53 protein-coding genes and 1 other annotated feature (1 of these 54 running past the window's edge) are annotated in these 57,029 nt (G+C 59.9%); of the genes, 29 read left to right on the forward strand and 24 right to left on the reverse strand.

From position 1 onward, the window contains the following. Positions 1-607, reverse strand: a 607-nt coding sequence (locus ACT67G_RS04250; RefSeq protein ID WP_443663111.1) for a sulfide/dihydroorotate dehydrogenase-like FAD/NAD-binding protein, incomplete at its 3' end; no start/stop codon positions are given. 175 nt (positions 608-782) lie between these two features. Further along, on the reverse strand, positions 783-1,445 hold the full coding sequence (locus tag ACT67G_RS04255; RefSeq protein ID WP_325247432.1) for a Crp/Fnr family transcriptional regulator: 663 nt from the start codon (positions 1,443-1,445) through the stop codon (positions 783-785). Positions 1,446-1,631: 186 nt separating this feature from the next. Here ACT67G_RS04255 and ACT67G_RS04260 point away from each other — a divergent pair, with 186 nt between their 5' ends. Continuing rightward, complete coding sequence (locus ACT67G_RS04260; protein ID WP_325247431.1) at positions 1,632-2,081, forward strand: CBS domain-containing protein; 450 nt, start codon at positions 1,632-1,634, stop codon at positions 2,079-2,081. Between the two features lie 68 nt (positions 2,082-2,149). Here ACT67G_RS04260 and ACT67G_RS04265 read toward each other — a convergent pair whose 3' ends face one another. Continuing rightward, positions 2,150-2,743 carry a 4'-phosphopantetheinyl transferase family protein gene (locus tag ACT67G_RS04265; RefSeq protein WP_443663165.1) on the reverse strand — a complete coding sequence of 198 codons (594 nt, stop codon included), beginning with the start codon at positions 2,741-2,743 and terminating at the stop codon, positions 2,150-2,152. Between the two features lie 226 nt (positions 2,744-2,969). Here ACT67G_RS04265 and dnaG point away from each other — a divergent pair, with 226 nt between their 5' ends. After that, positions 2,970-4,763 carry a DNA primase gene (dnaG, locus tag ACT67G_RS04270; RefSeq protein ID WP_325247430.1) on the forward strand — a complete coding sequence of 598 codons (1,794 nt, stop codon included), beginning with the start codon at positions 2,970-2,972 and terminating at the stop codon, positions 4,761-4,763. Positions 4,764-4,995: 232 nt separating this feature from the next. Next, positions 4,996-6,222, forward strand: a complete 1,227-nt coding sequence (gene rpoD / locus ACT67G_RS04275; protein ID WP_443663167.1) for an RNA polymerase sigma factor RpoD — start codon at positions 4,996-4,998, stop codon at positions 6,220-6,222. A 74-nt stretch (positions 6,223-6,296) separates the two neighbouring features. On the opposite strand, the gene ACT67G_RS04280 is transcribed toward rpoD, so the two are convergent. Next, the gene (locus ACT67G_RS04280; RefSeq protein ID WP_443663114.1) at positions 6,297-7,142 is read right to left on the reverse strand and encodes a DUF368 domain-containing protein; all 846 of its coding nucleotides are present in this window, start codon (positions 7,140-7,142) and stop codon (positions 6,297-6,299) included. Positions 7,143-7,419: 277 nt separating this feature from the next. Continuing rightward, positions 7,420-7,668: a binding site (T-box leader), on the forward strand. A 56-nt stretch (positions 7,669-7,724) separates the two neighbouring features. Between ACT67G_RS04280 and ACT67G_RS04285 the strand changes: the two genes are divergently transcribed. The 4 genes from ACT67G_RS04285 to ACT67G_RS04300 all read left to right on the forward strand — a co-directional run bounded on the left by ACT67G_RS04285 (position 7,725) and on the right by ACT67G_RS04300 (position 11,918). After that, entirely contained in the window at positions 7,725-8,744 is a 1,020-nt protein-coding gene (locus tag ACT67G_RS04285) for a methionine ABC transporter ATP-binding protein (RefSeq protein ID WP_443663115.1), read from the forward strand. Then, on the forward strand, positions 8,731-9,393 hold the full coding sequence (locus ACT67G_RS04290) for a methionine ABC transporter permease (RefSeq protein ID WP_325245185.1): 663 nt from the start codon (positions 8,731-8,733) through the stop codon (positions 9,391-9,393). Before ACT67G_RS04285 ends, ACT67G_RS04290 begins: the two co-directional genes overlap by 14 nt. A 59-nt stretch (positions 9,394-9,452) precedes the next feature. Beyond that, positions 9,453-10,319 (forward strand): MetQ/NlpA family ABC transporter substrate-binding protein, encoded by an 867-nt coding sequence (locus ACT67G_RS04295; RefSeq protein WP_443663117.1) that lies wholly within the window; start codon positions 9,453-9,455, stop codon positions 10,317-10,319. 195 nt (positions 10,320-10,514) lie between these two features. Next, complete coding sequence (locus ACT67G_RS04300) at positions 10,515-11,918, forward strand: MATE family efflux transporter (protein ID WP_326215609.1); 1,404 nt, start codon at positions 10,515-10,517, stop codon at positions 11,916-11,918. Between the two features lie 91 nt (positions 11,919-12,009). Here ACT67G_RS04300 and ACT67G_RS04305 read toward each other — a convergent pair whose 3' ends face one another. Further along, positions 12,010-13,785: an ABC-F family ATP-binding cassette domain-containing protein gene (locus tag ACT67G_RS04305; RefSeq protein WP_443663119.1), complete on the reverse strand. Its 1,776-nt coding sequence runs from the start codon at positions 13,783-13,785 to the stop codon at positions 12,010-12,012. Positions 13,786-13,911: 126 nt separating this feature from the next. Between ACT67G_RS04305 and ACT67G_RS04310 the strand changes: the two genes are divergently transcribed. Then, positions 13,912-15,111 carry an RluA family pseudouridine synthase gene (locus tag ACT67G_RS04310; protein ID WP_443663121.1) on the forward strand — a complete coding sequence of 400 codons (1,200 nt, stop codon included), beginning with the start codon at positions 13,912-13,914 and terminating at the stop codon, positions 15,109-15,111. Positions 15,112-15,178: 67 nt separating this feature from the next. On the opposite strand, the gene ACT67G_RS04315 is transcribed toward ACT67G_RS04310, so the two are convergent. The 5 genes from ACT67G_RS04315 to ACT67G_RS04335 form a co-directional block, all read right to left on the reverse strand. Further along, positions 15,179-16,126: a DNA/RNA non-specific endonuclease gene (locus tag ACT67G_RS04315; protein WP_443663123.1), complete on the reverse strand. Its 948-nt coding sequence runs from the start codon at positions 16,124-16,126 to the stop codon at positions 15,179-15,181. A gap of 22 nt (positions 16,127-16,148) precedes the next feature. Then, positions 16,149-16,421, reverse strand: coding sequence for a DUF6092 family protein (locus tag ACT67G_RS04320; RefSeq protein WP_325245380.1), 273 nt, complete (start codon positions 16,419-16,421; stop codon positions 16,149-16,151). Next, entirely contained in the window at positions 16,418-16,948 is a 531-nt protein-coding gene (locus tag ACT67G_RS04325) for a nitroreductase family protein (RefSeq protein ID WP_443663125.1), read from the reverse strand. The genes ACT67G_RS04320 and ACT67G_RS04325 overlap by 4 nt, the downstream gene beginning before the upstream one ends. 34 nt (positions 16,949-16,982) lie before the next feature. Further along, a complete protein-coding gene (locus ACT67G_RS04330; RefSeq protein WP_443663127.1) occupies positions 16,983-17,927 on the reverse strand; it encodes an AEC family transporter in 945 nt (314 codons plus the stop codon). Positions 17,928-18,000: 73 nt separating this feature from the next. Continuing rightward, positions 18,001-19,671 (reverse strand): OPT/YSL family transporter, encoded by a 1,671-nt coding sequence (locus tag ACT67G_RS04335; protein ID WP_443663128.1) that lies wholly within the window; start codon positions 19,669-19,671, stop codon positions 18,001-18,003. 347 nt (positions 19,672-20,018) lie between these two features. On the opposite strand from ACT67G_RS04335, the gene ACT67G_RS04340 reads away from it, so the two are divergent. Continuing rightward, positions 20,019-21,098 (forward strand): S-methyl thiohydantoin desulfurase domain-containing protein, encoded by a 1,080-nt coding sequence (locus ACT67G_RS04340; protein ID WP_325245386.1) that lies wholly within the window; start codon positions 20,019-20,021, stop codon positions 21,096-21,098. Between the two features lie 53 nt (positions 21,099-21,151). On the opposite strand, the gene ACT67G_RS04345 is transcribed toward ACT67G_RS04340, so the two are convergent. Next, complete coding sequence (locus ACT67G_RS04345) at positions 21,152-21,970, reverse strand: IclR family transcriptional regulator (RefSeq protein ID WP_326215600.1); 819 nt, start codon at positions 21,968-21,970, stop codon at positions 21,152-21,154. Positions 21,971-22,284: 314 nt separating this feature from the next. Between ACT67G_RS04345 and ACT67G_RS04350 the strand changes: the two genes are divergently transcribed. The 6 genes from ACT67G_RS04350 (at position 22,285) to ACT67G_RS04375 (ending at position 27,237) form a co-directional block, all read left to right on the forward strand. After that, the gene (locus tag ACT67G_RS04350) at positions 22,285-23,373 is read left to right on the forward strand and encodes a DUF917 domain-containing protein (RefSeq protein WP_443663129.1); all 1,089 of its coding nucleotides are present in this window, start codon (positions 22,285-22,287) and stop codon (positions 23,371-23,373) included. Between the two features lie 20 nt (positions 23,374-23,393). Next, the gene (locus ACT67G_RS04355) at positions 23,394-24,335 is read left to right on the forward strand and encodes an aminopeptidase (RefSeq protein ID WP_443663131.1); all 942 of its coding nucleotides are present in this window, start codon (positions 23,394-23,396) and stop codon (positions 24,333-24,335) included. A 22-nt stretch (positions 24,336-24,357) separates the two neighbouring features. Further along, the gene (locus ACT67G_RS04360) at positions 24,358-25,053 is read left to right on the forward strand and encodes an aspartate/glutamate racemase family protein (protein ID WP_325247061.1); all 696 of its coding nucleotides are present in this window, start codon (positions 24,358-24,360) and stop codon (positions 25,051-25,053) included. Between the two features lie 12 nt (positions 25,054-25,065). Then, positions 25,066-26,004 (forward strand): DUF1177 domain-containing protein, encoded by a 939-nt coding sequence (locus ACT67G_RS04365; protein WP_325247062.1) that lies wholly within the window; start codon positions 25,066-25,068, stop codon positions 26,002-26,004. A 66-nt stretch (positions 26,005-26,070) separates the two neighbouring features. Then, entirely contained in the window at positions 26,071-26,748 is a 678-nt protein-coding gene (locus tag ACT67G_RS04370; RefSeq protein WP_326215596.1) for an AroM family protein, read from the forward strand. Between the two features lie 171 nt (positions 26,749-26,919). Continuing rightward, positions 26,920-27,237, forward strand: coding sequence for a hypothetical protein (locus ACT67G_RS04375; RefSeq protein WP_443663133.1), 318 nt, complete (start codon positions 26,920-26,922; stop codon positions 27,235-27,237). 64 nt (positions 27,238-27,301) lie between these two features. On the opposite strand, the gene ACT67G_RS04380 is transcribed toward ACT67G_RS04375, so the two are convergent. After that, entirely contained in the window at positions 27,302-28,873 is a 1,572-nt protein-coding gene (locus ACT67G_RS04380; protein WP_443663135.1) for an S-layer homology domain-containing protein, read from the reverse strand. 223 nt (positions 28,874-29,096) lie between these two features. Between ACT67G_RS04380 and ACT67G_RS04385 the strand changes: the two genes are divergently transcribed. The 5 genes from ACT67G_RS04385 (at position 29,097) to ACT67G_RS04405 (ending at position 33,572) form a co-directional block, all read left to right on the forward strand. Continuing rightward, on the forward strand, positions 29,097-29,303 hold the full coding sequence (locus ACT67G_RS04385; RefSeq protein ID WP_443663136.1) for a helix-turn-helix domain-containing protein: 207 nt from the start codon (positions 29,097-29,099) through the stop codon (positions 29,301-29,303). Further along, a complete protein-coding gene (locus ACT67G_RS04390) occupies positions 29,300-31,543 on the forward strand; it encodes a DNA internalization-related competence protein ComEC/Rec2 (protein ID WP_443663138.1) in 2,244 nt (747 codons plus the stop codon). Before ACT67G_RS04385 ends, ACT67G_RS04390 begins: the two co-directional genes overlap by 4 nt. 13 nt (positions 31,544-31,556) lie before the next feature. Continuing rightward, positions 31,557-32,618 (forward strand): DNA polymerase III subunit delta, encoded by a 1,062-nt coding sequence (holA, locus tag ACT67G_RS04395; RefSeq protein ID WP_326215592.1) that lies wholly within the window; start codon positions 31,557-31,559, stop codon positions 32,616-32,618. Next, positions 32,615-33,205, forward strand: a complete 591-nt coding sequence (locus ACT67G_RS04400; protein WP_325247500.1) for a toprim domain-containing protein — start codon at positions 32,615-32,617, stop codon at positions 33,203-33,205. Before holA ends, ACT67G_RS04400 begins: the two co-directional genes overlap by 4 nt. Before the next feature lie 118 nt (positions 33,206-33,323). Continuing rightward, a complete protein-coding gene (locus tag ACT67G_RS04405; RefSeq protein ID WP_325247501.1) occupies positions 33,324-33,572 on the forward strand; it encodes a DUF6514 family protein in 249 nt (82 codons plus the stop codon). Positions 33,573-33,794: 222 nt separating this feature from the next. Here ACT67G_RS04405 and ACT67G_RS04410 read toward each other — a convergent pair whose 3' ends face one another. Next, positions 33,795-33,944 (reverse strand): hypothetical protein, encoded by a 150-nt coding sequence (locus tag ACT67G_RS04410; RefSeq protein ID WP_443663141.1) that lies wholly within the window; start codon positions 33,942-33,944, stop codon positions 33,795-33,797. A 136-nt stretch (positions 33,945-34,080) separates the two neighbouring features. Between ACT67G_RS04410 and ACT67G_RS04415 the strand changes: the two genes are divergently transcribed. Further along, entirely contained in the window at positions 34,081-34,623 is a 543-nt protein-coding gene (locus ACT67G_RS04415) for a putative immunity protein (protein WP_443663142.1), read from the forward strand. Positions 34,624-34,756: 133 nt separating this feature from the next. Here ACT67G_RS04415 and ACT67G_RS04420 read toward each other — a convergent pair whose 3' ends face one another. From ACT67G_RS04420 to ACT67G_RS04440, 5 genes are all read right to left on the reverse strand, one after another. Further along, the gene (locus ACT67G_RS04420) at positions 34,757-36,358 is read right to left on the reverse strand and encodes a CTP synthase (protein ID WP_443663144.1); all 1,602 of its coding nucleotides are present in this window, start codon (positions 36,356-36,358) and stop codon (positions 34,757-34,759) included. Beyond that, on the reverse strand, positions 36,355-37,749 hold the full coding sequence (purF, locus tag ACT67G_RS04425) for an amidophosphoribosyltransferase (RefSeq protein ID WP_325247507.1): 1,395 nt from the start codon (positions 37,747-37,749) through the stop codon (positions 36,355-36,357). Before purF ends, ACT67G_RS04420 begins: the two co-directional genes overlap by 4 nt. 175 nt (positions 37,750-37,924) lie before the next feature. Continuing rightward, positions 37,925-39,502 carry an asparagine synthase B gene (gene asnB, locus ACT67G_RS04430; RefSeq protein WP_443663145.1) on the reverse strand — a complete coding sequence of 526 codons (1,578 nt, stop codon included), beginning with the start codon at positions 39,500-39,502 and terminating at the stop codon, positions 37,925-37,927. Positions 39,503-39,589: 87 nt separating this feature from the next. Beyond that, positions 39,590-41,311 (reverse strand): ammonium transporter, encoded by a 1,722-nt coding sequence (locus tag ACT67G_RS04435; RefSeq protein WP_325247506.1) that lies wholly within the window; start codon positions 41,309-41,311, stop codon positions 39,590-39,592. Positions 41,312-41,387: 76 nt separating this feature from the next. After that, the gene (locus ACT67G_RS04440; RefSeq protein WP_443663147.1) at positions 41,388-43,478 is read right to left on the reverse strand and encodes a glutamine synthetase III family protein; all 2,091 of its coding nucleotides are present in this window, start codon (positions 43,476-43,478) and stop codon (positions 41,388-41,390) included. A gap of 297 nt (positions 43,479-43,775) precedes the next feature. Between ACT67G_RS04440 and ACT67G_RS04445 the strand changes: the two genes are divergently transcribed. The 5 genes from ACT67G_RS04445 to ACT67G_RS04465 are packed head-to-tail and all read left to right on the forward strand — an operon-like array spanning position 43,776 to position 49,014. After that, a complete protein-coding gene (locus tag ACT67G_RS04445) occupies positions 43,776-44,870 on the forward strand; it encodes a class II glutamine amidotransferase (RefSeq protein ID WP_325247737.1) in 1,095 nt (364 codons plus the stop codon). Further along, complete coding sequence (locus tag ACT67G_RS04450; protein ID WP_325247738.1) at positions 44,870-46,375, forward strand: glutamate synthase-related protein; 1,506 nt, start codon at positions 44,870-44,872, stop codon at positions 46,373-46,375. The genes ACT67G_RS04445 and ACT67G_RS04450 overlap by 1 nt, the downstream gene beginning before the upstream one ends. A gap of 48 nt (positions 46,376-46,423) precedes the next feature. Continuing rightward, a complete protein-coding gene (locus ACT67G_RS04455; RefSeq protein ID WP_325247739.1) occupies positions 46,424-47,143 on the forward strand; it encodes a glutamate synthase in 720 nt (239 codons plus the stop codon). A 22-nt stretch (positions 47,144-47,165) separates the two neighbouring features. Continuing rightward, positions 47,166-48,377: a glutamine synthetase family protein gene (locus tag ACT67G_RS04460; RefSeq protein WP_443663150.1), complete on the forward strand. Its 1,212-nt coding sequence runs from the start codon at positions 47,166-47,168 to the stop codon at positions 48,375-48,377. Positions 48,378-48,414: 37 nt separating this feature from the next. Continuing rightward, a complete protein-coding gene (locus ACT67G_RS04465; protein WP_325247741.1) occupies positions 48,415-49,014 on the forward strand; it encodes an ANTAR domain-containing response regulator in 600 nt (199 codons plus the stop codon). A 398-nt stretch (positions 49,015-49,412) separates the two neighbouring features. Here the strand turns inward: ACT67G_RS04465 and ACT67G_RS04470 are convergent, their stop codons facing one another. Genes ACT67G_RS04470 through mltG form a run of 3 tightly spaced genes read right to left on the reverse strand, consistent with a single transcriptional unit; the run spans position 49,413 to position 53,196 of the window. Next, positions 49,413-50,810 (reverse strand): NAD(P)/FAD-dependent oxidoreductase, encoded by a 1,398-nt coding sequence (locus ACT67G_RS04470; RefSeq protein ID WP_325247374.1) that lies wholly within the window; start codon positions 50,808-50,810, stop codon positions 49,413-49,415. Positions 50,811-50,834: 24 nt separating this feature from the next. Then, on the reverse strand, positions 50,835-52,064 hold the full coding sequence (locus ACT67G_RS04475; protein ID WP_443663153.1) for a peptidase U32 family protein: 1,230 nt from the start codon (positions 52,062-52,064) through the stop codon (positions 50,835-50,837). Next, positions 52,054-53,196, reverse strand: a complete 1,143-nt coding sequence (gene mltG / locus ACT67G_RS04480; RefSeq protein ID WP_325247376.1) for an endolytic transglycosylase MltG — start codon at positions 53,194-53,196, stop codon at positions 52,054-52,056. Before mltG ends, ACT67G_RS04475 begins: the two co-directional genes overlap by 11 nt. A 156-nt stretch (positions 53,197-53,352) precedes the next feature. Between mltG and ACT67G_RS04485 the strand changes: the two genes are divergently transcribed. Beyond that, positions 53,353-53,520, forward strand: a complete 168-nt coding sequence (locus ACT67G_RS04485; RefSeq protein WP_443663155.1) for a hypothetical protein — start codon at positions 53,353-53,355, stop codon at positions 53,518-53,520. 57 nt (positions 53,521-53,577) lie between these two features. Here ACT67G_RS04485 and ACT67G_RS04490 read toward each other — a convergent pair whose 3' ends face one another. The 3 genes from ACT67G_RS04490 to ACT67G_RS04500 form a co-directional block, all read right to left on the reverse strand. Beyond that, positions 53,578-54,243 carry a dTMP kinase gene (locus tag ACT67G_RS04490; RefSeq protein WP_443663157.1) on the reverse strand — a complete coding sequence of 222 codons (666 nt, stop codon included), beginning with the start codon at positions 54,241-54,243 and terminating at the stop codon, positions 53,578-53,580. Then, the gene (locus ACT67G_RS04495) at positions 54,240-54,959 is read right to left on the reverse strand and encodes a WecB/TagA/CpsF family glycosyltransferase (RefSeq protein WP_443663158.1); all 720 of its coding nucleotides are present in this window, start codon (positions 54,957-54,959) and stop codon (positions 54,240-54,242) included. The genes ACT67G_RS04490 and ACT67G_RS04495 overlap by 4 nt, the downstream gene beginning before the upstream one ends. A gap of 100 nt (positions 54,960-55,059) precedes the next feature. Continuing rightward, positions 55,060-55,971, reverse strand: coding sequence for a DMT family transporter (locus tag ACT67G_RS04500; RefSeq protein WP_325247380.1), 912 nt, complete (start codon positions 55,969-55,971; stop codon positions 55,060-55,062). A 112-nt stretch (positions 55,972-56,083) separates the two neighbouring features. Here ACT67G_RS04500 and ACT67G_RS04505 point away from each other — a divergent pair, with 112 nt between their 5' ends. Both ACT67G_RS04505 and ACT67G_RS04510 read left to right on the forward strand, forming a co-directional pair. After that, complete coding sequence (locus tag ACT67G_RS04505) at positions 56,084-56,707, forward strand: DNA-3-methyladenine glycosylase (RefSeq protein ID WP_326215577.1); 624 nt, start codon at positions 56,084-56,086, stop codon at positions 56,705-56,707. 3 nt (positions 56,708-56,710) lie between these two features. Then, positions 56,711-57,029 carry the beginning of an HAD family hydrolase gene (locus tag ACT67G_RS04510; protein ID WP_443663160.1) on the forward strand. Its footprint extends 335 nt past the window's final position, so only the first 319 of its 654 coding nucleotides appear in the window; the start codon lies at positions 56,711-56,713; its stop codon lies off the right edge, out of view.

Genomic DNA, 57,029 nt, shown 5'->3' on the forward strand with positions numbered 1-57,029 from the left:
AAGGCTCCGTGGTCTTGGAGACGAACTTCATCATCACCATGGGGCCGATGGCGAAGACCTCGTCATACTGATTGCCGGCCTCGATGAGTTCCTTCAGAGCGTCGGTAACCAGGCCCTTCTGGCCGTAGGAACCGTCGTCGGTGCAGATCTTCAGGACGTCGCTGGACTTGCGGAACTCGTCCTCCAGGATCACAAGATCCTTGTTCTTGAAGCCGATGACCGCATGGACTTCGGCACCGCAGTCATGGAACTTCTTCAAAACAGGGTATGCAATGGCACAGCCGACGCCGCCGCCTACCACGCAGACCTTCTTCTTGCCCTCGGTCTCGGTGGCCTTGCCAAGGGGGCCCACGAAGTCCTGCAGGCAGTCGCCTTCCTTAAGATGGCTGAGCTTTTCCGTAGTTGCGCCGACAGTCTGGACGATAATGGTCACAGTTCCCTTTTCCGGATCATAGTTATTGATGGTAATGGGGATCCGCTCACCGTTCTCATCCACACGCAGGATGATGAACTGACCGGGCTGGGCCTTCTTGGCCACCAGGGGAGCCTCGATCTCGTACAGAGTCACTGTGGGACGGAGCGCCTCTTTTCTCACGATACGATACATACTGTTCCTTCTTTCCCGAATGTTCGGATTTTTGATTGGCGAACAACGGCTCATCTATACAGACGCGCACATTGTCTATATTTTAACAGATTGTGTTTGGCCCGTCAATTCCTTTGCGCCGTCATTCCGCCAAAAATCCGCCCTGACTTTTGACGGTTTCGCCGGAAAGCGACGTTCATTGACTCAGGGTAAACCTGCGGCCGTCGGACTGGAGCAGTCCCTCCTCCCGCATCCGCTTGAGTTCCCGCATCATGGCGCTGCGGTCTGTGGCGATATAATCCGCCAGGGTGCTCAGGGAAAACGGGAGGGTAAAACTCAGGCTGCCCGCCTTGTCTGAGAGCTGATGGAAATAGCACAGGAGCTTTTCCCGAATGGATCGCCGGGAGAGTACATCCACCCGCTCACTGAGGCCCTGGGCTTTTCCCGCCATGAGCCGCAGCATATTCTGTACCAGGAGGCTGTGGTGGGTGCAGGCCCGCTCGCAGCGCTTGAGGATATGGGGATAGTCGATAAAAAGCACATCGCAGGGCGTCCGGCAGACCACCTGGAGACTGTCCGCACTGGATCCGGCAAAGGCCAGGGTCTTCCCGAACACACCGCCGGCTCCCAGCTCCTCCATCACCGTGGATACGCCCTCCTCATCAATGCGGATCAGCAGAGCTTCTCCCCGCTCAATGATCCCCACCGCATTCCCCCCGTTGGAGGAGAAATCATAGATGAGCTCATCCGGACGAAACGTCTTTTGCACCGCCTGAAAACAATCCAACATACGCAGATAATCCTCGTAGGAAATGTCCGCAAACAGCGGACTTTTCTCCAATTCCTGCCGTGTCAGCATGGCGCCGCCTCCTTGTTGCATATATCACAAATCATCATAGCAGGGATGGCGTAAAATGTAAAGAGGTTTCCCGGGCACATTTCATAGATTATTCACCACTTTACCAGGATGTTCTTCTATAATAGAATCAGAAACCCGGAGCAACCACCCGGGCGCTTGCCGCCCCCTGAGAAATGAGGCAAAATCGTGAACATTGCTTATTTTCTGATCCCCAAGCGCAGCGTTGCCTATCTCTACGACGACTGTACCTTCCGTCAAGGCCTGGAAAAAATGCACCATCACAGCTACACTGCCATCCCTGTCATCGCCCGGGACGGGCGGTACATTGGGACTGTCAGTGAAGGTGACTTCCTCTGGCGTCTTCTGGATGAAGGCGCGGAATCGCAGACGCTCTGCTCCATGAAAGCACTGGAACAGTTGGAGATCCGGGACATTCTGCGGGGAAACAACTATCCCCCTGTCCGCATCACCGTCACCATGGAAGAACTGCTCAACAGTGCCATGAACCAGAACTTCATTCCAGTGGTGGATGATTCCGACAGCTTTATCGGCATCGTGACCCGCAAGGACATCATCCGGTATTTTTCCAATCAGCGCACCTCCATGGAACCGGCGCTGCTGCGCAAAATCGTATGATCCCCTCTTCTTTTTATCAGAAAGGGAACCGGAAACGGACTCACCGTCCGTTTCCGGTTCCCATTTTTTCAAAGGAGCTCCGTAAGGTGGTGCCGATGGATCTCCAGCGTCTCCGCCCCGGCGCCGACACAGATCCCGGCGGCATACCCTGCGAACGTCTCCAGCGGGAAAAACCGGCAATCCGGCGGGCACACCGTCTCCTGCCCATGGGGCCGTACTCCGGCGCCCATCCACTTACCCACGGCCTCCCGGCGAACCCAGTCTGCGAAGAACGCCTCCTGTGAGATTCCTTCCGCCAGACGCCGCCTGGCCAGCGGGGAGAGCGGGCGGATCCGCTCAATGTCCACACCCACCGGGCGGTCTGAAAGGGCAGCCAGCACGGCCCCTGCGGTATGGCTGAGATTAAACTGTACCTGGGGTGCATCCGGGAAAAAGGGCTTTCCGCCGTCTTCACAGGCAATGGGAGGAATTTCCTGCCACCGGTACTGTTCCCGCAGGGCCCGCCGTAAAATCAAATAGGCGCAAAGAACCTCCTGCCGCTTTTCCGGCAGACGCATCCTATGAAGACGCTCCCTGCGCTCCGGCGGAAGCAGCGCCGTCAGCTCCGCCGCCTCCTGGGCAGACAACGGCCGATCCAGCAAAAGAGCCCAAACGCCGGTCATCAAACGGCTCCCCCCTATAAAAGCAAATACAAATTTATTCTATCCAACTGTGTGTTTTCCTGTAAAGAGACTGTTCCTACAAAATTTTTTCAAAAAATTTGTGAAAAAAAAGAGGAAATTCGCCAGCGGCGGGGTATAACTTTATGAGTTAAATTTCCCGCACCGCTCAGCACCGCGCATGATAAACGGGAATTTTGGCAAAACTGACCGAAAGGAGGAGCCCACAGTGGCATTTCCCCAGAGCTTTCTGGACGAGCTCATCGCCCGCAGTGATATTGTGGACGTGGTAAGCAGCTATGTCCAGCTGACCCGGAAGGGCTCCAACTTGTTTGGCCTTTGTCCCTTCCACAGCGAAAAAACCGGTTCCTTCTCCGTCTCCCCGGATAAGCAGATCTACTATTGTTTCGGCTGCAAGCGCGGCGGCGGCGTCATCAATTTCATCATGGAGGAGGAGAACCTTCCCTTTCCCGATGCGGTACGTTTTCTTGCCAAGCGCGCAGGACTGGAAGTCCCGGAGGAGGAAGGGGACCGGGAATCCGGACGGCGGCGGCAGCGACTTCTGGATCTCAACCGGGATGCCGCCCGTTTTTACTACCAAACCCTCCATCAGCCGGAGGGCCGGGCGGTGCAGGAATACTTGAACCGCCGCAAGATCTCCCGAACCACCGCGGTAAATTTCGGCCTGGGCGCCTCCCCGGATGCCTGGGACGCCCTGCTGACGGCCATGACCAAGAAGGGCTACACCAAATCTGAGCTGCTGGAAGCCGGACTGGTGGTACAAAACCGCAACGGGGGGCTCTACGACAAATTCCGCAACCGCCTGATGTTCCCGGTGATCGATGTCCGGGGGGACGTGGTGGCCTTCGGCGGACGGGTGTTGGACAAGTCGGAGCCCAAATATATGAACACCCAAGAGACTCCCGTATACAGCAAACGGCGTGTCCTCTACGGGCTGAATTTGGCCAAGAAAACCAAACGCCCCAACATCATCCTCTGCGAGGGCAACATCGACGTGGTGACCCTCCACCAGGCCGGGTTTGATAACGCGGTGGCCTCCATGGGGACGGCGCTGACCGTGGAACAGACCCGCCTTCTCTCCCGCTTTACCAAGGAGCTGGTTCTCTGCTACGATAACGACAGCGCAGGCAAGATCGCCACGGATCGTGCTTTGCAGATCCTCAACAATTCGGAGTTCACCGTCCGGGTGCTGCAGCTCCCCCGCCGCCGGACAGAAGACGGCGAGCTGGTGAAGCAGGACGCCGACGATTTCATCAAATTTCAGGGAGCTCCCGCTTTTGAGGCGCTGCTCTCGGGCAGTGAAAACGGCGTGGAGTTCCGCATGGCCCAGATCGCCGGAAAATATGACCTCTCAGACGATCAGTCCCGCATCGCCTACTGTGACGAGGTAAGCCGCCTGCTGGCCACCCTGGCCAATCCCGTGGAGCGGGAGGTCTACACCACCCGGGCGGCGGAAACGGCCAAGATCACACCGGAGGCCATGAAGCTGGAAGTCCAGCGGGCTTATCGCCAGAACCTCTCCCGGGAACGCAAGGCGGAGCTGCGGCGGGACCTGAACCCGGCGGCACAGCTCCAGCCCAAGGAACGGAGCCTGCGATACGAAAATGTTCGCTCCGCCCGGGCGGAGGAAGGTGTTTTAAGGCTGCTGGTACTGGACCCGGATCTTTTTTCCAAAGCTCCCCCGCTGCGGGAGGAACAGTTCTCCTCACCGCTGCTGGGCCGGGTCTTTTCGCTGCTGTGGCAAACCCGCCAGGCAGGCCACAGCGTATCCCTGGCACCTCTGGCAGGCGAACTTTCCCCGGAGGAGATGAACCACATCACCGCCATCTGCCAGCAGCCGGAATCCCCTGCCAACCGGCACCAGGCGCTGGCTGATTACATACGCATCATACAAACAGAGTTCCAAAAACGCGCCCAGGGCGGATCTGTAGACCCTCTTCTGGCAGCGACAGAAAAAATCAAAGACAAAAAGGGTACTGGAGGAAAGCAGCATGGCAACTAAATTAGAGGATATGACCCCCGCAGAGCTGAAAGCGCAGGCGGACGCTCTTTTGGCGGCTGCCGATCAGCGGGAAGCAGAGCAGGAGGCCCAGGAGCCGGCTGTCAAATCCGCTAAAAAGAGCACCAGAAAAAAGAAAACGGAAGATGCAGAGGCTGAAACTCCCCGTCTGCTGACGGATGAGGAGGCAAAAAAAGCCGGCATCCTGCGTCTGGACGACAAACAGGTAGCCGCTCTGCCCGCTGCCAGCTGGCTCATCAACAACGAAAAGCTCCGGGAGCTGCTGGCCAAGGGCAAGAAAAAGGGCAAGCTGGACTCCTCCGAGCTGATGGACGCCGTGGACGATCTGAACCTGGAAGGGGATCAGATGGATCAGCTCTACGACTCTCTGGAAGCGCTGAACATCGATATCAGCGCGGATGAGAGCCTGCTGGCGGACCTTCCGGATGACGAGCCTGCCGCCGAGGAGATCGCCGATGTAGAGGAAGAGGAGCTGGTAGACCCCAACACGCTGGTCAACAACTTCTCCATCGACGACCCCGTTCGCATGTATCTCAAGGAAATTGGCAAGGTCCCCCTGCTCTCTCCCGATGAGGAAGTGGCTTTGGCTCAGGCCATGGCCGATGGGGCTGAAGCCTCCCGCAGACTGGAGGAGATCCACCAGGCCCAGCAGGACGGACAGGATCCCGGCGTCAGTCCGGAGGAGCTGGCACAGATCAACGCCAACTATAAAAAAGGCGAACAGGCCAAGCAGAAGCTGGCGGAGGCCAACCTCCGGCTGGTGGTCTCCATCGCCAAGCGGTACGTGGGCCGGGGCATGCTGTTCCTGGATCTGATCCAGGAGGGCAATCTGGGCCTCATCAAAGCCGTGGAGAAGTTTGACTATACCAAGGGCTACAAGTTCTCCACCTATGCCACCTGGTGGATCCGGCAGGCCATCACCCGGGCCATCGCCGACCAGGCCCGCACCATCCGGATCCCCGTCCACATGGTGGAGACCATCAACAAGGTCATCCGGGTGAGCCGTCAGCTGCTCCAGGAGCTGGGTCATGATCCCTCCCCTGCGGAGATCTCCGCGGAGATGGGCATGCCTGTGGAAAAAGTCCGGGAAATCCTGAAAATCGCCCAGGAGCCCGTCTCCCTGGAGACCCCCATCGGCGAGGAGGAAGACTCCCATCTGGGTGACTTTATCCCCGACGAGGGTGCCAGCGAACCCAGCGAGGCTGCCTCCTTCACCCTGCTCAAGGAGCAGCTGATGGATGTGCTGTCCACCCTGACTCCCCGGGAGGAAAAAGTCCTCAAGCTGCGCTTCGGCATCGAGGACGGCCGCACCCGCACGTTGGAGGAAGTGGGCAAGGAATTCAATGTCACCCGGGAGCGCATCCGGCAGATCGAGGCCAAGGCCCTGCGCAAGCTGCGCCATCCCAGCCGCAGCAAAAAGCTCAAGGACTTTCTGAACTGATGCGATAAAAAGAGCACGGGCTCGCAGCCGCGATCCCGTGCTCTTTCTTTTTTGACGGCCAATCCAATGCCGTTTTACGTGTCCTCCTGGATCCTCTGGTCAAGCTTTGCCAGGAAATACGCCAGCACAAACCCGCCGGCACAGCAGAGGATCGACCAGAACACCTGCCAGGGATCGGTATACTCCGTAGGGATGATCACCAGTGTGGAAGCCGCTACAATCCCCAGAATCCCGTGAAAGGCCACGGCGTAATGCCGCCGGAAAAACCAAGTCACCAGCCTTGCCAGCAGCAACACCGACAGCACCAGCCCCGGCAGGCTGGCGGAGAGTACCACAACATCCAGCCGCGCCAGCCCCTGGAGCATGGGATGGTAGAGTCCCAGCGCCATCATCACCGAGGAGGACGTCATGCCCGGGATCACGATGCCCATGCCCCACAGCACGCCGCAGAAGTTATACCACCAGAAGTTGGGCTCCACAGATATCTCTGCCACACGGCTGATGTAAAAGAGGCTTCCGAACATGGCCCCCGCACAGACCACAAAGCTGATCCAGCCTGAAACAGAGCGGCCCTCCTTCCCCGCCTCCCGGAATAAGGACGGCAGCGTTCCCACAATCAAGCCCACAAAGAGCCAGGTGGTCACTGTCATGGACTGCTCCATGGCCACGGCAATCCCCTTGGCAAACCCCAAAAAGCCCACCGCCCAGCCAATGGCCAGCGGCGGGAACCATTTCCAATATTTTGGAATGGCGGTGCGGGGCTGGGTCAAAACCTCCATAAAGGGACGGTAGATATCAAATACCACTGCCAAAACACCGCCGGAGACCCCCGGTAAAATGGCGCCCGCCCCGATCAGGGCACCGCACAGCAAATCCCGCAGCCAACGGATCAGCTTATGGTTTTCTCCCAGTTTCCGCAAAGGTCTCGTCCTCCCGTTCCACGGTGATTTCCGTCCCCGCACACCTGTGTTTTTTCTGTATGCCGTCCGGTTTTCCTTATGATAGCAGTTTTGCCCTTTGACTGCAATCCGATACCGACAAGGATCATGAAAAAACTCCAGGATTCGGCAGTTTTCCGGTCTCCATTGTGCAATACATCTATATTTTTCAACAGTGTTTATAGGTCTTATAGTCAAAATATCCGTTGACAGATCTTCCCGCAGCAGATAAACTGTTTACCATACAAAACTGAATCAAGCAAAGACGATGAAGAGAAGAGTAAGCGAAAGGATACGCCACAGAGAGCCTCGGTTGGTGGGAAGAGGCGCGGAAGGGTTCGCTGAACATGGTCTTGGAGTTGCGCGGCCGACCGTCCAAAGGGCATAGGTTGCGACGTGATGCGCACGTCACAGCGCAGGAGTGTGATGGCACTCTCAAAGGCCGCTTTCGTGAGGAAGCGTGCGAACCAAGGTGGTACCGCGGCGTTATGATACGTTCGTCCTTGATGCATGGCATCAGGGGCGTTTTTTTGTTCCAAAAATTCGAAAAGGAGCATCAGCTGCATGAGTGAACCCATCATTCAAATTCAACATCTGACCAAAACCTTCGGCAGCGGCGAAGGCGCTGTCACCGCACTGGAGGACATCAACCTGGACATCCAATCCGGCGAGATCTTCGGCATCATCGGCCTCTCCGGTGCCGGAAAGAGCACCCTGGTACGGTGCATCAACCTGCTGGAGCGGCCCACCAGCGGCTCCGTGGTAGTAAACGGCAAGGAGATGACCTCCCTGACGGAACGGGAACTCCGTCAGGCCCGCCGCTCCGTCACCATGATCTTCCAGGGCTTCAATCTTTTGATGCAGCGGACAGTTCTGCAGAATGTCTGCTTCCCCATGGAGATCAGCGGCGTATCCAAGCAGCGGCAAAAGGAGCGGGCCTTGGAGCTTTTGGAACTGGTGGGGCTCCAGGACAAGGCCGGTGCCTATCCTGCCCAGCTCTCCGGCGGGCAGAAGCAGCGGGTAGCCATTGCCCGGGCTCTGGCCACAGATCCCAAAGTCCTGTTGTGCGACGAGGCCACCTCCGCCCTGGATCCCACCACCACCGCCTCCATCCTGGAGCTTTTGAAAGACCTCAACGAAAAGCTGGGGGTCACGGTGGTGGTCATCACCCACCAGATGAGCGTCATCGAGGAGATCTGCTCCCGGGTAGCCATCATCGCCGACAGCCACATTGTGGAAAGCGGCGCCGTCAGTGAGGTGTTCCGCCATCCCAAGACCTCCGCCGCCCGGCAGCTTATTATTCCCGGCAGTGAAGCCGCCAGGAAATTCACCGGCCAGGGGAAGGTGTACCGCATCACCTTTGACGGCACCACCTCCGATCAGCCGGTGGTGGCCGGTATGGTGCTGGCCTGCGGGGAACCGGTGAACATCTGGTTTGCCGACACCCGGGACATCGACGGCAAGGCCTACGGCCATATGCTGGTGCAGCTGCCGGAAAATGAAGTCACCGCCGGCCGGATGCTCTCGTATCTGGACGAGGTGGGTGTTACCTATAAGGAGGAATCGCAAGATGCTTACTGCTGAGTTCTGGCTCATGTTCGCCCAGGGCCTGTGGGAAACCCTGTATGTCATGGTGATCTCCACCGTGATCGCCTATATCATCGGCCTGCCGTTGGGTTTGATCCTGTCCGTGACAGATGCCGACGGCCTGCATCCCAGCGCCGGCATCAACAAGGTGCTGGGCACCATTGTGAACCTGCTGCGCTCCGTCCCATTCCTCATCATGGTATTCCTGCTGACCGCCTTCACCCGCCTCATCGTAGGTACCTCTGTGGGAAGCCCCGCCATGATCCCTCCCCTGGTGATTGCCGCTTTCCCCTTTGTGGCCCGGCTGGTGGAGGCCTCTGTCCGGGAAGTGGACCTGGGGGTCATTGAGGCGGCCCAGTCTATGGGCGCCTCCACCCTTCAGATCGTCACCCGGGTGATTTTGCCGGAGGCCACCCCCTCCCTGATCGCCGGTGCCACTACTGCTACCGTCACTATCCTGGGCTATTCCGCCATGGCTGGCATCGTAGGCGGCGGGGGCCTTGGCGCCATTGCCATCAACTACGGCTATTACCGCAAAGAGAGCGCCATCATGTGGGTGGCCGTCGTCCTCATTGTAATCCTGGTGCAAATCCTCCAGGGGGCTGGAAACCGCATTGCGATCCGGTCCGACAAACGCATTCGATAAACCGCTTTTCGCGGTTCATCATAGAAACAACAACCAAGAGATGAAAAGGAGAACCAACCATGAAAAAGCTTTTGACTGTAACCCTCAGCGCCCTGCTGGCGCTGTCCCTGCTGAGCGGCTGCGGCTCTTCCAATACCGAGAGCACTTCCGACACCGGCTCTGAGACCTCCTCCGAAACCAGCGGTGAGACCACCACGTTGAAGGTGGGAGCCAGCATCACACCCCACGCCGAGATCCTGGAGCAGTGCAAGCCCATCCTGAAAGAGCAGGGCATTGAGCTGGAGATCGTGGAGTACACCGACTATGTCCAGCCCAACACCGCCGTGGAGGAGGGCGACCTGGACGCCAACTACTTCCAGCACGTCAACTACCTCAACTGGTTCAATGAGGACTACGGCACCCATCTGGTGAGCGCCTGCACCGTCCACTATGAGCCCTTCGGCATCTACGGCGGCAAGATCTCCTCTCTGGATGAGCTCAAGGACGGCGACGAGATCATCGTCCCCAACGACGGCTCCAACGAGACCCGCGCGCTGCTGCTGCTCCAGCAGGAAGGCATCATCACCCTGAAGGACGGCATCACCGCCGCCTCCAACGCCACGGTTCAGGACATCGACTCCTACAACGTGGATGTCACCATCCGGGAGATGGAGGCTGCTCAGCTGACCCTCTCCCTGCAGGACGTGGCCCTGGCCGTCATCAACGGCAACTATGCCCTCCAGGGCGGTCTCAACGCCGCCACCGACGCCCTGGCCATCGAAGACGCTGAGGGCGACGCCGCCCAGGAGTACGCCAACGTGCTGGCCGTCAAGGAGGGCAACGAGGATGACCCCGCCATTCAGGCTCTGGTGGAAGCCCTCCACTCCGACACCGTCCGGGACTACATCAACAACACCTACAGCGGCGCTGTGGTGCCCCTGTTCTAAGCAATCTTCCATAAAAACCAGAGAGGTCTCAGGACCTCTCTGGTTTTTTGTACGATTTTTACGTCGTTTTCGTTAAGAACTTGTAAAATCTTTTCCTGAAAAAGTCTGGTATTTCCTGAACAGCCATGCTACAATGTGTCTGCTGTCCGGAGATACTTCGGGCAAAAATTGTGTTTGAGGGAGCGGATTTCGGTCATGGCCAACCGGCAAGGGAAACAGTACGAGATCGACATGTGCAACGGCCCCATTCTCTCCAGAATGCTGCGCTTCTCCATCCCGCTGATGTGTTCCAGTGTGCTGCAGCTTCTTTTCAACGCGGCGGATATTGTGGTGGTGGGACGCTGGGCGGGGGACAATTCCCTGGCTGCAGTGGGCTCCAACACCGCGCTCATCGGTCTTCTGACCAACCTGTTTGTAGGTCTGGCAGTAGGTGCCAATACGCTGGCCGCCAAGTACTACGGAGCCCACGACCAGGAGGAGCTCCGCAAGACAGTTCATACCTCCATGCTGCTGAGCCTCATCAGCGGTCTGATCTTGACGGTAGTGGGTGTGGTGGGAGCCAGAACCATTCTCATCTGGATGCAGACTCCCGCCAATGTGCTGGATCTGGCCACACTGTATCTGCGCATCTATTTCCTGGGCATGACCGCCACCATGGTCTATAACTTCGGCAGCGCCCTGCTGCGGGCGGAGGGGGACACCCAGCGCCCGCTGTACTTTCTGTCCCTGGCCGGTGTGGTCAACATCATCCTGAATCTGTTCTTCGTCATCGTCATGAAGCTGGATGTGGCGGGTGTGGCCATCGCCACGGTGATCTCCCAGTGCATTTCCGCCTCCCTGGTGGTGCGCTGCATGGTAAAGGATCTGGGCCCGCTGCATCTGGATCTGCGGCAGCTGCGCCTTCACAAAAAGACGCTGGGGCGGATCCTGCGCATCGGCCTCCCCGCCGGGTTCCAGGGAATCTTGTTCTCCCTCTCCAACGTGGTGATCCAGTCCTCTGTCAACTCCTTCGGGGAAATCATTATGGCAGGCAACTCCGCCGCCGCCAACATCGAGCAGTTTGTCTACGTCTCCATGAACGCTCTGTATCAGGCAACCATCTCCTTCACCAGCCAGAACCTGGGTGCGGGAAACTACCACCGCATCCGCAAAATCATGATCCGGGCCCAGCTTTGTGTCCTGGCGGTGGGGATCCTGCTGGGCAACGCCGCCACCCTCTGCGGCCACACCCTTTTGAGCATCTACTCCCGCAGTCCGGAGGTCATTGAGGCGGGATTGGTCCGTCTTGGCATCGTCTCCCGAACCTACGCTCTGTGCGGTATGATGGACGTCATGGTAGGCGGACTGCGGGGCATCGGCTACTCCGTAACGCCCATGTTGGTTTCCCTCATCGGCGCCTGCGGCCTGCGGCTTTTGATGATCGCCACCATCTTCCAGATGCCGGCGTTCCACTCTATCCAGATGCTCTACTGGTCCTATCCCATCACCTGGATCCTGACATTCTCCGCCCACCTGGTCTGCTATCTGTGGGCCATGAAAAAGCTGCGCCGCCACTTGCTGAACGATGAGATCCCTGCGGCACAGGAAGTCTCCGCATAACATAGATCAAAACCCGCCCTCCGGCACAGTGTCTGTGTGCCGGAGGGCGGGTTTTTGTTTGATAACCTGGGTGTGTATACCGACGGCGTCTTCAGTTCTGGGCGTCGATTTTTTCCTTGAGCTCGTTCAGATACACCCAGCGCTCTGTCTTCTCCTCCAGCCGGGCCTCCAGTTCCGCCTGCTGTGCCTGGAGTTCCTGGAGCTTCACATAGTCGCTGCCGCAGGCCTCCTGGGCTGCCGTACACGCCGCCAGCTGCGCTTCCAGCTCCGCCAGCGTGTCGTCGATGGTCTCAAACTCCAGCTGCTCCTTATAGGAGAATTTCAGCTTCCGCTCCCGGGGGCGTTCCGCCGTGCTTTTGGGACGCTCTGCCCGCTCCGGTACGGCCTCCTCCCGGCGCTTGGCCGCCCAGTCCGACCAGTTGCCGGTATAGCGGCGGATCTCTCCATCCCCCCGGGCCTCAAAGATGGACTCCGCCATCCGGTCCAGGAAGAAGCGGTCATGGGACACCGTGAGAATGGGGCCCGGGAAGCTCTGGAGATAATCCTCCAGAATGGAGAGTGTCGTGATATCCAGATCGTTGGTGGGCTCGTCCAACAGCAGCACGTTGGGCGCCTCCATCAAAACGGAGAGCAGATACAGCCGCCGCCGCTCTCCGCCGGAGAGCCGTCCGATGGGCACCGACTGCAGATCTCCAGGGAATAAAAACCGCTCCATCATCTGGTTGGCGGTAAAGGTTCCGGCGTCCGTGCGGACCTCATCGGCAATGTCGTGGATAAAGTCATAGACCCGCTGAGAAAGATCCAGCTCCCGGCCCTCCTGGGAGAAGTGGCCGATCTTGACGGTAGCACCGATCTCCACAGTACCGCTGTCCGGAGCCAGCTCCCCGGCAATGAGCCGCAGCAGGGTGGACTTGCCCGCCCCGTTGTGTCCCACGATGCCGATGCGGTCGTTCCGCAGGAGGGTGTAAGAAAAATCCTGAACGATGGTCTTCTCGCCGTAGCGCTTGCAGACATGATCCAGGGAAATGGTCTTCTTCCCCAGGCGGCTGGAGGCCGCCGCCAGCTGCACGGACTCGTCCGTCTGAGGAGCCTCCCTGCCCAAAAGTTCCTCGTAGCGCTGGATGCGCTCTTTGGACTTGGTGGTGCGGGCTTTGCAGCCCCGCATGATCCACTCCCGCTCCACCCGCAGGATGGACTGGCGCTTGCGCTCGCTGGCCTCCGCCATCTCCGCCCGCTGCTCCTTGAGCTCCAGGTATTTGGAGTAATTGGCCTCATAGTGATAGAGCTTGCTGCGGGAGAGTTCCGTGATGTGGTTGACCACACGCTCCAAAAAATAGCGGTCGTGGGTCACCATCACCAGCCCGCCTTTGAACCGGCGTAGCCAATCCTCCAGCCAGGCCACCATCTCGCTGTCCAGGTGGTTGGTGGGCTCATCCAGGATCAGCACATCCGCCGGATGGATCAGCGCCGCCGCCAGGGCCACCCGCTTACGCTGTCCGCCGGAGAGGGTCCCCACCTTCTGGGAAAAATCCGTGATTCCCAGCCGAGTGAGCATGGCCTTGGCCTCATATTCGTTAAGCGCCCGGAACTCCGCCGGATAGTGGCGGAATACCTGCTCCAGGACCGTGGCCTCCTCGTCCATGACGGGATTTTGCGCCAGAACGCTCACCTGGACGTTAGGATCCCGGGAGACCGTGCCGCTGTCCGGCTCCAGCATGCCGGAGAGGACTTTCAAAAATGTGGACTTCCCGGTACCGTTGATGCCGATGACGCCCACCTTGTCCCCCTCATTGAGATAAAAATTTACATCCTCCAGCAGCTGCCGGCTGCCGAAATTGATGGAAAGATGTTCCGCGGATAAGAGCATGAGGTGCCTCCTTGGTGATTGATCGAACCTATCTTACCACACTCCATGGATTTTTGCTATGCAAAATCACGGGATCTGTGGTATGCTGGAGCTATCGATGAAGGGAAAGGAAGTCGTCCCGCCGCCATGGAATCCATCAGCCACACCGTTTTGCCTCAGGAGGACGGCTGCTCCGTCCGGCACATTCTCAAGGCCGTCCTGCATTTTTCCACCCACGCCGTGGCCCGGCTCACCCGGGTGGCGGACGGCATCCAGGTTAACGGGCAGCATGCCCGCACCATTGACATCGTACACACGGGAGACGTGGTAACCGCCCAGACCGGGGACCACCGCTCCCCCAAGATCCAACCCACCCCGGGAAACTGGGCGCTGCCGGTGGTGTGGGAGGACGAACATCTGCTGGTAGTCAACAAGCCCGCGGGTATGACGGCCCACGCCTCCAATTTTCTGCCAGATACCCCCACCGTGGCGGGGGCACTGGCCTGGTCCCGGGGCTCCGACTTCATCTTCCACTCGGTGAACCGGCTGGACAAGGGCACCACGGGGCTGATGGTGGTGGCCAAGAGCGGATATGTCCACGACCGCCTGCGGCGGATGCTGCACACCGGAGACTTTTTCCGGGAGTACCGGGCGATATGTGTGGGCTGCCCGCCGAAAGCGGAGGGTGTGATCGATGCCCCCATCGGCCGGGATGAGACTTCCACCGTCCGCCGCTGTGTCCGGCCGGACGGCTCCCCTGCCCGCACCTCCTATCAGGTGCTTGCCCGCAAGGGCTCCCTCACCCTGGTGCGGCTGCTGCCCCAGACGGGCCGCACCCATCAGCTGCGGGTGCATATGGCCTTTATCGGCTGCCCCCTGGCGGGAGACTGGCTCTACGGCACGGAGGATCCGGCCCTGATCCCCCGCCCAGCCCTCCACGCCTGCGCCATTACCCTGACCCATCCCATTACCGGCCAAGCGCTGCACCTGACGGCGCCGCTGCCGGAAGATATGGCCCGGCTGATCCCGGAGCCCAGCACGAAAGGAGAAACCACTATGCTCACCTGGAACGTCACCTATCACTGCAAGCGCGGTCAGCGGGATGCCTTCTATCAGGCCATCACAGATCTGGGCGTTGCCGCCAACTCCCGGCAGGAGGCCGGAAACCTCAAGTATGACTACTTCTTCGCCGCCGAGGATCCGGATTCCCTGCTGCTGGTGGAGAGCTGGACGGAACCTGCTTTGCAGCAGGCCCACTGCCAAACGGAGGTATTTGCCAAGCTCCAGGCTCTGAAAGCGGAGTATTGTGAGACGGTCACCATCGATAAATTCGGCGACAACGGATAACCGGCCCCAAAAAGGCGGGACAGGCAATGCCTGTCCCGCCTTTCTCATCTGGCTTCCATCCAGGTTTTTACGGATTGCACTGTTTGCAGGGCGCATATCCCTGGGCAATCAGATCCTCCCGGCTGCCGGTATACTCCTGGCGGTTGGCATCGCTGATGGAGGCCGCACCGGAGCAGTCCGGCAGGTGGAATTTATGGCTGTTGGTATTGAGGATGTAAGTGGCCTCCTCGGTCGCCTGGGTCTGGGTATTTTCCGTGGTGCCGCCATCCTCTCCCACCGGCTCCGTCACGGTTTCCGCCGGGGTCTCCTGCTCCTCCGGCTCCTCACCGGAAAGCCAGCTCTCCCCTGTGGCGTAGTCGATCTCCACTCCGGGCTGGACGTTGTACACATACACATTGAAGCAGACCCCGGCGCCCTCGTCCTCCACACTGTAGGCCTCCATCTGCACGCCGTCGGCCACCAGGTTGAGATCCTCGAAAACCGGCGTCACCCGATAGAGTACATGGTTGCCGGTCTCCTGCACATAGTCCGCCACCTCATCTTCAAAGGGCAGCATCCCCTCCACATTCATGTAGCGGGTGCCGGTGATGAGATTTTCCTCGTTGGCGTTCTCCCCGGTCAGCTGATAGCCGATGAGATGGCAGCGGTTGTAGAGGTACTTGCCGTCCACGATGTCATACTTCACCGTCTGCCAGCCAGTGGGCTTCACCTGGCCGATCTCACCACGCTCCTCCGTGGGCATCAGATCCTGTCCCACATTGGCGTAAGCGGGGCCGCAGCGTCCCAGAAGATCCAGGGGGCTGTACGATTCAAAGGACTCCGTGGTCATATCTGCCTGGGGAAAATCCGGCTGGTTGTCGTCAATGACCACATAGGGATCCCCGGAAAAAGCCGGCAGATCCTCCATGGAAAAGGAGACCTGGGTCCCCCCAAATCCCGCAAGCCCGGCACAGCCGGAGAGCAGGATACAGCCGCAAAGAAATAAGGTGCAAAGGGTTCTGCGCAAGATCTTCATACAATACCGCCGTTTCTCTCCGTTATAAAATCAAATCCACCGACAGCGCCGCCGCCTCATCCAGCATCTGCTGGAAGGCCTGTGGATCCGTCATGCCCTTGTGCTTGTCCGGCTCGATCCGTGCCGCCAGGGCTTTGAGGGTCTCGTTTTCCGGATCATCCTGCAGCAGCAGTCCGCACAGCCGCTGCACCGACTCGATCATCCGAAGGGGGCCGTAATAGTGGGGCTCCCCGTTCAATCCCGCGGCGCTGGTGGTCATGTAAACCAGCAGCTCCCGGGCATCCATCTGATTCATACGTTCTCCTTCCAGCCGTTCCAAAACAGCACTTCCTCCATGGGCTTGCGGGCGGGGCAGCGGGGCTCCCCCTCCGGATAGCCGATGGTCACCAGCAGCTCGATGCGGGCAGTGTCCGGCAGGCGCAGCACCTTGCGCACCGCCGCCTCATTATAGGACTTGATGGCACAGGTACCCAAGCCCAGATCCACCGCCCGGAGCATCAGGTTCTCCGCCGCCATGGCGGCGTCCATCATACAGCCGTACTCCAGGGAGTGGGCACTGCCCCGCCGGGCCACCTCCTCCAGATCCGAGCAAATCACCAAAATCACCGGAGGATGTCCGCTGAGCCCCGGGCTCACCAGATCCACCTTCCGCACCAGATCTGCATCCGTCACCATCACGAACCGCCAGGCCTGGAGATTGCTGGCTGTGGGGGCCGCACAAGCCGCCTGTACCAGCTGTTCCAGCGTCTCCCGGTCCACCGGACGATCTGCGAATTTCCGGATGCTCCGGCGCGCCGTCAGGGCCTGTATTGTCTCCATCATACTCGCCTTCCTTTCATAAGTCCAATGATTTCTTTTACAGCCAACCTGTCAGCAAAAACAGGATGGGAATGGTGACCATGCACCCCAGGGTGCTCACCAGCACCATGGCCGCCGCGAACCCCTCGTCCAGATCATACTGACTTGCAATGGTACAGGAGGTGGTCATGGCGGGGGAACCGGAAATCAGCATCAGCGCCATGGCTCCCTCCCGGGGCAGGAGGCGGGAGGCCAGCACAAAGACCGCCAGCGGCACAGCCAGCAGCTTCACCGCCATGAAGATCACTGCCGGCCGCAGCAAGCCCCGGCCTCCCCGCTGCAGATAGTACATGCCGCAGCCCACGTAAATAAGCCCCAGAGAATCGCTGATAGCACTGACAGACTGGATGGGAGAGAGCACGATCTCCGGAATGGAAAGGCCCAGGGAGTTGATGCACAGCGTCGCCAGCAGCGCTGCCATAATGGGATTGGCCAGTTTTTTCAGGGCGGGCAGGATCCCGCCTGCCCGATGCCCGCTGCTCATGGTATACAAAGTCAGGCCCAGTGTCCAGACGAAAAAGGTATCCACCGCTGAGGAGATGGGTATGTACTGCTGCCCGCCCTCCGGGGAAAAAAGGCTCATGGCCAGGGGAATGAATACAAACGCGTGGTTTCCTCCCACGCAGTCTCCCCGGTAGACCGCCGCCGCCTTGGGTTCCAGTCCTGTCAGATGGGCCGTCAGCAGTCCCGCTGCCCCCATCAGCAGGTACATGGCTGCCTGACAGCCGACAAAAACGCCGTATTCCCCCAGACTGGCAAAGGTGGTTCCCCGCTGCACCAGCAGCGTTACGATCAGGCAGGGCAGCACCACTTTCACCAAAAAGGCGGAAAAGGCCGGCAGGCTTTCCCTTGTCACAATGCCTGCCCGGGCGATCCCCGCCCCCAGCCCGATCAGGATCAGGAATCCTGCCAGCTTGGGCAAAAGCACACTCAAATATTCCATCTCTCTCCCCCTCCATGAAAGAAAGCCCCCGTTTCAACGGAAACAGGGGCTTTCTTCGTTTCATATCCGCAAATCAGTCCTTTTTCACCAGGCCCAGGGTGGCGGTAAAGAAGCTGTACAGGGCGGAACCAGCCAGGGCACCGGCACCCAGGATGGTCAGCGTTGCCTCGTTCTCGGGGTTGCGCTTGACCGCGATGTAACGGATCAGCAGGGCCACCAGGATGGTGATGCCGTTGATGGTGCTGCCCACCAGCAGGCCGGTGGCAAAGAGGATGCCGATCTGCTTATGGCCGCCCAGCCACTGGATGACGGCACCGGGAATGGCCCAGATCACCAGCCACTTGGCCACTTCCGCACTGGTGCCGGCCTCGATGGTGGACTTGTAGGTGTTGCTGACGGCAACGAACAAGCCCTGGTCAAAATACTTGTTGGCAAAAAGCAGGGCCATCACAAAAGCCACGGCAAAGCCGAAAAGCTCGGCGCCGAACTGCTGCTTGCGGCCGAACTTCTCCAGCTCGGGATCCTTGCCCTCACCGCGAAGGATATAGCCGCACTTGAGGTCGTAGGCCATATCGGAGAAGCAGGGGCCGGTGGCGGCGGTGTAGCCCGCCAGGATGCCCAGAGCCAGCGGGGGGAAGCCGATGAGCATGCCCACAATCAGGAAGATCAGGGCGGTGGCAAAGCCGGGGAACCAGCCGGAGTGCATGGCGGAAATGCCCACGATCAGCTCGGAAGCCAGGGCGGCAAAGGCGGCGAAAAGCACCCAAAGAATAAACATGGGGATGCTCATATCCGTCAGCAGGCCGCAGACCAGAGCCAGGACCAGGGCCACCAGTGCGTAGGCCCCGAAGCCAATACCCATGGCGCCCTTCATGTTCTTCATGCTGGAGGTGAACTGGCTGGCAGCAGAGGAATCTCCGCCGGACTTCTTGGTGAGCATAATGCCGCACTGGATCAGAGAGACAATGCCCGCGCCCACCATGATGCCGTGAGGCAGGTAATTCAGGGAGATGTAATCGCTGTAGACAAAGCCCTCGCCGAAGATGTTCCCCACAAAGTCAAAGGAGAAGCCAAACAGGGAGAAGGAGAAAGCGTTGGTCTTGATGATGCCGATGATGATGCTGCCGATACCCAGAGCCATCATAGCCCAGAAGTTGCCGAACCAGGAAACGCCCAGCAGATCCATGGGGATGCCGGCAGCCTTGCCCACGGCGCCCATCACCATACCGATGATAATGCCGAACGCCTTCTTGCCCTTTTCGATGACGGCCAGCAGCGTCTCCGCGCAGGCAACGCCCGGAGGCCACGCACCCTCGGCGGGGAACATGGGCGTATCAAAGCAGCGGTAAAGGATGGACGCATCAATGACCGTAGCCAGGGTGCATCCGATCAGCATGGGAACCATCAGCTCCGGATAGCCCATGACCACGGGGATACCGATGGTCAGCAGCATGCAGTTGGCCACGGAGAATGTGGCGCCGGAGATAGAGGTCTGGATCAGGTTCTGGCGGTGGATATTGCGGAATTTCTTACACACACTCAGCGGGATCCGGGAAAACACGATGGCAAACAGTGCGCCTACCAAAGACGTGTTGGGGGTGGTTCCGGTGGCCACGATCAGTTCCATGCCGATGATGGCGCCCAGAACACACATGATGGTGGCAAAAATCAGCGAAGCCGGCTCATACCACCTGGGGTGCTCTTTGGCAGTGATGCCAAGGCCGGTAAGGTTTTTATCTTCCATTTCTCATCCTCCTTGGGGCGGGACTTTCTTTCTGCAACACGGCAAAGAAAATGAAAGTTCCCTATGTAATATATGCAGATTACATCATCACGGAAATTTTGTCAATCCCTGTCAAGGCTCTTGACGAGCTCTGTTGTTTCGGCTATTGTTATAATCAATATCCCAAGTTTTTTCTGATATTTTCTCTTTTTACCAGTATTTTTCCCCGATTATTCATTTTTCCTATTATAGGAATCAAGTTTTCTATTTTCGGCCGAGCTTCTTCAGTTTCTGCAAAAATATGCAAGTATTATTTTTTCTTATGCAAATTATTGGAGAACATTTCAGCCGTAATTGGGAGGAGCCATATGAAACTGAACGCATCCGATGTGCAGATCATCTCCCTGGGCGCTCACGTTCTGGGCGGCGGAGGAGGCGGCCCCGCCGACCGTGGCCTGCGCTCCGCCAAAGAGGCCTTTGAGCTGGGCTGCGTGGAACTGGTGGATCTGACCAATCTGCCGGATGAGGCACTGGTGGTAACCGTCTCCGGCGTAGGGGCCCCCTCCCGGACGGCATCCATGTACACCAGTGCCCATTATCTGCGGGCGCTGGAGCTGATGGAGGAAGCCGTCGGCTGTCCCATCGGCGGGTTCATTCCCTCTGAAATGGGGGCCAATGCCGCTTTCGGCCCTATGCTCCCCGCGGCAGCCCGGGGACTTCCGCTGCTCAACGCCGCCTGTGACGGGCGCGCCCATCCTCTGGGCACCATGGGATCCCTGGGACTGGCGTCAGACCCTTTGTATCAAACCATTCAGGTGGCCTGCGGCGGTCTGCGGGAAAACGGCACGTATACGGAGCTGGTATCCACAGGCTCTGTGGCCACCACCGCCAAACTCTGCCGCAGCGCGGCGGATCTGGCCGGCGGCCGGGCTGTGGTGGTACGCAATCCGGTGCGTGTTGGATACCTGCGGGAGCACGGGGCCGTGGGCTGTTACACCCAGGCCATGGAGCTGGGACGGGCCATGTCCGCAGCTGCACCGGCGCTGCGTCCCCAGGCGGCAGCAAAATTTCTGGGAGGGCGGATTGCCGCCTGCGGCACAGTACAAGCCTTTTCCCTTCTCTCGGAAAACGGGCTGGATCACGGAAGCTGCACCATAGCAGCAGGCTCAGAGCGTTTCCAACTGACCTTTTACAATGAGTTCATGACCATGGAGCATGGAACTGAACGGCTGGCCACCTTCCCCGATCTCATCACCGTCTTTGACTGTGCTGCCGGTACGGTGCTCAATACAGCAGACCTGCAGGACGGGATGGAGGTTGCGGTGCTTACTGTACCCCGGCAGCGGCTGCTCTTGTCCTCCGGCGTACGGGACGGCTCCCTCTATGAGGAGCTGGAGCGGATCGTCCGCAGGGAGATGCGCTCCTTCATATCTGATGTACTGATTTAAATCCGGCGGGCGGGCAGAAGCCTCCCAGCTCCTGCCCGCCCGCAGCCCATTCTTTATTTTTCCGGGAAGTGCTCATCGTCCAGGGGAGGACATTCTCCGCAGGACTCGGGCGCACCCAGAGCCTCGTTGATCTGCCTGCCCAGCTGACGCAGCAGCCGCAGCCGTTCTCGGAACACCTCCGGCGTCATCTCCGAGAGATATCCGCCGGTGCTCAATCCTGCAGTACAGGTTCCATGGCTGTCAAAGAGAGGCACGGACATCCCCCAGATATCTTTCGTGGTAGCTTGCTCCGTGTAGTCGTACCCCCGCTGGCGGATGCGCTCCAGCTCCCGGCGCAGTCCCGTCTTGGTGTTCTCATCCATAAAGAGCCCTGCCAAGTATTCCTCCCGCTTGTCCTCATCCATAAAAGCCAGCAGGATCCGGTGGGAGGCTCCCGCATGGAGGGGATAGCTCCTGCCCACATAGAGCGTGTCGTTTTGATCCTGTATGGAGCGAAACCGCTCCACCACCACGCTGCGCATATCCAGACAAGCCGTCATGGTGACGGTATAGCCGCTCTGGCGAAAGAAATCCCACATGTAGCGGCTGGCCACCGCCCGGGCCTTGTGGGCCTGGACACCCTTGAGGCCCACCGCCACCATGGCCGGGCCCACCCGGTAGGTCTTGTCCTCATCCTGCAGCAAAAAGCCGTGGACGGTGAGTGTGTAGAGCAGGCGATACGTCACCGTGCTGCTGAGATTCATCCGCTTTGCGATGGTGGTCAGGGAGAGATTCTCCCCGTCCAAAAAAAGCTGTAAGATCTTTAAGGTTCGTCCTGCGGTCTGCAGATAGTTGGGATCGTCCCGGTAATTAGCGGGTTCCTTGCCGCGCATGTGATCACTCCTTTCACGAAAGCATCCCCACAAGTGGGGGGTTTCCGGTTTCCTACTGCAATTTAGGAGATATTATAAGCGCTCGTCCGGGAAATGAAAAGGTCAATTCCTCCGAAATCCGCCGCTTGACACAGGCGTCTCCATGTGCTATTTATGAATACGTGTAAAAACTGTATATATTTTTGTGTATTTTTGCGTGCTTTTTATGGATTTTACCCTTTCGTTTTCCGAAAATCGGATTTTGATTTACGTTAAACGGACAATCCTCACCGAAAAGCACACGTGGTACAAATCAAGAGAAAGAAGTTGATCCTATGGCTGAAGAAAAAATGCTGCTGGATCGCCAGGCGGGCCGCTGGGCCATGCTGGGCGGCTGCATTCTGGGGGGAGGCGGCGGTGGTGCCGCGGCGCTGGGCGAGATGCTGCTGGAAAAGCTCTCCACCCTGCCCCCCCTGTATCTGACCCCCCTGGACGAGATCGATCCCGACGCCACCATTCTCTCCGTCTCCCTGGTAGGCGCTCCCGCCGCCAAAGAGCAGTTCCTCCGGGCTGAGGACATGGTCCGCACTGTGGAACTGTTCCGGCTGAATAACCCGGACGTGAAGCTGGGCGCCATCATGACCAATGAGAACGGCTACTGCGCCACCGTCAACGGCTGGGTGCAGGCAGCAGCACTGGGGCTCCCCCTGGTGGATGCCCAGTGCAACGGCCGGGCCCACCCCACCGGCGTGATGGGCAGCATGAATCTCCACCGGGATCCCGGCTACATCACCACCATGACCTGCGCCGGCGGCAATTCCGAGACGGGGCGCTATGTGGAAGGCGTCTTCCGGGGGACCATCAACCGCACCGCCGCCCTGGTGCGGGCCGCCTCCGTGGAGGCCGGCGGCGTGGTAGGCGTGGCCCGCAACCCCGTCACTGCTGCCTATGTCCGGAAAAACGGCGCCGTGGGCGGTATTTCCCAGGCCATCCGCCTGGGACAGGTGTATGAAGAGGGGCTCAAGACCTCTCCGGAGGCTGCCGTCCATGCCGCAGCGGATTTCCTCCACGGAACCGTCCTCTGCCGGGGTACCGTGGAGCACTGCGAACTCCGGGGCGAGGGTGGCTTTGACGTGGGCTTTGTCCGGGTGGCTGGCTGTGAGCTGACCTTCTGGAACGAGTACATGACCCTCAGCGATGCCTCCGGCATCCGGGCCGCCACCTTCCCGGACCTCATCATGACGGTGGACGCCGCCACAGGCCGCCTGCTGCCCTCCTCCGATATCCGGGAAGGGCAGGACGTCTACGTGCTTACCACCCACAACCGCAATCTGAACCTGTCTCCCACCATGTATGACAAGGAACTGCTCCGCCAGGTGGAGGACATCGTCCATCTGCCCATTCTGGAGCCTCTGGGCCTGTGAGAAGGAAAGGATCGAACTCTATGGAACTCAAGGAAATTGGAAAGAACATGCTCACCAGCTGCCTGAACGTGAAGGCCGGCGAGCAGGTGCTCATTGTCACCGATGACAAGAAGATCTCCATCGGCACGGCTCTCTATGAGGCGGCCCAGGAGCTGGGGGCTGAGGCCCTGATGATGACCATGACCCCCCGGCAGGTCAGCGGCGAGGAGCCTCCCGCCGCCGTGGCCGCCGCCATGAAGGCCGCCGACGTGGTGATTGCTCCCATGGCCACCTCCATCACCCATACCCGGGCCAAGATCGAGGCCGCCAAGGCCGGCGCCCGGGTGGCCACCATGCCCAACATCACCGAGGACATGTTCAGCCAGGGCGCCATGACGGCGGACTACGACGTGGTCATGGATCTGACGCTGCGGGTGACGGAGCTTTTGAGCAAAGCCTCCACCGCCCGCATTGAGAAAGACGGCTGCGTGCTGACCATGGATCTCACCGGCCGCCCCGGCATCCCCAGTCCCGGTGTCTACCGGGAGAAGGGCCAGTCCGGCAACCTTCCCTCCGGCGAGGCCTACATCGCCCCTCTGGAGGATGGCTCCAACGGTGAAATGATCATCGACGGATCCATGGTTGGGCTGGGCAAGCTGGACGCTCCCCTGCGCATCCGGGTGGAAAACGGCAAGCTGCAGGAGATCACCGGCCCCCGGTCCCAGGAGCTGGGCATCCTGCTGGCCAACGAGCGCAACGCCACCCTCTGTGAGCTGGGCATCGGCACCAACTACGCCGCCCGGGTCACCGGCATCATCCTGGAGGATGAGAAGGCCTACCACACGGTACATGTAGCCTTCGGTACCAACATCGGCTTCCAGGGCACCAACAAGGCTGACTGCCATATGGACGGCATCATCCTCAACCCCACGCTCTATCTGGACGACCAGCTGATCCTCAAGGACGGCGAGTTCGTCATTTAAACTTCCATAAGGAGGACTGGATATGGATTCCTACCGCATCGGTGTCATCCGGGTACTGACCACGGAAGACCCGGAGCTTTTGAACCTCCACGGCCGCCTGCTGGAGCGGTACTTCCCCATGTTCCGCGTGGAATCCCGCTGCATCCCCGACCAGTATGAGGGCATCCACGACGACGCCACCATGGCAGCAGGCGTTCCCAAGGTAGTGGCCATGGCCCGGCAGATGTACGAGGAGGGCTTTGACGCCATCATTGTCAGCTGCGCCGGTGACCCCGGCGTCCGGGAGGCCCGCTCCGCCGTCCCTATCCCCGTAGTGGGCGGCGGTGAGAGCACCGCTTCCCTGGCCCAGTTCTACGGTGGAAAAGCGGGCACGGTGGGCATCACTGCCGATATCCCCGAGGCCTACACCCGCATTCTGGAAGGGCACATCATTCCGGAAGCGGGCATCGGCAAGGGCGTGGTCAGTACGCTGGACCTCATGACTCCGGCGGGCTTTGCCGCCACTGTAGATGCCGCCCGGGATCAGCAGGCCAAGGGTGCAGAGGTTCTGGCCCTCAGCTGCACCGGCATGTCCACCATCGGCATCGCTCCCGCCCTGGAGCGGGAACTGGGCATCCCCGTATTGGATCCCGTCATGTGCGAGGGACTTCTCACTCTGTTTGAACTTCTGCGCCGTGCGCAGCTTTCATCTTCCGCCTCCCAGGCGGAGCAAAACTAAGGAGGAATTACTATGCTTATCAAACAGCTCATCGAGGTCTTTGACCTTCTGGACAGCAGCACCGTCACCGGTGCCGACGTGGTGGCCTATCTCAAGGGCATCAATCCCAACGCCAACGTGGAGACCTACCCCCTGGTTGGGCCCCGGGGCAAGACCGACATGGTGAAGGTCCGCATCCCCGGCACCAGCGGCAAGACCTCCGGCGGCAGCGCCCCCACCATCGGCATCCTGGGACGTCTGGGCGCCATCGGTGCCCGTCCTGAGATGATTGGCTATGTCTCCGACGGCGACGGCGCTCTCGCTGCTCTCACCGTGGCTGCCAAGCTGCTGGACATGCAGGTGAAAGGCGACTTTCTGCCCGGCGACGTGTTCATCTCCACCCATGTAAGTCCCTTCGCTCCCACCCAGCCCCATGATCCCGTTCCCTTCATGAGCTCTCCTGTGGATACCTACCAGATCAACCAGGAGGAGGTCTCCCCCGAGCTGGACGCCATTCTCTCTGTGGATACCACCAAGGGCAACCGGGTCATCAACACCCGCGGCTTCGCCCTCTCCCAGCCGGTGAAGGAGGGCTGGATCCTTCGTCTGCCGGAGTCCATCCTGGACATCATGCAGCGCACTACCGGCCGTCTGCCCTATGTGTTCCCCGTGAATATGCAGGACATCACCCCCTACGGCAACGATGTCCATCACCTCAACAGCATCATGCAGCCCTGCACCTGCACCTCCGCTCCCGTGGTGGGTGTGGCCATCACCACCGAGACCATGGTCCCCGGCTGCGGCACCGGCTGCAGCCACTTCACCGACGTGGAGGAGGCCGCCCGCTTCATGCTGGAGACCGCCAAGTCCTTCGGCCGCGGCGAGTGCACCTTTTATGACGAGGAGGAGTATGCCCGCCTCCAGAAGCTCTACGGCTCCATGAAGCACCTGCAGACTCTGGGCAACAAGTAATCATCGTTCCCCGGCCGGAGAAGCTCTCCGGCCGGGGGCCTATTTAGGAAAGGAGCACGGTTCCCTATGAAAATCGGCGCCATTACCATCGGACAGGCTCCCCGCACAGATGTCACAAGCGACATTATGGACATCTTTGACGGCAAGGTGGAGCTTTTGCAGCGGGGCGGGCTGGACGGCCTCACCCGGGACCAGATTGCCGCATTTCAGCCAGAGGAGGGGGACTATGTCCTGGTCTCCCGGCTGCTGGACGGCTCCTCCGTCACCTTTGCCGAGCGCTACATCCTGCCCCGGCTTCAGGAGGCCATCCATGAGCTGGAGGATCAGGGTGTCCGGCTCATCGTCTTTTTCTGTACCGGCAAGTTCCCCGCCTCCCTCACCGCCAAGGTACCCCTGATCTACCCCTGCGACATTCTGGATCGGGTGGTTCCTCTGCTGAGCAAGACCTCCCACATCATCACCGTGACCCCCTCCCCCCTCCAGGTGGAGCAGTGCCAGGAGAAGTGGGGCCAGTTTGTGGAAAAGGTCACCACCATCCCCGCCTCTCCTTACGGACCTATGGGAGACCTGGAAGCTGCCGCCCGGAAAGTTCGGGATCTGGACGGCGACCTGGTGGTGCTGGACTGCATCGGCTTCACGCAGGAGATGAAGGAGCTCTTCGCCCGGGAGAGCGGTAAGCTGGTGGTCCTGCCCCGGACTTTGCTGGCCCGGGTGGTCTCCGAACTCACCGACGTGGCCCAGTGATTTACCCTTGCCGTTTCGATTCCCCGGTATTGCCCCACGGGCAGTACCGGGGAATCATTTTTCATCTGGCGGCGGAACAAACAGGTTTTGACATGCCCCTCGTGGTATGCTGGTCACACAGAGCGGAGTGGGATCTCCCCTCCGTTCAGACCGTGAGACAGGAGCAGCCTTATGAACAAAACACGCATTCTGGCGGCCGCGTTGTGCGCCGGTGTTCTGATCCCGGCACTGGCCGCCCTCCATCATGCCCAGGCGGCAGAATCTGAAACAGCCCTCTATTCCCTGGAGGCAGAGGTGGTGGATGTTCTGGATCACGCCACCGTATTCGGCCAGGTGGATGGCCCGGCCCCCTCCTCCATCACCTATGAAGCAGCAGGGGTCTACACCGCTGACATCCCCTACCTGCTGACCATGGACTCCATGGGCACATCCGACCCCGCCGATGATGAGATCCTGGTGGTATGGGGGTGCATGAGCGGAGGGGACTAAAATGCAAGGAACCGTCCGGCGTATGCCGGACGGTTCCTTCTTGTAAATGCAGCATCTTTACATTTTAGAGAACACACTTCTCACACGGAGTCAGTCCGCGGCTGAGGGCCTCTTCCAAGGTAGATTCATAATACGTTCCGCCATTGCAGTTATTATCGTAGTGGTACCGCTTGCCGGTCTCCGTAACATAGACCGTCTTCATCTCACTGTCAGCAGGCGCACTGGTCTCCGGGACAGTCAGATCCACAAAGCCGGAAAAGTCCGGATAGGTGATCCTGACATTCTTGCCCATGGCATTGATATCCATGGACATATCCATCTTGATTCCCAGATTGACCGCCATGGTTCCCTCTTCTCCGCCGTCCAGGTTCATGGTCAGCGCGGCATCCACCACGGCGGTGCAGTCCTTCAGACGGCCGCCGGAGGAAACCGTATACGTATAGGTGCAGTCCTTCAGCTCCAGCGCCATATCCAGGCCCACTTCTTCAGGCAGCGCATCCCCCAGCATACCGACGAGATCCTGAACCATGCCGGAGACTGCGTTGTTGAGCTTGAGGGTGTAGACCGTATTTCCGCCGGAGGTCTTGGCGGTAATGGAATCGATCATGGGTAGCATGGCCCCGTTCATCTGAGAAACGCTCTGATCCAACAGCTCCTGATAGAGCGCCATGAACGCATCCATGCCCTCCGCCTGATACTTGACTTTGCTGGTCTCCCCATTCATCTCCGTCTGAACATAGATCCAGCCGTCCTTCATCCACTCGCCCATATTCATGGTCTCACCCAGGATGGTGGTCTCCATGTTGATGGCCATCTGGGGTTCCTCCGCCAGGATCATCTGCACCCGGCCGGAGGCGGTCATGCCAAGTTGCATCTGCTCATCCAGCGGTTCACCGCTGTCGGTGCCGGAGAGTGCCAGATCCATCTGCATGTCCATGTCAAAGTCCGTATCCAGGCCGCCGTTCATGGCGTCGGAGGAAGCGGAGAGCAGAGCCCGGTACGTCTCGATCTTCTGGGTAATGGGCTGGGCTGCCTGGGCGTCCACGGCGCCGCTTTCCACCAGGCTCTTGAGCAAATAGGCACTGCCGTCCTTGAGATCCGCGGCCAGAGCCTGATACGTCACGGCAGCGAGATCATCCCGCAGGAAAGTCCCGCCAAACATGGAAGTATCAAACAAGCCCTTGGTAACGGCAAACTCCGGTGCCTGGGCATAGTCGAAATCCTTGCCGTCCTCATAGCCCAGCGCCCGCAGCAAAAACACCGTGTACTGCTGGGCACTGCACGGGGCTGCGGAGCCGAAGGTGGTGGCGCTGGTGCCGTTGGTCAGGCCGTTGGTGTACAGCCAGGCCACATACGGAGCGGTAAAGTCACTGACATCCGTAAAGGGGTGGGAGATGGTACCTGCCTCGTAGTCGGCAGCAGCCTGCTCCTCTGCACCGTAGAGCCGTACCAGCATAATGGCGGCTTCGGAGCGGGTGGGCGCCCGATCCAGCTCAAAGCCCGCCTCGGTGCCGCGGAACACGCCGATGGCGGACAAATCCTTTGCCGCAGCGTCAAAATCAGACGCGGAGGCAGCCACGGTCAGCGCCATGGTCAACAGCAGCACCGTGACAAGGGACGTTAGAAAACGCTTCATAGAACTGCTCCTCTCTTTTCGGCTCTCGCCTTTTTCCGTATTTTTATCATAATCCCGCCTGTTGAAGCCGTCAAGCAGGTCTTGAAAACAAGTTGCGGCGATATATGGTTTTTTAACACCGTTCATATTATCATGATTTTGGCTCCGCATGGACACAATCTCCCAGAGGGATGTTGCCATTTGGTAACATTTTTCTGGGTGATAAATGATGGAAATCAAGCGTATGCGAGATCTGAGAGAAGATGCCGACAAAACGCAGCAGTGTATCGCCGACTATCTGAACATGCACCGCAGTGTATATCGCCGCTATGAGAGCGGGCAACGGGAAACCCCTGCATGGGTCGTGATGAAGCTGGCGGATTTTTACCACGTCAGTACCGACTACCTGTTGGGCCGTACCGACGATCCCACGCCGCCCCGGAGCAAATGAGAAAGCTGGCGGTCTTCGCCCTGGCCTTTGCCGCCGGGATCTTCCTTGCCCAATACGCCCTGCCGGGGGACTGGCTTCTCCCGGCGGCATTTGTATGCCTTGGAGGGGCCTGCCTTTCCCTGCTGCTGCCCTGGCGGCTGCGCCGCCGGGTATTGCCGGCGGGGGTAGCCCTGGCGCTGGCTCTGGGCTATAACTGGCTCTATATCCGGCAGGTGCAGCAGCCTCTGGAAGCTCTGGCAGGCACGGAACACTCCGCCGCGGTGATGACCGTGTGCAGTGAACCTGCCGCCACGGATTACGGAGCCCGGGTCACGGTGCGCCTGGAGGGGTATCCCCACGGCAAAGTGACCTACTACGGCACGGAGGCTCTGCTGGATCTGGATCCCGGCCAAACCATCACGGCGGATGTGCAGTTTCAAAGCGCCGCCCGCATCCGGGACAGCGAGCTGACCACCTTTACTTCCCGGGGCGTGTTTCTGCTGGCCTATTCCCGGGGCGATGAGACCTTTGGGCCCGGTACCTCCGGATCCTGGCGCTGGCTCCCACTGCTGGCGGGCCGCGCCATGAACGATACCATCTGCCGCATTTTTGACGGCGACACCGCCGCTTTTTTGCAGGCCATGCTGATCGGGCGCAGCGGCAATCTCTCCGTCCAGGCAGAGACGGACCTGCGCCAGGCAGGCCTTTCCCACATTTTGGCGGTATCGGGGATGCACTGCTCCTTCCTGGTATCCCTGCTGTCTTTGTTCGCGCTGGGCCAAAAACGCCGCCTGGCCCTGTGGGGCATCCCCATTTTGATTTTCTATGCACTTCTCACCGGAGCCAGTCCCTCTGTGGTTCGATCCTGCATCATGGCGATTTTCGTTTTGTCGGCGCCGCTGCTGCGCAGAGACAGTGATCCCATTACCTCCCTCTCGGCGGCGCTTCTGGTGATCTTACTGCAAAACCCCTTTGCCGCCGCCTCTATCAGTTTGCAGCTGTCCTTCTCCTCCGTGGCCGGATTGCTGCTGGTGTCGCCCCGGCTGTATCAGACGCTTTTGGGCAGCAAAACCCGTGGGAGGGTATACCGCTTCCTTGCCGCCAGCTTTTCCGCCACCATCGGCGCCCTGGTGTTCACCACGCCTTTGACGGCGGCGTACTTCAATATGCTGGTTTTGATCGCGCCTGTAAGCAACCTTCTTTGCCTGTACGCGGCGGCAGGCGCTTTTATTTCCGGGATCGTCTCGGTTGGCTTGGGGATGGCCTCTTCTGCACTGGGCTCGCTTTTGGGGCTGGCGCCCCAGGCGCTGGTGTGGTATATTCTAAAAGCAGTCCATCTGCTCTCGCAAATCCCGGGTCACGCAGTCTATTTTTCCAACCCCTATCTGAAATACTGGCTGCTCTATGTCTATCTGCTCTTTTCGGCGGCATGGCTGATCCGCAGCGGCGGCAGGCGGAAATACGCTTTGGCCGCCGGCCTGGCGGCAGGCACCCTGGTACTGACCCTTCGGGCAGGGGCCCTGCGCTATGGGGACGGCACTCTGGACGTGCAGGTACTGGACGTGGGTCAGGGGCAGTGTGTGCTTGTGTACTCCGGTGGGTCATGTACCCTGGTGGACTGCGGCAGCGCCAACAGCTGGTATGACCCTGGCACCATCGCCGCGGACACTCTGTACAGTATGGGCTGCGGCCGTCTGGAGCACCTGGTGCTGACCCACTACGATACCGATCACATCTCCGGCGTGGAGACGCTGCTGTCCCGAATAGATGTGGAAACCCTGGTGGTGCCGGGCCTTCCGGACTCCGCTGCCGGGAACGCCCTTCTGGAGGCCGCCCGGGAGCAGGGAACACAGGTTCAGATCCTTCGGGAGGAAACCGTCTGGGATCTGGGAGCGAGTACGCTGACCGTCTATCCGCCTTTGGGAGACGGGGAAAGCAATGAGGCGGGGTTGAGCATTTTGTGCTCCTCCGGAGACTTTGACCTGCTGATCACCGGGGATATGGACTCCAACACAGAGGAGCAGCTGCTTTCCACCTACGACCTGCCGGATCTGGAGGCCCTGGTGGTAGGCCACCACGGCTCCAAATACTCCACATCAGAAGCGCTTTTGTCCACCCTGACACCGGAGCTGGCCTTTATCAGCGTGGGGGACAACAGCTACGGCCACCCCTCCGATCAGGCGTTGTGGCGGCTGGTGCAGGCGGGGGCAGCCATCTACCGCACCGATCTGCAGGGAACCATCCATCTTACCGTCAACTGAGGAATCAACGATTATGGCATATCAATCATCCAAGAAAACGACATCCAAATCCAACGAGGCCTTCCGCCAGCTCAAAAGCGACCTCTCCGCCGGTACGCTGGGCTGTGCCTACCTCTTTTACGGAGAGGAGAGCTACCTGCGGGAATACTACCTGGGAGAACTGCGCAAAGCTCTGGTTCCGGCGGGATTTGAGGAGTTCAACTACCACCGGGTAGAGGGCAAGGATCTGACCGTACAGGCTCTGTCGGAAATGGCAGAGGCCATGCCTATGCTCTCGGAACGGACGCTGATCGTGGCCACAGACTTTGACCTTTTCAAGCTGGGGGAAGAGCAGCGGGAAAAATTCATCGCCTTTTTGAACGATATCCCTCCCTACTGCTGTGTGGTGTTCGTCTATGACACCATAGAATACAAGCCTAACCGCACCTACAAGAAGCTCTGGAAAGCCCTGTCGGATCATGTCCGGCAGGTGGAGTTTCAGGCGGCAGACACCAGCGACCTCATTGCCTGGATCGCCCGGCGGTTCCGGGCCCTTGGCAAGGATATTGACCGGCAGACGGCGGAACACCTCATTTTCACCTGCGGGGGACTGATGACAGGCCTGGTACCGGAGATCACCAAGATCGGCACCTACGCCAAAGGAAAATCCATTACCCGTCAGGATATCGACGCCGTGGCGGATCCGGTGCTCTCTGCGGAGGTCTTCCGCCTCTCAGACGCGGTGCTGGACGGAGATTACGACCGGGCCGCCCGGATCCTGGGAGACCTTTTGAAAATGCAGACAGAGCCTATTTTGATCCTGGCAGCCCTGGGCTCTCAGCTGCGCCGGATCTACACCGCCCGCATGGCCATCGACGGCGGCAAGGACAAGTACTGGCTTATGGAGCTCTGGGAGATGAAGTCCGATTATCCCGCAAAGCTCCTGCTCTCCGCCGCCAGGCGAACCAATGCCGCCTGGTGTGCCGACGCAGTAAAAATGTGCCAGGTGCTGGACCGGCGGCTCAAAAGCGAAAAGGGAATCGACGGCGTGGGTGAGCTGAAACTGCTGCTGGTACGGCTGGGGGCGCGGTCATGATGCGGGTAAAGGAAGTCATCGTGGTGGAGGGCCGCTACGACAAAAATACCGTCTCCCAGGTGGTGGATGCCACAGTGGTGGCTCTGGGCGGCTTTTCCGTGTTCAATGACCGGGAAAAGCTGTCCTTTCTCCGGCGGCTGGCCATGGAGCGTGGTCTGATCGTCCTGACTGACAGTGACGGCGCCGGCTTTGTGATCCGCAACTACCTCAAGGGAGCCCTTCCCAAAGACCGGGTCAAGCAGGCCTATATTCCCGACATCCACGGCAAGGAGCGCCGCAAGCGCACTCCCGGCAAGGAGGGGAAGCTTGGGGTAGAAGGCATGCGGCCGGAAGTCATCCTGGAGGCGCTGCGCCGCTGCGGTGCCACCTTTGAAGACGGCGAGGCCCAACTGCCCCGGAGTGCGCCCCTTACCAAGGCGGATCTTTTTGCTCTGGGGCTCACCGGCACACCGGACAGTGCCTCCCGCCGCCAGGCCCTGCTGCGGAAGCTGGACCTGCCGGAGCATCTGACCTCCAACGGCCTGCTGGAAGCACTGAATCTGCTCTATTCCCGGGAGGAACTGGAAGCTTTTCTGGGCAGGGACTGAATCCTGCAAGTTTGGAAACTTTTTTAATTCATCGACATTTTTCGACAAATTTTTCATTTTAACCGTGCTACCCTAAGCCTGACTAATCAGGAATCCTTATCTGGGAGGAGCGATCAGGTTGCGCAGGATCCTCATGGGTACAGGCTGCTGCCTCGGTGAAACGGTGAAATACTATCTGCTGGAGGATGCTGCCGGCAGTATTGCTGAACAATACGGAATCTCTCTGGAGTGCGGCAATGAACAGGCTTCCTTACCGGGTATCACCGTTTCTCAATCCCGGATCCTAGCCCTGTTGGACACCCTGATATCCGGCAGCGTCACGCCAGTGTCTCTGCGGGATGTAGTGGAGGACTGGCTTCTGCTTTGAAATACATTCTCCAAATGCCCCCTTTCCCTACAAAAGTGACCGTCCCCAGCCAAGCCGGGGACGGTCACTTTTGCTCTGATGGAAATGGACCTTCCGTAGAACCATTCTCCCACAGTTCCCTGCCGGCAGCCACCGCGTCCAGCAAGGAAGTACACGGCTCAATGCAGACATCGTTGGCGTCAAAAGGTTTATCCTGTGTCCAGCTTCCCAGGTGCAGGAAATTCAGGGCATCCCCATACACGCCTCATTCATACCGTAGGGCCGGACGGCGGAGAGCCCCGGCAGACGGTGCTCTCCCTTCCCCAGCGGAGCCCGGAAGCCGTAGTGGGCGCCCAGCCCATAGATCATCGCCCGGTCTGAACGGTTCTCCACCCTGTGCGACTTCACCAGGCGGCAGCTGCCGCTCCCTGCCGCGAGGCGTTCGCCACGGCATTCCCCCTCCATCTTGCCACCCGGGCGGGAATGCCGTATAATGAATGCCGTCATTTTACGCTGGGAGGATACTGCCATGGATTGGATGGAAGAAGTACAGCAAAAGCTGCGCCGGAAAAATCAGATCCTTTTCTCGGCTGACAGTCCCTTTTTACAGGGTCTGGCCAACGCGCTTTCCGGCTGCGGCCATCAGGCGCTGGTGCTGTGGGCGCTGGAACTGGCGGAGGCGGACGTGTGTCTTCTGGAAAAGGCTTATCCGGAGGATCCCCGTCCCCGGGGTGCCCTGGCGGCAGCCTGGATGTGGGCCTCCGGCGATATTAAGATGCACGCTGCCCAGCGGGCAATTCTGGACTGCCACGCCGTGGCAAAGGAGATCTCCTCTCCGGAGCATATTGCCCTCTGCCACGCGGTGGGACAGGCCTGCGGGGTCGTCCATACCCCGGGGCACGCTATGGGGCTACCCATCTATGAGCTCACCGCCCTGGTTCGGCGAGACGGACCGGAGCATTGCCGGGCAGCGGTAGAAGCGCGCAGGCAGACCTATCTTGTACGGCTGGACTACTGGAAACTGCACGCCTCCGAAGTGGACAGGCCCTGGGCGCCGTTTTTGTGCCGGTAATCGTATATCAAAAAGCTCCACCTGCACCAGGCCGCAATGGTCTGATGCAGGTGGAGTTTCTATCAAACGGAACGTCCGCCGCCGGATGTCTCTGCCACCCAAAGGGGATCCCGGGCGGTGAGAGAAATCCCCATTATGCTTCTTTCAGCATGGCTTTGAGGAAGCCGTTGAACAGCGGATGGGGCCGGTTGGGGCGGCTCTTGAACTCCGGATGGTACTGTACACCCACAAAGAAGGGGTGCTCCGGCAGCTCCACTGCCTCCACCAGCCGCCCGTCGGGGGAAATACCGCTGAGAACCAGTCCTGCCTGGGTCAGGCAGTCCCGGTAGTCGTTGTTGAACTCATAACGGTGACGATGACGCTCATGGATCAGCGGCTGGCCGTAGCAGCGCTCCATAGCCGTGCCAGGCGTTACCGCGCAGGGGAAGCTGCCCAGGCGCAACGTGCCGCCCTTGTCCACCTCGTCGCTCTGACCGGGCATGAAGTCGATGACCTTGTGGGGGCAATCCGGGGCGAACTCACCGGAGTCCGCATCCGGCAGGCCCGCCTGGTGCCGGGCAAATTCAATGACGGCGATCTGCATACCCAGGCAGATGCCAAGATAGGGAACCTTGTGTTCCCGGGCGTACTGGGCTGCCAGGATCATGCCGGGGATGCCCCGGTCTCCGAAGCCGCCGGGCACCAGGATCCCGTCCAGTCCGGTGAGCACCATGTTCACATTCTCCGGCGTGATGGTCTCCGAGTCGATCCACCGGATCTCCACCCGGGCATTCCACGCATAACCTGCGTGATGAAGGGCCTCCGCCACGGACAAGTAGGCATCGTGGAGCTGGACATACTTTCCCACCAGGCCCACCACAGCGGTGCGGGAGGGATTCTTGATGCGCTCCACCAGAGCCTGCCACCCGTCCAGCTCCGGCTGGGGGGTCTCCAGATGCAGTTCCCGGCACACCACATCGGAGAAGTGATGCCGCTCCAGCATCAAGGGAGCCTCGTACAGCGTGGGCAGGGTCACATTCTCAATGACGCAGTCCGGCTTGACATTGCAGAACCCGGCGATCTTGTCAAACACGCTCTGATCCGTAATGGGCTCATCGCAGCGCAGCACGATGATATCCGGCGAGATACCGAAGCCCTGGAGCTCCTTTACCGAGTGCTGGGTGGGCTTGGACTTGTGCTCCCCGGAGGCCCGCAGATAGGGCACCAGCGTCACGTGGATATAGAGGGCATTGTCCTGACCCACTTCCCGGCCCACCTGCCGGATAGCCTCCAGGAAGGGCTGGCTCTCCATATCGCCGGTGGTGCCGCCGATCTCCGTGATGACTACGTCCGCCTGGGTCTTCTTGCCCACGGAGTAAATAAAGCGCTTGATCTCATCGGTGATATGGGGGATGGTCTGGACGGTCTTCCCCAGGTACTCGCCCCGGCGCTCCTTGGAGATGACGTTGGAATAGACTCGGCCTGTGGTAAGGTTGGAGAACTGATTGAGATCCTCGTCAATGAAGCGCTCATAATGGCCCAGATCCAGATCCGTCTCCGCCCCGTCCTCGGTGACGAAGACCTCACCGTGCTGATAGGGGCTCATGGTGCCCGGATCCACATTGATATAGGGATCCAGCTTCTGGGCGGCCACCTTCAGCCCCCGGGCTTTGAGCAGGCGGCCCAGAGAGGCTGCCGTGATGCCCTTGCCAAGGCCTGACACCACGCCGCCGGTCACGAAAATATACTTTGTCATAGTGAACTTCCCTCCATATGTTGTTTTCCGATTTTTTGAGAAAAGCGATCCTTTTGCCCCTCCCCCGGCACCGCCGTGGGATAGCCGCCGCCAAAGCAGGCTGTGCAGAAGCCCTCCTCCCCGGTTCCGGCCAGCTGTTTGACGTGTTCCAGCGAGAGATAGCCCAGGGAATCCACGCCGATGATCCGGGCGATCTCCTCCACGGTGTGCTGGTTTGCAATGAGGTTTTCCGCACTGTCAATGTCCGTGCCATAGTAGCAGGGCGCCACAAAGGGCGGTGCGCTGACCCGCATGTGGATCTCCCGGGCCCCCGCCCGACGCAGCAGGGCAATGGTGCGCCGACAGGTGGTTCCCCGGACGATGGAGTCGTCCACCAGCACCACCCGCTTGCCCTCCACCACGGAACGCACGGGGTTGAGCTTGAGATTGACCCCGTCTTCCCGCATGGCCTGGGTGGGCGCAATAAAGGTGCGGCCCACGTACTTGTTCTTGGTAAAGCCCATGGCATATGGGATCCCGGATTCCACCGCATAACCCAGAGCTGCATCCAACCCTGAGTCCGGCACACCTACCACCACGTCTGCCTCCACCGGATGCTCCTGGGCCAGGAAGGCCCCGGCCCGCTGCCGGGCCTGGGTAACGCTGCATCCGTCGATGACGGAGTCCGGCCGGGCAAAATAGATAAACTCAAAAACGCACAGCCGCTTGGGCGCCGTGCCGCAGTGAGAGGTATCGGAGTGGATGCCGTCCCGCCCCACGGTGACGATCTCCCCGGGGCGGATATCCCGCTCAAAGACAGCGCCTACGGCGTCCAGGGCGCAGGACTCCGAGGCGAATACCACCGCTCCGTCCGGCCGCCGGCCCATGCACAGCGGGCGGAATCCATGGGGATCCCGGGCGGCGATGAGCTTGGTGGGCGAGGAGATCACCAGGGAGTATGCCCCCTCCAGGCGATCCATAGCCCCCTTAACCGCATCTTCAATAGACCGGGTACGCAGGCGTTCCTGCACAATCAGGTAGGCGATGACCTCAGAATCCGTGGTGGTGTGGAAAATAGAGCCCCGCTCCTCCAGCGCCCGACGCAGCTCCAGGGAATTGGTGAGGTTGCCGTTGTGGGCCAGAGCCATGCGGCCCTTGAAGTGATTGATGATCAGAGGCTGGGCGTTGAGGGCCGCGTCGGAACCGGTGGTGGCGTAGCGGACATGGCCCACCACAATGCTCCCCTGCCCCAGATTCTGCAGCCGCTGGCGGGGCAGTGCCTCACTGACCAGGCCCACATCCCTCCAAACGGAGAAAACGCCGTCGTCGTTGACGGCGATTCCGGCGCTCTCCTGTCCCCGGTGCTGCAGAGCATAGAGCCCATAATACGCCAGGGACGCAACATCTTCCATTTTGGGTGAAAACAGGCCAAAGACGCCGCATTCTTCATGAATGTGGCGCCAGGCCCGGGCTCCGGTTTGGGAAACCGGAGCCTGGGGAACATGGTTCTCCTTTTTGTTTTTTTCGCAGAGCGATTCGTTTCTTTCCAAACTTGCACCTCCCGATGATTGCCTGTTTCCCGCAGGGTCAGATACCGCTGCCGCCGTAGTTGGACAGCACCCGGGCGGAGGGATCGTCCACGTCGCAGCCCTCCCAGTTCTTGTTGGGCATCCAGAAATCCGGGATCATGCGGGCCTGGCCGGGGTAGTACTTTTCAAAGAGCTCCCGGTACAGGAGGGACTCCTTGGTAAAGGGCGGCACATAGTCATACTGACTGCACTTTTTGGCAAACTCCGCGTCGGTGTAGCAGCTCTGGGCATAGGCCTTCAGGTCGTCCACCATGGAGTGGCCCACAGCATCGGAGAAAGCGGCCTTTTCCCGATAGAGAATATCCAGAGGCAGATAGTCCCCCTCGAAGGCCCGCCGCAGCAGGTACTTGCCTTTGCCGTAGTGGTTGCGCTTTTTCTCGGGATCGATGGCCATGACATAGCGGACAAAGTCCAGATCACCGAAGGGTACCCGGGCCTCCAGGGAGTTGACGGAGATGCAGCGGTCTGCCCGCAGTACATCGTAGCAGTACAGCTCCCGGATGCGCTTTTGGGCCTCTTTCTGGAACTCGGAAGCGGAGGGAGCGAAATCCGTGTACTTGTAGCCGAAGAGCTCGTCGGAAATCTCACCGGTAAGGAGCACCCGGATATCCGTGGTCTCGTGAATGGCCTTGCACACCAGATACATGCCGATACTGGCCCGGATGGTGGTGATGTCAAAGGTACCCAGCAGTGCCACTACCGGCTCCAGGGCCCGGATGACGTCGTCCCGGTTGATGATGACCTCGGTGTGGTCGCTGCCGATGTAGTCCGCCACCTCCCGGGCGTACTTGAGGTCGATGGCATCCACATCCATACCGATGGCAAAGGTGCGGATAGGACGCTTGCACTTCTTGGCGGCGATGGCGCACACCAGGGAGGAATCCAGACCGCCGCTGAGAAGGAAGCCCACCTTGGCGTCAGATACCAGACGCTTTTCCACGCCCCGCACCAGCTTTTCCCGGATGTTGCGGCAGATGGTGTCCAGGTCATCCGTCACTACATGATCCACAGCGGTCATGTCGGCGTAACAGACAAACTGACCGTCCTTATAATAGTGGCCCGGCGGGAAGGGCATGATCTCCTTCACCAGTCCCACCAGGTTCTTGGCCTCGCTGGCAAAGACGATGACTCCGTTTTTATCATAGCCGTAAAACAGCGGACGGATGCCGATGGGATCCCGGGCGGCGATATAGCTGCCGTTCTCCTTGTCAAAGATGATGCAGGCAAACTCCGCATCCAGCATCCGGAACATATCCACTCCGTACTCCCGGTACATGGGCAGCAGCACCTCGCAGTCGGAACCGCTGACAAAGGTGTACTTCTGGGACAGCTCCTTCTTGATCCGCTCATAGCCGTAGATCTCACCGTTGCACACCACATAGCTGCCGTCCAGGGAGAACGGCTGCATGCCCTCCGGCGTCAGGCCCATGATGGCCAGACGGTGGAAGCCCATCAGCCCCATGCCCGTATCGATGATGCGGCTATCATCGGGACCTCTGGATTTGGTGCGGGAGAACCCCTCACAAAAAGCTTCGTAATCGGCGCCGCCGCCGCAATAACCCATAATGGAACACATAGTCTTTCCTCCATACGGCGTGTGCCGGCCCCCGCTTCCGGACGCCGGCTGATACACGCCTCATTTGATTGTTTATTTGATGGAACGTCACTCCACGTCCTGGAGGGCATCATATCCCTCTTCGCCGGTGCGGACCTTCACCACGTTCTCCACATCGTACACGAAGATCTTGCCGTCGCCGATGTGGCCGGTGTAGAGCACCTTTTTGGCCGTCTCGATCACGTCGCGGACAGGCACCTTGCTGACCACAATGTCCACCTGGACCTTGGGCAGCAGTGTCACCTCCACCTGAACGCCGCGGTAATACTCGGGCTTGCCCTTCTGAGCGCCGCAGCCCAGCACATGGGACACGGTCATACCGGTGATGCCCAGGCGGGTCATGGCCGCCTTCAGAGCTTCCAGACGGGACTCCTTGCAGATGATCTCCACCTTGGTGAGCTTGGGCTGTCCGGCGGGGACAAAGGACGGCTCTGCCTTGACCGGGATCGCCTCGGCCGCCGGAACGTCGCCGGTCACAACCACCGGGGACTCCGCGTCATCGTCAGCGGTGAGGGTATCGGGCATCATGGCAAAGCCCGCATAGGCCGTGAGCAGGCCGTGCTCAGAGATGTCCAGGCCCGCCAGCTCATCGGCGGCATCCGCCCGCAGGCCGATGGTATGCTTAAGGATCTGGAACACCACAGTGATGATCACCGCCACGTAAACCGCCACGGTCACCACGCCCAAAACCTGTACACCCAGGAAGTGGAAGCCGCCGCCGTAGAGAAGGCCTGCCTCTGTGGAGGCGCCGTCGGCGAACACACCGGTGAGAATGGTACCCAGGGCGCCGCACACACCGTGTACAGAGATGGCACCCACGGGATCGTCGATCTTGACCACCTTGTCGAAGAACTCAACTGCCAGCACAATAACGATGCCGAACACCACACCCATGATGGCGGCGCCCACGGCATTCACCGCGTCGCACCCGGCGGTGATGCCCACCAGGCCCGCCAGGGCAGCGTTATAAGTCATGGACACATCGGGCTTGCCATAGCGGATCCAAGTAAAGATCAAAGTCGCGCAGCAGGCCACAGCAGCAGCCATATTGGTGTTGAAGAACACCCGGCCTGCCCGGACAATGAGCTCGTCGGTATCCATCCCAACAGTGGACGCGCCGTTGAAACCGAACCAGCAGAACCACAGGATGAACACGCCCAGGGCGGCGAAGGTCAGGTTGTGGCCCAGGATGGCCCGGGGCTTTCCGTCCTTGCCGTACTTGCCAATGCGGGGGCCCAGAATGGCAGCGCCCACCAGGGCACAGATGCCGCCCACCATGTGGACTGCGGTAGACCCGGCGAAGTCATGGAAGCCCAGCTGCGCCAGCCAGCCGCCGCCCCAGATCCAATGCCCGGAGATGGGGTAGATGAACAGGGAAATGGCTGCGGAATAAATGCAGTATGCACTGAACTTGGTGCGCTCCGCCATGGCACCGGAGACGATGGTGGCGGAGGTGGCGCAGAAGACCGTCTGGAAAATGGCGAAAGCCCACAGGGGGACGCCCGCCGGAAGGATGTGGCTGTAGTCCTTCATGATGAGGGGATCCAGCCATCCGAAGGCACCGGAGCCCAGCCCAAACATCACGCCGAAGCCAAAAAGCCAAAAGCAGGGCGTACCGATGCAGAAGTCCATCAGGTTCTTCATGAGGATATTACCGGTATTTTTGGCTCTGGTAAAGCCGGCCTCGCACATGGAAAATCCTGCCTGCATGAAGAACACCAGAGCTGCTCCCAACAGCACCCAAATGGTGTTAACCGCACTGTACGTCATAGTAAAACCTCTTTTCTCCTAAAAACACACACAAAATATGAATCGCTACGTTTTCTCCCGACACAGCCCCCGGGCCTCAGCGAACGCTGAAGAGGAGGTCGCCGTAAGTGGGATACGGCCAGCAGTCGGAAGCGGTCAGCGTTTCTGCCTCATCCACGGCAGCCCGCAGAGCGCTCATGGACGGAAGCACCTCGTCCCGGATCCGGCAGGCGGTGGCAGTGACATCACTTTCCGTCTGCAGCTCAGCCATCAGCCGCTCCAGAGCTTCCGTCTGCCCGGCGATCCGATCCGTCAGGCCGGAGAGTCTGCGTACCAGGTTCTTTTCATACGCGCAGAGGAGTTCCGGATCCGCCGCTTTCTTGGCTGCGGCAGAAGCGGCCACCCGGGAGGTGTAGGTCTCCACAGCGGGCAGGATATCCCGGCGGGCCATATCCACCATGGTGAGGGCCTCAATGGTGACGGTCTTGCAGTAGTTCTCCATGGTGATCTCATAACGGGACTCCAGCTCTGCCTTGGTATAGACCTTCAGCCCGGTGAGCATATCCATGTTCTTCTGCTCCAGCAGGCAGGGCACGCAGTCCGGCGTGGTGCGCAGGTTGGCAAGTCCGCGCCGTTCCGCCTCCTCCAGCCAGGCATCGTCATAGCCGTTGCCGTTGAAGATGATACGCTTGTGATCCCGGAGGGTATCCTGGATCAGAGCGTGGATGGCACCCTCAAAGTCCTCGGCGCCCTCCAGTCGGTCGGCGAACTTCCGCAAGGTATCCGCCACGGCGCTGTTGAGCATGATGTTGGCGCAGGCAATGGAGTTGGATGAGCCCAGCATCCGGAACTCGAACTTGTTGCCCGTGAAGGCGAAGGGAGAGGTCCGGTTGCGGTCGGTGGTATCCCGGAGGAACCGGGGCAGTACGGGAACTCCCAGCTTCATGCGGGTGCGCTCCGTGCCCTGATAGGGGGCATCCGCCTCAATGGATTTGAGCACCGCGGTAAGCTCGTCGCCCAGGAAGATGGACACCACCGCGGGAGGCGCCTCGTTGGCACCCAGCCGGTGATCGTTGCCGGCGGTGGCCACTGCCGTACGCAGCAGATCCTGATAGTCGTCCACCGCCTGGATCACCGCGCACAAAAACAGCAGGAACTGGGCGTTTTCGTGGGGCGTCTCACCGGGAGAGAGGAGATTGACACCGGTGTCGGTGGACATGGACCAGTTGTTGTGCTTGCCGGAACCGTTGACGCCGGCGAAGGGCTTTTCATGCAGCAGGCACACCATCCCGTGGCGGGCAGCCACCGTCTGCATGATCTCCATGGTCAGCTGGTTGTGATCGGTGGCCAGGTTGGTGGTGGTATAAATAGGAGCCAGCTCGTGCTGGGCGGGGGCCACCTCGTTGTGCTCGGTCTTGGCCAGGATACCCAGCTTCCACAGTTCCTGATTGAGCTCCTCCATATAAGCCGCTACCCGGGGCTTGATGGTACCGAAGTAATGATCGTCCAACTCCTGTCCCTTAGGGGGACGGGCACCGAAGAGGGTGCGGCCGGTGAAAATCAGGTCGGGGCGGCGCTTGTACAACTCGGCATCCACCAGGAAATACTCCTGCTCGGGACCAACGGAAGTGCGCACGCACTTGACATCCTCATTGCCGAACAGGTGCAGAATCCGCATAGCCTGACGGTTCAGCGCCTCCATGGAGCGCAGCAGAGGCGTTTTCTTGTCCAAAGCTTCACCGCCGTAAGAGCAAAATGCCGTGGGAATGTAGAGAGTCTTTCCTTTTACAAAGGCATAGGACGTGGGATCCCAGGCGGTATAGCCCCGGGCCTCAAAGGTGGCCCGCAGGCCGCCGGAGGGGAAGGAGGAGGCATCGGGCTCGCCCTTGATGAGCTCCTTACCAGAGAACTCCAGGATCACCCGGCCGTCAGGGGCGGGGGAAATGAAGCTGTCGTGCTTTTCTGCCGTGATGCCGGTCATGGGCTGGAACCAGTGGGTAAAGTGGGTGGCACCCTTCTCCACCGCCCAGTCCTTCATGGCGGCAGCCACAGCATTTGCCACGGACAAATCCAGCTTTGTTCCCTCATCGATGGTCTTTCTCAAAGAGCGGTAGACATCGGCGGACAGGCGTGCCTTCATCACGCGGTCATCAAATACCATGCTGCCAAAATATTCCGGTATCATCATAACGATTCACCTCACGAAAAAAATAAAAAAACGGCGATGCGCCGGCAGAAGTTCCCTTCCGCGACGTCATCGTCGTTTGATGCGCTTACTATACGCCCAAGACATCCTGCCCGTCAATGGCAGATTTTCCAAAAACAAAAGCAGAGAAAAGGATTTTTTTGTCAGCCCGTTTTGTTGACAAATCGTCCTGTTTGGCTGTATTTTTTTATATAAGAACAAGGATGTTCACTCAGAGGGAGGAGTCTGCCTTTCTCTGGCTGGACATCCTTTTTTCATTCCTCCGAAAGGATGAGATACATGAAACTACTGGAAGGACAAGTGCGTATCCCCTCCGGCTGCGCCGTCTCCGCCGTCATCTCCCGGGAGGGCCGGCGCATGAGCGGCCAGGCCGTCGTTGACAGTATGAAGCCCATGCACGACCGCTCCAACGGTCTGGGCGGCGGCTTTGCCGGCTATGGCATCTACCCGGAATACCGGGACTATTTCGCCTTTCATCTCTTTTTCCAGGATCACAGTACCCGCCGGGCCTGTGAGGCGTTTTTGAAAGAGCGCTTCGACATCGTCCTGGCGGAGGAGATCCCCGTGGAAAAAATGCCTCAGATCACCGATGAGCCGTTGATCTGGCGGTACTTCGCCTCCCCCCTGCGCTCCGCCCTGCGGGCCATGCAGGTGGATGAAAAGGAGTTCGTGGTGCGCACCGTTATGCGCCTCAATACGGAGATCCCCGGGGCGTATGTGTTCTCCTGTGGCAAAAACATGGGCGTTTTCAAGGGCGTGGGCTACCCCGAAGACATCGGCAAGTTCTACCGTCTGGGCGAGTACCGGGGCTACTGCTGGACTGCCCACGGCCGCTATCCCACCAACACCCCGGGCTGGTGGGGCGGCGCCCATCCCTTCGCCCTGCTGGACTATTCCGTAGTCCATAACGGTGAGATCTCCTCCTATGACGCCAACCGCCGCTTCATCGAGATGTTCGGTTATCAGTGCACCCTCCAGACGGACACCGAAGTCCTCACTTACGTGCTGGATTATCTGCTTCGCCGCCAGAAGCTGAGCCTTTCCGAGGCGGCTGCGGTCATGGCCGCTCCCTTCTGGAGCACCATTGCCCGCCGCCCGCCGGAGGAGCGGGAGGTCTTGACGTATCTTCGCACCATGTTCCCCAGTCTGCTGGTAACAGGGCCTTTCTCCATCATCCTGGGCTTCAACGGCGGGCTCATGGCCCTCAACGACCGGCTGAAGCTGCGCAGCATGGTGGTGGGTGAAAAGGAAGACCTGGTGTACATCGCCAGCGAAGAGGCGGCCATCCGGGCCATTGCGCCGGACGCTGAAAATCTCTACTCCCCCATGGGAGGCGAACCCGTGATCGTCCGGGTAAAGGAGGGCGCATACTGATGAAAATCAATGATTTCTACCCGGAGTACGAGGTAGTCCGAAACGACAGCCGCTGTACCCGGTGCCGCATCTGTGAGCAGCAGTGCGCCAACGAGGTACACCGCTACGATGAGGCCCACCATGTGATGCTGGCCGACGAGAGCAAGTGCGTCAACTGCCAGCGCTGTGTCTCCGTCTGCCCCACCCGGGCGCTGAAGATCGTCAAAAGCGACTGCCAGCTGCGGGAAAATGCCAACTGGGACGCTGATACTGTCCGTGAGGTCTACAAACAGGCCGGCTCCGGCGGCGTACTGCTCTCCTCCATGGGAAACCCCAAGCCCCTGCCCATCTACTGGGACAAACTCCTGATCAATGCCTCCCAGGTTACCAATCCCTCCATCGACCCCTTGCGGGAGCCCATGGAGACCCGGGTTTTCCTGGGAAAAAAGCCTACGGATGTAACCCGGGATGTCTGGGGACGTCTGGACTGCACCCTGCCTCCCCAGCTGGAGCTGAGCATGCCGGTGATGTTCTCCGCCATGAGCTACGGTTCCATCAGCTACAACGCCCATGCGTGCCTGGCCCGGGCAGCAGAGGCTCTTGGCATCTGCTATAACTCCGGAGAGGGCGGCCTTCACGAGGACTTCTACCGCTATGGTGCCAACACGGTGGTACAGGTGGCCTCCGGCCGCTTCGGCGTTCACAAGGACTATCTGGAAGCCGGCGCCGCCATCGAGATCAAAATGGGCCAGGGCGCCAAGCCCGGCATCGGCGGGCACCTGCCCGGCGCCAAGATCGTGGGAGACGTGTCCCGCACCCGTATGGTGCCGGAGGGTTCCGACGCCATCTCCCCGGCTCCTCACCATGACATCTACTCCATTGAGGATCTGCGCCAGCTGGTGTGCTCCCTGAAAGAGACTACAGAATATAAGAAGCCCATCATCGTCAAGGTAGCCGCCGTCCACAACATCGCCGCTATCGCCAGCGGCATTGCCCGCAGCGGTGCCGATATCATTGCCATCGACGGCTTCCGGGGCGGTACCGGCGCGGCGCCCACCCGCATCCGGGACAACGTGGGCATCCCCATCGAACTGGCTCTGGCCGCCGTGGATCAGCGGCTGCGTGATGAGGGGATCCGCAACCAGGTCTCCATCATCGCCGGAGGCAGCATCCGCTCCTCCGCCGACGTCATCAAGGCAGTGGCTCTGGGAGCCGACGCCTGCTATGTGGCCACCGCCGCCCTGCTGGCACTGGGCTGCCACCTGTGCCGCACCTGCCAGAGCGGCAAGTGCAACTGGGGCATTGCCACCCAGCGTCCGGAACTGGTGGCCCGGCTGGATCCAGACGAGGGCAGCCAGCGGCTCATCAACCTGATGACCGCCTGGAAACATGAGATCAAGGAGTTCATGGGCGGCATGGGCATCAACTCCATCGAGGCCCTGCGGGGCAACCGTCTGATGCTCCGTGGCATTGGCCTCACAGACCGGGAGCTGCGGGTGCTGGGCGTGGCCCACGCCGGAGAATAAGCTGCGGCAGTTGATTTCCCCATTGAAAATACGCGGAGGTATGGTACTATGTTAATCGATGCATCCTCTCTTTCCTATCAGACACTCAACGAAACCGTGCGCAGTGCCGGCGGCGAATGCCGGATCGAGGGCTGCCTGGGCCAGCGCTTCATCGGCGCGGGCCTGTCAAACTGCCGCATCTCCATTGACGGCATCCCCGGCAACGCCCTGGGAGCCTATCTCAACGGTGCCTCCATCCGGGTGGATGGCAACGCCCAGGACGCTGTGGGCGACACCATGAACGCCGGAACCATCGTGGTTCACGGCAACGTAGGAGACGCAGCGGGCTATGCCATGCGGGGCGGCGCCATCTATGTCCGGGGCGATGCCGGATACCGGGCCGGTGTCCACATGAAGGCCTACGGAGACAAACTGCCGGTGATGGTCATCGGCGGACGCACCGGAAGCTTTCTGGGTGAGTATCAGGCCGGCGGCATCATCGTGGTGCTGGGGCTTCACACCAGCCGGCGCCCCATTGTGGGAAATTTCCCCTGCACCGGGATGCACGGCGGGAAAGTTTTCCTCCGCTCCGCCTGTGAGGATGTGATCTTCCCCAGCCAGGTGACCGCCCGTCCGGCCACACCGGAAGACCTGGAAGAGATCCGGCCGGAGCTGGAGGAGTTCGGACGCCTCTTCGGGGAAAATCCGGAGGAGCTTCTGGACGCTCCGTTTACGGTGGTCACACCGGATTCCAGCACCCCTTACCGGCAGATGTATGTTGCAAATTGATAAACAGAAAGCAGGTAGCGCCATGAAGTACACAGCCCAAGAGGTCATACAGTACGTGGAGGAGGAGAACGTGAAGTTCATCCGCCTGGCGTTCTGCGACGTCTACGGACGGCAGAAGAATATCTCCATCATGCCTGGGGAACTCCGGCGGGCTTTCACCAGCGGCATGGCCTTTGACGCCTCGGCCATCGCCGGCTTTGGCGGCGAAGTGCGCTCGGATCTGTTCCTAAGACCGGATCCCTCCACGCTCTCAGAGCTGCCCTGGCGGCCGGAAAACGGCAAGGTGGTACGCATGTTCTGCGACATCACCCGGCCGGACGGCTCTGTGTTCGAAGCCGATACCCGCCATGTCCTCAAGACCGCTGTGGCGGATGCCCGGGCGGCGGGGTTTGCATTTTCTTTTGGTGCGGAAATGGAATTCTACCTTTTCAAAACAGACGAAAACGGCGAACCCACCAGTGAACCCTACGATCACGCGGGTTATATGGACATCGCTCCTGCTGACAGAGGGGAGAACGTACGCCGGGAGGTCTGCCTCACGCTGGAGCAGATGGGAATCCGCCCGGAGAGCTCCCACCATGAGGAGGGACCCGGTCAAAACGAGATTGATTTCCGCTACTCTGATCCCCTGACTGCGGCTGACAATGCGGTCACCTTCCGCTCTGTGGTACAGACCATTGCCGCCCGCAGCGGCCTCTGGGCGGACTTCTCTCCCAAGCCCCTCACCGGCGCTCCGGGGAGCGGACTGCACATCAATCTGTCCGTCCACAGCGGCACCGGCGCCGAGCCCATGTCCGCCGTCATCGCGGGGCTGTTGGAACACGCCTATGACATGACTGCGTTTCTCAACCCCTGCCCGGAATCCTACCTTCGCCTTGGCAGCAGCAAGGCCCCCGGCTATATCACCTGGTCGTCTCAGAACCGCTCCCAGCTGATCCGCGTCCCCGCTGCCGAGGGGGAGTATCGCCGGGTGGAACTGCGCTCCCCAGACCCCACCGCCAATCCCTATATTGCCTTTGCCCTGCTGATCTACGCCGGACTGGACGGCATCCGCCGGAACCGGCTGCTTCCCCCCAGTGCGGACTTTAATCTGTACGAGGCATCGCCGGAGCTGTTGGCGACCTTCCGCCGCCTGCCTATCTCTTTGGATGAGGCCCGGGAAGCTGCCGCTGCCAGTGGCTTTATCCGGGAGCATCTGCCGTCTGTGATCCTGTCAGCTTACAGCAAAGCCTGAGAGCCGTTTTCAGCCTCTGACCGGAAGGAGGGAGCCCATGGTATTCCAAGAACGCACATACAGTGTCCTCCTGGTATCCGCGGGGGAGAAGTTTGCCCAGACGGTCATGGGACTACTGCCTCCCTCTCTCTACTGGCCGGTGACGGTGGTAAAAAGCACCGGGGAGGCACGCCGGGCCATGATGGGCAAGCAGTACGACATGGTGCTCATCAATGCGCCGCTGCCTGACGACTTCGGCGTGCAGCTGGCCATTGACGTGTGTGCCCGCAGCGATGCCGTGGCGCTTCTGTTTGTGCGCAACGAGCTCTTTCAGGAGGTCTATGACAAGGTGACGGAGCACGGGGTTCTCACCCTCTCCAAACCCACCTCCACCCAGATGGTCACGCACTCGCTGCAGGTCCTCTGTGCCGTCCGGGAACGGCTGCGGCGTCTGGGCGAAAAGCAGGCCTCTGTGGATGAAAAGATCCAGGAGATCCGTCTGGTAAACCGGGCCAAGTGGACGCTGATCCAGTGTCTGGGCATGTCCGAGGAGGAAGCCCACCGCTACATCGAAAAGCAGGCCATGGATAACCGGATCTCCCGGCGGGAGGTGGCCAAGCGGGTGTTGACCACCTACAATGCCGATCCCCAGCCCTGAACGCAGCCCCTGCGACCGGGTTTTGCCATGTCAGAGATTTCTGCTTTTTAACGCGAAAAAATGAGGGAACACACAAAAGTGTTTCCTCGTTTTTTCATAGATCCCCTGCGGTTAGCTTCCCGGTCAACCCAGGGGGATCTTGGCCTCCCCCAGAGGAAATCGTCCGCCCGGGACAGGTCCGCGGGGTATCGAAGGCATGGAACCCGAACCAGAGGCCATGCTCCTCCCACATCCTGTACTTGTTTGCCGCCTGATTCTTTGTATCGGTGATCTCGTCCGTTGGTATCCGCTCCTTCCCACGGTACCGTTCACTGATAAAACGATACCCCCTGCACATCTGTCAGCGGGAGAAAAAACCGCCGGGAAATAATCCCGGCGGTTTTGACGGTATTGGGTTTTCAGCCCTCTTCGGCGATCTTACGACCCATGAGCACACCCATGATGGAGGCCATCATGAGGCCTCGGGTCCAGCCGGAGCTGTCACCCAGGCAGTGGAGGCCCTGGAGGCTGGTGTTGAAATCGGTGTCCATTTTCACCCGGTTGGAGTAGAACTTCAGCTCAGGAGAATACAGCAGGGTCTCCTGGGCAGCAAAGCCCGGCACCACATAGTCCATGGCCTGGATGAAGTTGATGATATTGGTCATAGCCCGGTAAGGCATGGCAGCGGTAATGTCGCCGGCCACAGCGTCCGGCAGGGTGGGCCGCAGGTTGGACTGGGACAGCTCCTTCTGCCAGGTGCGCTTGCCGTCCAGGATGTCCCCGAACCGCTGCACCAGAATCTGCCCGTTGGCCAGCATGTTGGTGAGCTCACCCACCTTCTGGGCGTAAGCAATGGGCTGGTTGAAGGGGATGGAGAAGTTGTGGGAGCAGAGGATGGAGAGATTGGTGTTATCGCTCTTGAGATCCTTGTAGGAGTGGCCGTTCACCACCGCCAGGTCGTTGTCGTAGTTCTCCTGGCTGACAAAGCCGCCGGGATTCTGGCAGAAGGTGCGGACCTTGTTCTTGAAGGGCTTGGGATAGCCCACCAGCTTGGACTCGTAGAGCACCCGGTTGACGGTCTCCATGACCTCGTTGCGCACCTCCACCCGGACGCCGATATCCACGGTGCCGGGAGCGTGGGCGATGCCGTGCTCGGCGCACAGCTTCTCCAGCCAGTCGGCACCCCGGCGGCCGGTGGCCACCACGGTATGCTTGGCATAGATCTCCAGATCGGTCTTGCCGTTGGAGACGGCCACACCCTTGCACACATCATTTTCCAGGATGATGTTGCTGCACTCGTAGCCAAAATACATCTCCACGCCGTTTTCCTGGAGGTAGCGCTCAATGGCCAGGTAAATGGCCTGGGCCTTCTCGGTGCCCATGTGGCGGATGGGGCAATCCACCAGCTTGAGGCCCGCCTGGATAGCCCGCTTGCGGATCTCCTTGCGCTCCTCCTCATGCTCCAGGCCCTCGATGTGGGTGTCGGCACCGAACTCCAGGTAGATCTGGTCGGCATAGTTGATGGTCTCCTGGGCCAGCTCCGGTCCGATGAGGTTGGGCAGATCGCCGCCCACCTCATAACTCAAAGACAGCTTGCCGTCGGAGAACGCACCGGCACCGGAGAACCCGGTGGTAATGTGGCAGTAGGGCTTGCAGTTCATGCACTTGCGGGTCTTGTCCTTAGGGCAGTGGCGTTTTTCCACAGGCTGGCCCTTTTCCACCATGATAATCTTCTGATGGCTGCCTTTCTTGATCATCTCCAGGGCGGTAAAAATTCCGGCAGGGCCGGCACCGACGATCACAACATCTGCATTCATTGTTTGATTCTCCTTATGTTCAGCTTACTTGGCCGATAATTCCACCGCATGGCGCACCAGGGAAAGAGGCGGCACTGCCTGCGGGAGCTTCATATGAAATACCATTTGCGGGGTCCGGGGCTCCTGCAGCGGCTCCCCGGTCTCGTCCGTCATCTCCGGCACAGTCATGGCAAAGGGACGGGTATCCGGGCCCACCACCTCCACCGTGTCGCCGGTGCGGAATTTGTTGCGCAGGGACAGCGTGGCATTGCCCTCTTTGTCACACGCCGTCACAAGGGCCACCACCTGCCACTCCCGCAGATAGCGGGAGGTAGCGTAGTACTGCCCCGGCTGGCCGTAATAGAATCCGGTGGCATAGGGCCGGTGGCTCACATGCTCCACCTCGTCCCGCCAGACAGGATCCACAGGCCGCCCGGCGGCGGCATCGTCCAGGCAATGGCGGTAGGCGCCGGTGACGATGGCCGCGTAGTAGGCGGATTTGGCCCGCCCCTCAATCTTCAAGCTGGAGAGCCCCACGTCAATGAGATCTCCCAGATGATCGATCATGCACATGTCCCGGGAGTTCATGATATAAGTGCCCTGTTCATCCTCAAATACCGGGAAATACTCTCCGGGACGTTTTTCCTCCATCAGGGCGTACTGGTAGCGGCAGGGCTGGGCACAGGCCCCCCGGCTGGAATCCCGACCGGTCATATAGTTGGAGAGGAGGCACCGTCCCGAATAGCTGACACACATGGCGCCATGGACGAAGGCCTCGATCTCCAGCTCCGCCGGAGTCTTCTCCCGGATGGTGCGGATCTCCTCCAGGCTCACCTCCCGGGCCAGAATCACCCGGGTAGCCCCCAGATCATACCAGGCCCGGGCAGTCTCATAGTTGCAGATACTGGCCTGGGTGGAAATGTGCCGCTGGCAGCGGGGGGCATACTTTCCGGCCAGGGTAAAGGCTCCCAGATCCGCCACGATGAGGGCGTCCACTCCCGCGTCGCTCAGCAGCTCCAGATGTTCCGGCAGTGCCGCCACCTCGTCGTTGCGCGGCATGGTGTTGACGGTGCAGTGCACCCGGACGCCCCGCTCATGGGCATAGGCAACAGCCCGACGCAATTCCTCCGAGGTGAAATTCCCGGCAAAAGCCCGCATGCCGAAGCTGGTGCCCGCCAGATACACGGCATCCGCCCCGTAGGCCACGGCCATTTTCAACCGCTCCATGTCTCCTGCCGGAGCCAGAAGCTCCGGCTTGTTTCGTTTATCCTGCATAGTCTCCACTGTTCAAGAACGCGTTGTGTTCCGCCAGGGTGGAGGAGAAGTGATGCTTCCCATCCTTGCCCAGCGCATAGTAATAGTAGTCGGTATCTGCCGGATTCAGTGCGGCGTCAATGGCCGCAGTGCCGGGATTGGCGATGGGCGTAGGCGGCAGCCCCTTATAGAGATAGAGGTTGTAGGGAGAATCTGTCTCCTTGTCAGCGTTGGTGATGGCGCCCTCATGATCCGGCAGGGCATAGAGCAGCGACGCGTCGATCTGCAGCAGTCCGGCAGTCTCATAGGAGGGGTTGTTCAAACGGTTGTAAATCACGGAGGCGATGGTAGCCTGGTCTGTACCGTCCGTCTCTTTCTCGATGAGGGAGGCAATGGTGATGATCTCCTGCAGGCTGTATTCGGAAGACTCCACCTCATCCACACGCTCCTGGGTCATCTTGTCGGCAAAGTTGGCCAGCAGACGGTTCAACGCGGAGGACGCCTTCTCCGGTACATAGAAATCATAGGTGTCCGGGAAGAGGTATCCCTCCAGGCGGCTGATATCCTGGGAGTCGTTGTCAATGAAATCGTAATCAAAGGTAGCCGTCTGGGCCGCCTCCGTCAGCTCTTCCTCCGTCGCCACACCGTTTTTGGCCAGCAGGGCAATGGTCTGCTGTACGGTGTAGCCCTCGGGAATGGTGATACGCACGGTATTGTCGGAATTCAGGTTGCCGGAGGAGCTGTGCATCCCCACGATCAACGCGCGGTAGTCCATATCCGTGTTGAGCTCATAGGTGCCGATGCCCACCTTTTCATCCGCGTTGGCCACGAAGGCAAACAGGCGGAAGAACCACTTGTACTTGATGAGGCCAGCATCCTGCAGCTTATCGGCAATGTCACCCATATCGTCGTCGGCAGACACCTCCACCGTGACCTGCGTGATGGGGCCGCTGTTGAAGGCGCAGAGATCGCAGATCAAAAGCCAGCCCACACCCGCCAGAATGGCGGAGATAATCAAAACCACCAGAATATACACCACAGGATTGATCCGCCGGCGCCGGCGCTTCCGGGCGTGGCGGTGCTCCTCCTGCTGGCTGCGGCGCACCTGCTGGGCGTCCCAGCTGGCGGTATCGCCTTTTTTGAATTCATCCATTTTCATATACCTCCATGTGATGCCGGTTCATGTCTCGTTTCGTGCCTCCAGCGGCCCGATTCATCCCATTTTCCCGCCGACCGGGCTTTTTTTCCGGTGGTCAGGCTCCCTGCGGGCATCCGGCGCATAGAATGGTCTCAAAGCGAGGTGACAACAATGTGCTTTAACAACGGAAACAACAACTGTTCCTGCCTGTGGCTCATCCTCATCGTCATCGTCCTGTGCTGCTGCTGCGGCGGCTCCTGGGGCGGCAGCAACTGCAGCGGGAACTGCGGCTGCGGCGGAAGCTGCGGCTGCAACGACAACTGCAACTCCTGCTGCTAAAGGCACATGGGGGACGCGCCGGCGTCCCCTTTTGCCCCTTTTGCAAAAGGACGTGCCTTACAGGATCGGCTCCACGGCTGCCAATACCTGGTCATGGATCTCCTCCATGCTCCGGGGCTCTTCCCCGCAGGCGCAGGAAATCACCGTCCAGCCGCAAAGGCGGGCCACCTCACCGGCATTTTCCCGGCACTGGCGCAGATACGCCACATCCTGTTCGTGGATGTCCGCATGGGTACCGGTGGCCTTCTCCCGGCGGCGCATCATCCTCTGGGCAATCTCTGTGGGCATATCCAGATAGATCACCAGATCCGGCTTTGGAAGTTCCAGCAGCCGGTATTCCAAATCAAAGAGCCAGTCCAGGTAGGCCTTCCGCTCCTCCGGCGGAAGCTTGGATGCCTGATGCACGGCGTTGGACGTGGTATAGCGGTCCGCCACTACCACACCGCCGGCGGTATAAAAGCCGCCCCAGTCCTGCTTAAAAGAGGCATAGCGGTCCATCGCATAGAACATGGACGCCGCATAGGCGTTCACATCCCCGGGATGGCTGCCCAGCTTTCCGTCCAGGTACTCCTGCACCATAGCGGCGGAGGGCTTTCCGTACCGGGGAAAGTCGATCTCTCTCCAGGGGATCCCCCGCGCTGCCAGGGACTTGCATAAAAGCCCTGCCTGGGTAGCTTTTCCGGAACCGTCGGTTCCTTCCAATACAATCAGTTTTCCACTCATCTGTGCCGTTTCTCCTGTTTCACATGCACCAAAAACAGCGGCAGCTTCATCATACGGCCGATGCGGCGGGGTTCCTTGCACAGGCGGTAGAACCACTCCAGTCCGTGATTGGACCAGAACTTGGGAGCCCGGGCCACCACACCGGCGAAGACATCCAGGCTGCCGCCCAGGCCGCACAGCAGATGCGCTCCTGTGGCAGAGCCGTTCTTTGCCATCCAAAGCTCCTGCTTGGGAGCGCCCAGGCACACAAACACCACATCCGCGCCGCTTTGACGGATGGCCTCCACCACCGGTCCGTCCTCTTTGAAGTACCCATCGTGGGTACCGGCGATCCGCAGCCCCGGATAGCGCTGGGTCAACCGCTGTCCGGCCAGCTCCGCCACGCCGGGTTTGGCCCCCAGCAGATAAAGGGACTTGCCCTGCTGGGCCATTTTACCCATCAACCCGGCAGCAAATTCAATACCGGGCGTTTTCTCTTTCAACGGCGTTCCCAGCATGGCCGCGCCCTTGACGACGCCGACACCGTCCGGCAGCACCAGATCCGCACCATTTACGGCATCTCTGGCGGCGGGGTTCTCCCGGCAGACCTCCACGATCTCCGGATTGGGAGTCACCACATAATGGGTGCCCTCCCCGCATACCAGCTCCATCCCCCGGGCCACAGCCTCATCCAAAGTCAGATTGTCAAAGCCGACGCCCAGTACGTCCACACGCATGGAATCACCTCATTCACATACTCATACATTGTAGGATTATAACACAAGGCCATCTCTTTGTCCAATCCCAAAACTGTCCCGGCATCATGCTCCTCCGGAATCAGCATTTTCCCGGAGCGGTCTTCGGGGTTTTGTGGCGCTCCGGAAGCTGGGCCATCACAACAGCCACCAGCATCAGCACGCAGCCGAAATACTCCTTGCCGCTCATGCGCTCTCCCAAAATCACCGCCCCTGCCAGAGCACCGAACACAGACTCCAGGCTCAGCAGAAGGGACACCACCGTGGGGTTGGATCCCTTCTGGGCCAGGATCTGGAGGGTATATCCCACAGCGCTGGAAAACACGCCCACATACAGCACCTGGGGCAGGCACGCCGTCAGCCCCTCCCAGCTGGGGGACTCAAAAAAGAGCATCCCCAGGGCGCTCCAGGCGGCCGCCACATAGAACTGGATGCAGGAAAGGGCGATTCCGTCCGTCCGCTGGGTGAAATAGTCGATCACCAGAATGTGGACCGTAAAGCAGAACGCGCAGATTAGCACGAAGAAGTCCCCGGCAGTGATGCTGAATCCCTCTTTGACGCAGATGCAGTACAAGCCCACCACGGCCACCGCCACGCTCAGCCACACCAGGGGCCGAACCCGCTTGTGGAAGAACAGCCCACAGATCGGCACCAGCACGATATAAAGAGCGGTAATAAAGCTGGCTTTGCCGGCGGAAGTCCCGCTGATGCCCAGCTGCTGGAAGTTGGATGCCACTGCCAGCGCCGTACCGCAGCACACGCCGCCGATCAGCAGCATCCGGCGGCTGCCGGGGGTCTGCGGCACACTGGTATCGGCTGCCTTGCGGCGAAACGCCCACACCACCACCGTCAGCGCCAAAGCCGCGATGATAGACCGGGCGGCATTGAAGGTAAAGGGCTCCAGGTACTCTGCCCCCACACTCTGGGCCACGAAGGCAGTGCCCCAGATCAGCGCGGCCAATACCGGAAATACGTTTTGACGGATCCGTTCCATAACTCTTGCTCCCTGCTTTGTTCCATGGTATACTTTTTGGAAGATTTCCGCCGTCTGAACCTCTTTGCCAGACGGCAACAACAAGCTATTATTGTAGCACTGAGGTGACGAAATGGCAAGGCTTTCCCGGGATTTCTACCTGGGCGATACGGTAAAAATCACCCAGGCTCTGCTGGGCAAATATCTGGTCCGCCGTCTGGGGGAAAACACACTGGTGTGCCGCATCACCGAGGCGGAGGCCTATGTGGGCCGGTGCGACAAGGCCTGCCACGCCTACGGCGGCCGCCGGACGGAACGGACGGAGGTCATGTTCGGCCCGCCGGGTCACGCGTATATCTATCTCATCTACGGGATGCATCACTGTCTGAATCTGGTGACCGAGCCGGAGGGAGAACCCTCGGCGGTGCTGATCCGGGGCGGAGAGCCTGTTTGGGGGGAAGTGGAAATGCGCCGGGCACGCTTCGGCTCACCGGGCAACCCAATGACGGCTTATCAGAAAAAGAACTTTCTCAACGGGCCGGGGAAACTCTGTCAAGCCCTGTCCCTGACCCGGGCGGAGAATGGGCTGGATCTTACCGGGGACACGCTGTTTGTCTGCGAGAGCCCCTTGGATCTGGGCCTTCCCGCTCTCGCCCCGGCACGGGAGCGGATTTGCTGCGGCCCCCGGATCGGGGTGGACTACGCAGAAGAGGCCAGGGAGTTTCCCTGGCGCTTCTGGCTGGAAAAGGAGGGGTAAGCCTTGTTGTTTTTCGATCTGGATGGAACCCTCATCGACTCCAACAGTGTCTGGAAAGAGGTTGACCGCACATTTTTGGAACGCCGGGGCCTCCCCTACACCAAGGAGTATTACCAGGGAGTGGCCCACACCATCTTCCCCCTGGCTGCCAAATTCACCAAGGAGTTCTGCCATCTGCCGGAGTCCTGCGAGGAGATCATGGCGGAGTGGATGGACCTTTCCAAGGACGCTTACGCCCATGTAACGGTAAAGCCCGGCGTCCGGGCGTACCTGAAACAGTGCAAGGCGGAAGGGCGCCGCATGGCGGTGGTGACCTCCAGCA

The organism is Dysosmobacter sp. (assembly GCF_052306735.1).
In the GTDB taxonomy this organism is placed as follows: Bacteria; Bacillota; Clostridia; order Oscillospirales; family Oscillospiraceae; genus Oscillibacter.

Coding starts and splice junctions, on each gene's coding strand:
- asnB (WP_443663145.1), bottom strand. CDS start 39,502: ATGTGTTCCATTATGGGTTATTGCGGCGGCGGCGCCGATTACGAAGCT.
- ACT67G_RS04495 (WP_443663158.1), bottom strand. CDS start 54,959: ATGCGTGTGGACGTACTGGGCGTCGGCTTTGACAATCTGACTTTGGAT.
- ACT67G_RS04370 (WP_326215596.1), top strand. CDS start 26,071: ATGAAAATCGGCGCCATTACCATCGGACAGGCTCCCCGCACAGATGTC.
- ACT67G_RS04340 (WP_325245386.1), top strand. CDS start 20,019: ATGAAACTGAACGCATCCGATGTGCAGATCATCTCCCTGGGCGCTCAC.
- ACT67G_RS04500 (WP_325247380.1), bottom strand. CDS start 55,971: ATGGAACGGATCCGTCAAAACGTATTTCCGGTATTGGCCGCGCTGATC.
- ACT67G_RS04335 (WP_443663128.1), bottom strand. CDS start 19,671: ATGGAAGATAAAAACCTTACCGGCCTTGGCATCACTGCCAAAGAGCAC.
- ACT67G_RS04505 (WP_326215577.1), top strand. CDS start 56,084: ATGGCAAGGCTTTCCCGGGATTTCTACCTGGGCGATACGGTAAAAATC.
- ACT67G_RS04355 (WP_443663131.1), top strand. CDS start 23,394: ATGGAACTCAAGGAAATTGGAAAGAACATGCTCACCAGCTGCCTGAAC.
- purF (WP_325247507.1), bottom strand. CDS start 37,749: ATGGAAGATGTTGCGTCCCTGGCGTATTATGGGCTCTATGCTCTGCAG.
- ACT67G_RS04255 (WP_325247432.1), bottom strand. CDS start 1,445: ATGCTGACACGGCAGGAATTGGAGAAAAGTCCGCTGTTTGCGGACATT.
- ACT67G_RS04455 (WP_325247739.1), top strand. CDS start 46,424: ATGTTAATCGATGCATCCTCTCTTTCCTATCAGACACTCAACGAAACC.
- mltG (WP_325247376.1), bottom strand. CDS start 53,196: ATGGATGAATTCAAAAAAGGCGATACCGCCAGCTGGGACGCCCAGCAG.
- ACT67G_RS04400 (WP_325247500.1), top strand. CDS start 32,615: ATGATGCGGGTAAAGGAAGTCATCGTGGTGGAGGGCCGCTACGACAAA.
- ACT67G_RS04420 (WP_443663144.1), bottom strand. CDS start 36,358: ATGACAAAGTATATTTTCGTGACCGGCGGCGTGGTGTCAGGCCTTGGC.
- ACT67G_RS04460 (WP_443663150.1), top strand. CDS start 47,166: ATGAAGTACACAGCCCAAGAGGTCATACAGTACGTGGAGGAGGAGAAC.
- ACT67G_RS04310 (WP_443663121.1), top strand. CDS start 13,912: ATGGAATCCATCAGCCACACCGTTTTGCCTCAGGAGGACGGCTGCTCC.
- ACT67G_RS04385 (WP_443663136.1), top strand. CDS start 29,097: ATGCGAGATCTGAGAGAAGATGCCGACAAAACGCAGCAGTGTATCGCC.
- ACT67G_RS04375 (WP_443663133.1), top strand. CDS start 26,920: ATGAACAAAACACGCATTCTGGCGGCCGCGTTGTGCGCCGGTGTTCTG.
- ACT67G_RS04300 (WP_326215609.1), top strand. CDS start 10,515: ATGGCCAACCGGCAAGGGAAACAGTACGAGATCGACATGTGCAACGGC.
- ACT67G_RS04475 (WP_443663153.1), bottom strand. CDS start 52,064: ATGCAGGATAAACGAAACAAGCCGGAGCTTCTGGCTCCGGCAGGAGAC.
- ACT67G_RS04295 (WP_443663117.1), top strand. CDS start 9,453: ATGAAAAAGCTTTTGACTGTAACCCTCAGCGCCCTGCTGGCGCTGTCC.
- ACT67G_RS04345 (WP_326215600.1), bottom strand. CDS start 21,970: ATGCGCGGCAAGGAACCCGCTAATTACCGGGACGATCCCAACTATCTG.
- ACT67G_RS04325 (WP_443663125.1), bottom strand. CDS start 16,948: ATGATGGAGACAATACAGGCCCTGACGGCGCGCCGGAGCATCCGGAAA.
- ACT67G_RS04465 (WP_325247741.1), top strand. CDS start 48,415: ATGGTATTCCAAGAACGCACATACAGTGTCCTCCTGGTATCCGCGGGG.
- ACT67G_RS04265 (WP_443663165.1), bottom strand. CDS start 2,743: ATGACCGGCGTTTGGGCTCTTTTGCTGGATCGGCCGTTGTCTGCCCAG.
- ACT67G_RS04320 (WP_325245380.1), bottom strand. CDS start 16,421: ATGAATCAGATGGATGCCCGGGAGCTGCTGGTTTACATGACCACCAGC.
- ACT67G_RS04440 (WP_443663147.1), bottom strand. CDS start 43,478: ATGATGATACCGGAATATTTTGGCAGCATGGTATTTGATGACCGCGTG.
- ACT67G_RS04450 (WP_325247738.1), top strand. CDS start 44,870: ATGAAAATCAATGATTTCTACCCGGAGTACGAGGTAGTCCGAAACGAC.
- ACT67G_RS04285 (WP_443663115.1), top strand. CDS start 7,725: ATGAGTGAACCCATCATTCAAATTCAACATCTGACCAAAACCTTCGGC.
- ACT67G_RS04485 (WP_443663155.1), top strand. CDS start 53,353: ATGTGCTTTAACAACGGAAACAACAACTGTTCCTGCCTGTGGCTCATC.
- ACT67G_RS04330 (WP_443663127.1), bottom strand. CDS start 17,927: ATGGAATATTTGAGTGTGCTTTTGCCCAAGCTGGCAGGATTCCTGATC.
- ACT67G_RS04445 (WP_325247737.1), top strand. CDS start 43,776: ATGAAACTACTGGAAGGACAAGTGCGTATCCCCTCCGGCTGCGCCGTC.
- ACT67G_RS04365 (WP_325247062.1), top strand. CDS start 25,066: ATGCTTATCAAACAGCTCATCGAGGTCTTTGACCTTCTGGACAGCAGC.
- ACT67G_RS04435 (WP_325247506.1), bottom strand. CDS start 41,311: ATGACGTACAGTGCGGTTAACACCATTTGGGTGCTGTTGGGAGCAGCT.
- holA (WP_326215592.1), top strand. CDS start 31,557: ATGGCATATCAATCATCCAAGAAAACGACATCCAAATCCAACGAGGCC.
- ACT67G_RS04360 (WP_325247061.1), top strand. CDS start 24,358: ATGGATTCCTACCGCATCGGTGTCATCCGGGTACTGACCACGGAAGAC.
- ACT67G_RS04305 (WP_443663119.1), bottom strand. CDS start 13,785: ATGCTCTTATCCGCGGAACATCTTTCCATCAATTTCGGCAGCCGGCAG.
- ACT67G_RS04415 (WP_443663142.1), top strand. CDS start 34,081: ATGGATTGGATGGAAGAAGTACAGCAAAAGCTGCGCCGGAAAAATCAG.
- ACT67G_RS04390 (WP_443663138.1), top strand. CDS start 29,300: ATGAGAAAGCTGGCGGTCTTCGCCCTGGCCTTTGCCGCCGGGATCTTC.
- ACT67G_RS04380 (WP_443663135.1), bottom strand. CDS start 28,873: ATGAAGCGTTTTCTAACGTCCCTTGTCACGGTGCTGCTGTTGACCATG.
- ACT67G_RS04350 (WP_443663129.1), top strand. CDS start 22,285: ATGGCTGAAGAAAAAATGCTGCTGGATCGCCAGGCGGGCCGCTGGGCC.
- ACT67G_RS04315 (WP_443663123.1), bottom strand. CDS start 16,126: ATGAAGATCTTGCGCAGAACCCTTTGCACCTTATTTCTTTGCGGCTGT.
- ACT67G_RS04290 (WP_325245185.1), top strand. CDS start 8,731: ATGCTTACTGCTGAGTTCTGGCTCATGTTCGCCCAGGGCCTGTGGGAA.
- ACT67G_RS04470 (WP_325247374.1), bottom strand. CDS start 50,810: ATGAATGCAGATGTTGTGATCGTCGGTGCCGGCCCTGCCGGAATTTTT.
- ACT67G_RS04490 (WP_443663157.1), bottom strand. CDS start 54,243: ATGAGTGGAAAACTGATTGTATTGGAAGGAACCGACGGTTCCGGAAAA.